The 57,671-nt window shown below is 40.7% G+C and carries 43 protein-coding genes (1 of these 43 only partly in view); 19 read left to right on the top strand and 24 right to left on the bottom strand.

Features of this window, described 5'->3' with window-relative positions; all coding sequences use genetic code 11:
• From KO525_RS00265 to speA, 8 genes are all read right to left on the bottom strand, one after another.
• On the bottom strand, nucleotides 1-125 hold the 5' portion of the coding sequence (locus tag KO525_RS00265; protein ID WP_215961789.1) for a hypothetical protein. It extends 238 nt beyond the left edge of the window; only the first 125 of its 363 coding nucleotides appear in the window; it begins with the start codon at nucleotides 123-125; its stop codon lies beyond the left edge, outside the window.
• A gap of 58 nt (nucleotides 126-183) precedes the next feature.
• The gene (locus KO525_RS00270) at nucleotides 184-561 is read right to left on the bottom strand and encodes a hypothetical protein (protein ID WP_215961790.1); all 378 of its coding nucleotides are present in this window, start codon (nucleotides 559-561) and stop codon (nucleotides 184-186) included.
• A 92-nt stretch (nucleotides 562-653) separates the two neighbouring features.
• The gene (dtd, locus tag KO525_RS00275; RefSeq protein WP_215961791.1) at nucleotides 654-1,091 is read right to left on the bottom strand and encodes a D-aminoacyl-tRNA deacylase; all 438 of its coding nucleotides are present in this window, start codon (nucleotides 1,089-1,091) and stop codon (nucleotides 654-656) included.
• On the bottom strand, nucleotides 1,088-2,062 hold the full coding sequence (gene pip / locus KO525_RS00280) for a prolyl aminopeptidase (protein WP_215961792.1): 975 nt from the start codon (nucleotides 2,060-2,062) through the stop codon (nucleotides 1,088-1,090). The genes dtd and pip overlap by 4 nt, the downstream gene beginning before the upstream one ends.
• A 127-nt stretch (nucleotides 2,063-2,189) precedes the next feature.
• Entirely contained in the window at nucleotides 2,190-3,149 is a 960-nt protein-coding gene (locus tag KO525_RS00285; RefSeq protein ID WP_215961793.1) for a M28 family peptidase, read from the bottom strand.
• A gap of 148 nt (nucleotides 3,150-3,297) precedes the next feature.
• Nucleotides 3,298-4,188 (bottom strand): acyltransferase, encoded by an 891-nt coding sequence (locus KO525_RS00290; RefSeq protein ID WP_215961794.1) that lies wholly within the window; start codon nucleotides 4,186-4,188, stop codon nucleotides 3,298-3,300.
• Between the two features lie 8 nt (nucleotides 4,189-4,196).
• A complete protein-coding gene (locus KO525_RS00295; RefSeq protein WP_215961795.1) occupies nucleotides 4,197-5,108 on the bottom strand; it encodes an acyltransferase in 912 nt (303 codons plus the stop codon).
• Between the two features lie 16 nt (nucleotides 5,109-5,124).
• Nucleotides 5,125-7,017: a biosynthetic arginine decarboxylase gene (gene speA / locus KO525_RS00300; protein WP_272180675.1), complete on the bottom strand. Its 1,893-nt coding sequence runs from the start codon at nucleotides 7,015-7,017 to the stop codon at nucleotides 5,125-5,127.
• A 186-nt stretch (nucleotides 7,018-7,203) separates the two neighbouring features.
• On the opposite strand from speA, the gene speE reads away from it, so the two are divergent.
• Nucleotides 7,204-8,085, top strand: a complete 882-nt coding sequence (gene speE, locus KO525_RS00305; protein WP_215961796.1) for a polyamine aminopropyltransferase — start codon at nucleotides 7,204-7,206, stop codon at nucleotides 8,083-8,085.
• A 70-nt stretch (nucleotides 8,086-8,155) separates the two neighbouring features.
• On the opposite strand, the gene KO525_RS00310 is transcribed toward speE, so the two are convergent.
• Together KO525_RS00310 and KO525_RS00315 are read right to left on the bottom strand one after the other, a co-directional pair.
• Complete coding sequence (locus KO525_RS00310) at nucleotides 8,156-8,401, bottom strand: DUF3630 family protein (RefSeq protein ID WP_215961797.1); 246 nt, start codon at nucleotides 8,399-8,401, stop codon at nucleotides 8,156-8,158.
• Nucleotides 8,402-8,403: 2 nt separating this feature from the next.
• The gene (locus tag KO525_RS00315; protein ID WP_215961798.1) at nucleotides 8,404-8,775 is read right to left on the bottom strand and encodes a YbaN family protein; all 372 of its coding nucleotides are present in this window, start codon (nucleotides 8,773-8,775) and stop codon (nucleotides 8,404-8,406) included.
• A 56-nt stretch (nucleotides 8,776-8,831) separates the two neighbouring features.
• Here KO525_RS00315 and KO525_RS00320 point away from each other — a divergent pair, with 56 nt between their 5' ends.
• The 6 genes from KO525_RS00320 (at nucleotide 8,832) to KO525_RS00345 (ending at nucleotide 15,940) form a co-directional block, all read left to right on the top strand.
• Complete coding sequence (locus tag KO525_RS00320) at nucleotides 8,832-9,374, top strand: DUF1285 domain-containing protein (protein WP_215961799.1); 543 nt, start codon at nucleotides 8,832-8,834, stop codon at nucleotides 9,372-9,374.
• Nucleotides 9,375-9,390: 16 nt separating this feature from the next.
• Nucleotides 9,391-10,677: an amidohydrolase family protein gene (locus KO525_RS00325; RefSeq protein WP_215961800.1), complete on the top strand. Its 1,287-nt coding sequence runs from the start codon at nucleotides 9,391-9,393 to the stop codon at nucleotides 10,675-10,677.
• 279 nt (nucleotides 10,678-10,956) lie between these two features.
• Complete coding sequence (locus KO525_RS00330; protein WP_215961801.1) at nucleotides 10,957-12,195, top strand: HlyD family secretion protein; 1,239 nt, start codon at nucleotides 10,957-10,959, stop codon at nucleotides 12,193-12,195.
• A 2-nt stretch (nucleotides 12,196-12,197) separates the two neighbouring features.
• Nucleotides 12,198-14,312: a peptidase domain-containing ABC transporter gene (locus tag KO525_RS00335; RefSeq protein WP_215961802.1), complete on the top strand. Its 2,115-nt coding sequence runs from the start codon at nucleotides 12,198-12,200 to the stop codon at nucleotides 14,310-14,312.
• A gap of 27 nt (nucleotides 14,313-14,339) precedes the next feature.
• Nucleotides 14,340-14,579: a helix-turn-helix transcriptional regulator gene (locus KO525_RS00340; protein WP_215961803.1), complete on the top strand. Its 240-nt coding sequence runs from the start codon at nucleotides 14,340-14,342 to the stop codon at nucleotides 14,577-14,579.
• 698 nt (nucleotides 14,580-15,277) lie between these two features.
• Nucleotides 15,278-15,940 (top strand): dienelactone hydrolase family protein, encoded by a 663-nt coding sequence (locus KO525_RS00345; protein WP_215961804.1) that lies wholly within the window; start codon nucleotides 15,278-15,280, stop codon nucleotides 15,938-15,940.
• 155 nt (nucleotides 15,941-16,095) lie between these two features.
• On the opposite strand, the gene accC is transcribed toward KO525_RS00345, so the two are convergent.
• The 6 genes from accC to cutA form a co-directional block, all read right to left on the bottom strand.
• Nucleotides 16,096-17,436 carry an acetyl-CoA carboxylase biotin carboxylase subunit gene (gene accC, locus KO525_RS00350; protein ID WP_215961805.1) on the bottom strand — a complete coding sequence of 447 codons (1,341 nt, stop codon included), beginning with the start codon at nucleotides 17,434-17,436 and terminating at the stop codon, nucleotides 16,096-16,098.
• A 12-nt stretch (nucleotides 17,437-17,448) separates the two neighbouring features.
• The gene (gene accB, locus KO525_RS00355; RefSeq protein WP_215961806.1) at nucleotides 17,449-17,904 is read right to left on the bottom strand and encodes an acetyl-CoA carboxylase biotin carboxyl carrier protein; all 456 of its coding nucleotides are present in this window, start codon (nucleotides 17,902-17,904) and stop codon (nucleotides 17,449-17,451) included.
• A 24-nt stretch (nucleotides 17,905-17,928) separates the two neighbouring features.
• Nucleotides 17,929-18,378, bottom strand: coding sequence for a type II 3-dehydroquinate dehydratase (gene aroQ / locus KO525_RS00360; protein ID WP_215961843.1), 450 nt, complete (start codon nucleotides 18,376-18,378; stop codon nucleotides 17,929-17,931).
• A gap of 215 nt (nucleotides 18,379-18,593) precedes the next feature.
• Complete coding sequence (locus tag KO525_RS19900) at nucleotides 18,594-19,571, bottom strand: GGDEF domain-containing protein (protein WP_215961807.1); 978 nt, start codon at nucleotides 19,569-19,571, stop codon at nucleotides 18,594-18,596.
• Nucleotides 19,571-21,421: a protein-disulfide reductase DsbD gene (locus tag KO525_RS00370; protein ID WP_252736510.1), complete on the bottom strand. Its 1,851-nt coding sequence runs from the start codon at nucleotides 21,419-21,421 to the stop codon at nucleotides 19,571-19,573. The genes KO525_RS19900 and KO525_RS00370 overlap by 1 nt, the downstream gene beginning before the upstream one ends.
• A 2-nt stretch (nucleotides 21,422-21,423) precedes the next feature.
• Nucleotides 21,424-21,741: a divalent-cation tolerance protein CutA gene (cutA, locus tag KO525_RS00375; protein WP_215961808.1), complete on the bottom strand. Its 318-nt coding sequence runs from the start codon at nucleotides 21,739-21,741 to the stop codon at nucleotides 21,424-21,426.
• A gap of 124 nt (nucleotides 21,742-21,865) precedes the next feature.
• Here cutA and KO525_RS00380 point away from each other — a divergent pair, with 124 nt between their 5' ends.
• The 6 genes from KO525_RS00380 to groL all read left to right on the top strand — a co-directional run bounded on the left by KO525_RS00380 (nucleotide 21,866) and on the right by groL (nucleotide 33,773).
• The gene (locus KO525_RS00380; RefSeq protein WP_215961809.1) at nucleotides 21,866-22,363 is read left to right on the top strand and encodes an FxsA family protein; all 498 of its coding nucleotides are present in this window, start codon (nucleotides 21,866-21,868) and stop codon (nucleotides 22,361-22,363) included.
• Between the two features lie 232 nt (nucleotides 22,364-22,595).
• Nucleotides 22,596-22,832 carry a helix-turn-helix domain-containing protein gene (locus KO525_RS00385; RefSeq protein WP_215961810.1) on the top strand — a complete coding sequence of 79 codons (237 nt, stop codon included), beginning with the start codon at nucleotides 22,596-22,598 and terminating at the stop codon, nucleotides 22,830-22,832.
• Nucleotides 22,833-23,626: 794 nt separating this feature from the next.
• On the top strand, nucleotides 23,627-24,652 hold the full coding sequence (locus tag KO525_RS00390; RefSeq protein ID WP_215961811.1) for a two-component system response regulator: 1,026 nt from the start codon (nucleotides 23,627-23,629) through the stop codon (nucleotides 24,650-24,652).
• Nucleotides 24,653-24,683: 31 nt separating this feature from the next.
• Nucleotides 24,684-31,481 carry a PAS domain S-box protein gene (locus KO525_RS00395; protein ID WP_215961812.1) on the top strand — a complete coding sequence of 2,266 codons (6,798 nt, stop codon included), beginning with the start codon at nucleotides 24,684-24,686 and terminating at the stop codon, nucleotides 31,479-31,481.
• A gap of 321 nt (nucleotides 31,482-31,802) precedes the next feature.
• On the top strand, nucleotides 31,803-32,093 hold the full coding sequence (locus KO525_RS00400) for a co-chaperone GroES (RefSeq protein WP_215961813.1): 291 nt from the start codon (nucleotides 31,803-31,805) through the stop codon (nucleotides 32,091-32,093).
• 30 nt (nucleotides 32,094-32,123) lie between these two features.
• The gene (gene groL, locus KO525_RS00405; protein ID WP_215961814.1) at nucleotides 32,124-33,773 is read left to right on the top strand and encodes a chaperonin GroEL; all 1,650 of its coding nucleotides are present in this window, start codon (nucleotides 32,124-32,126) and stop codon (nucleotides 33,771-33,773) included.
• A gap of 94 nt (nucleotides 33,774-33,867) precedes the next feature.
• Here groL and KO525_RS00410 read toward each other — a convergent pair whose 3' ends face one another.
• The 8 genes from KO525_RS00410 to KO525_RS00445 form a co-directional block, all read right to left on the bottom strand.
• The gene (locus KO525_RS00410) at nucleotides 33,868-35,079 is read right to left on the bottom strand and encodes an MFS transporter (RefSeq protein WP_215961815.1); all 1,212 of its coding nucleotides are present in this window, start codon (nucleotides 35,077-35,079) and stop codon (nucleotides 33,868-33,870) included.
• Nucleotides 35,072-36,895 (bottom strand): serine hydrolase domain-containing protein, encoded by a 1,824-nt coding sequence (locus KO525_RS19905; RefSeq protein WP_215961816.1) that lies wholly within the window; start codon nucleotides 36,893-36,895, stop codon nucleotides 35,072-35,074. Before KO525_RS19905 ends, KO525_RS00410 begins: the two co-directional genes overlap by 8 nt.
• Nucleotides 36,886-38,580 carry a tetratricopeptide repeat-containing sulfotransferase family protein gene (locus KO525_RS00420; protein ID WP_215961817.1) on the bottom strand — a complete coding sequence of 565 codons (1,695 nt, stop codon included), beginning with the start codon at nucleotides 38,578-38,580 and terminating at the stop codon, nucleotides 36,886-36,888. The genes KO525_RS19905 and KO525_RS00420 overlap by 10 nt, the downstream gene beginning before the upstream one ends.
• Nucleotides 38,581-38,685: 105 nt before the next feature.
• Complete coding sequence (locus KO525_RS00425) at nucleotides 38,686-41,154, bottom strand: TonB-dependent receptor (protein ID WP_215961818.1); 2,469 nt, start codon at nucleotides 41,152-41,154, stop codon at nucleotides 38,686-38,688.
• A gap of 115 nt (nucleotides 41,155-41,269) precedes the next feature.
• On the bottom strand, nucleotides 41,270-42,127 hold the full coding sequence (locus tag KO525_RS00430; RefSeq protein ID WP_215961819.1) for a carbon-nitrogen hydrolase family protein: 858 nt from the start codon (nucleotides 42,125-42,127) through the stop codon (nucleotides 41,270-41,272).
• A 147-nt stretch (nucleotides 42,128-42,274) separates the two neighbouring features.
• Nucleotides 42,275-44,086, bottom strand: coding sequence for a PLP-dependent aminotransferase family protein (locus KO525_RS00435; protein WP_215961820.1), 1,812 nt, complete (start codon nucleotides 44,084-44,086; stop codon nucleotides 42,275-42,277).
• A gap of 121 nt (nucleotides 44,087-44,207) precedes the next feature.
• Nucleotides 44,208-45,488, bottom strand: coding sequence for a 4-aminobutyrate--2-oxoglutarate transaminase (gene gabT, locus KO525_RS00440; RefSeq protein ID WP_215961821.1), 1,281 nt, complete (start codon nucleotides 45,486-45,488; stop codon nucleotides 44,208-44,210).
• Between the two features lie 39 nt (nucleotides 45,489-45,527).
• Complete coding sequence (locus KO525_RS00445) at nucleotides 45,528-46,982, bottom strand: NAD-dependent succinate-semialdehyde dehydrogenase (RefSeq protein ID WP_215961822.1); 1,455 nt, start codon at nucleotides 46,980-46,982, stop codon at nucleotides 45,528-45,530.
• A gap of 116 nt (nucleotides 46,983-47,098) precedes the next feature.
• Here KO525_RS00445 and KO525_RS00450 point away from each other — a divergent pair, with 116 nt between their 5' ends.
• The 6 genes from KO525_RS00450 to KO525_RS19910 all read left to right on the top strand — a co-directional run bounded on the left by KO525_RS00450 (nucleotide 47,099) and on the right by KO525_RS19910 (nucleotide 57,607).
• Nucleotides 47,099-48,022, top strand: coding sequence for a LysR family transcriptional regulator (locus KO525_RS00450; protein WP_215961823.1), 924 nt, complete (start codon nucleotides 47,099-47,101; stop codon nucleotides 48,020-48,022).
• 183 nt (nucleotides 48,023-48,205) lie between these two features.
• Nucleotides 48,206-48,709, top strand: a complete 504-nt coding sequence (locus KO525_RS00455) for a YgjP-like metallopeptidase domain-containing protein (protein ID WP_215961824.1) — start codon at nucleotides 48,206-48,208, stop codon at nucleotides 48,707-48,709.
• Nucleotides 48,709-49,392, top strand: coding sequence for a pseudouridine synthase (locus tag KO525_RS00460; RefSeq protein WP_215961825.1), 684 nt, complete (start codon nucleotides 48,709-48,711; stop codon nucleotides 49,390-49,392). The genes KO525_RS00455 and KO525_RS00460 overlap by 1 nt, the downstream gene beginning before the upstream one ends.
• 249 nt (nucleotides 49,393-49,641) lie before the next feature.
• The gene (locus KO525_RS00465; RefSeq protein WP_215961826.1) at nucleotides 49,642-50,382 is read left to right on the top strand and encodes a transporter substrate-binding domain-containing protein; all 741 of its coding nucleotides are present in this window, start codon (nucleotides 49,642-49,644) and stop codon (nucleotides 50,380-50,382) included.
• A 321-nt stretch (nucleotides 50,383-50,703) separates the two neighbouring features.
• The gene (locus KO525_RS00470) at nucleotides 50,704-55,086 is read left to right on the top strand and encodes an FG-GAP-like repeat-containing protein (protein ID WP_215961827.1); all 4,383 of its coding nucleotides are present in this window, start codon (nucleotides 50,704-50,706) and stop codon (nucleotides 55,084-55,086) included.
• Between the two features lie 382 nt (nucleotides 55,087-55,468).
• Nucleotides 55,469-57,607 carry a methyl-accepting chemotaxis protein gene (locus KO525_RS19910; RefSeq protein ID WP_215961828.1) on the top strand — a complete coding sequence of 713 codons (2,139 nt, stop codon included), beginning with the start codon at nucleotides 55,469-55,471 and terminating at the stop codon, nucleotides 57,605-57,607.
• The last annotated feature ends 64 nt before the right edge of the window (nucleotides 57,608-57,671 follow it).

Below are 57,671 nucleotides of genomic sequence, written 5' to 3' on the forward strand. Positions count from 1 at the left end.
TGACACTGCTTACTGCCATCGGCGATGTAAACATCACCACTTCTGCCTATCTTGTCACTCTTATTGCCGTTACTTTGACAGGCAACCAACAACAACCCTAAACCAACTAATGTGATTGATTTCACTTTTATTCCCTAACCTTATTGACTAAGACTATGCGTTTACCTAAAAGCGAGTCGGACGCTAATTGTCGATAATGTCTTTGGCTTTTTCTTCCATATCTTCAAGCATGTCCGTCGCTTTATCTTTGAATTCATTCAACATTTGGTTTTCTTCTATAATAGTGCCGTTGATATTGAGTCCAACAAAAATACCTTCTGCACCGACGGCAAATAACAACAATACAATAATTAAACCGCGCGCGACGACTTTCATTACCAAGCTAAATATTAACCAAGCAATCACTACACCCGCCACAATGTGATAAATCATTATGTCGTCTTTTGGCATAGCCATAACTTGTTCTAATTGGCCTGTTTCTTCCAAAACCGTGTACAAATAGCCAAATAACCCCACCGTGACTACACCGGCTAAATAGGTAAATATTTTTAAAATAAACATAGGTTTCCTTAATTATGTTTTAGACTTTTTTAGCGTTTTAACACCATTTATTATTTGATCGCACCTGTAGCATTGGGTCCAATATTTAAAAACTAGGTTTCCAACTGAAACGTTACGGGACCGTCGTTAACCAAGCTCACCTGCATGTCGGCACCAAAAATTCCAGTTTCAACATTCACATCGAGTTCTTTACATTGACGAACAAAATACTCATACATTGTATTGCCATGTTCTGGTGTTGCTCCCCGGGAAAATCCAGGTCGTGTGCCTTTTTTAGTATCCGCTACTAATGTAAATTGAGAGACAACTAGCAACTCGCCACTGACTTGTTTTAGGTTTAAATTCATCCGGCCATTGTCGTCAGAAAATATTCTATAAGTGGCGATCCGTTCTGCTAACCGCTTTGCTTTCGCTTCGGTGTCGTCTTTTTCGACACCGAGTAACACTAATAAGCCACCACCAATATTACCGACTGTTTGCCCGCCAACTTCAACTTTTGCCGACGATACACGTTGTATCAAACCAATCATTTTTTATTAATAAACTCCGCAATTTTAATACCTGCTCGCACTAGTCCGTCGGTAATACCGACTTCAAAACAACTGTGCCCTGCACATGGAACAATTTCTAAAACGCCACTGGACCAATATTGGTCTAACGTAAAGGCGTTTTCTGCTTTGCAAACGATATCGTATCTGCCGTGAATTATATACCCCGGGATCTGTTGTATTCGTTTGATCTCACTGATAATTTCAGATTCATACAAGAAACAGTCATTCAAAAAGTAATGACAATTTAACATTGCCATCGCGATAATGTCTTTATTGCTCATGTCTGAATTAGGATTACTTTGCGGGGTTTTGAGTTGCACAATATTACTTTCCCACTGCAAAAACTGTTTTGCCGCGGTTAATTGTTCTAAGTCATTTTCACCTGAGAGTTTTTGATAATAGCTTTCGAGTAATTCAATAGTAGAATCAAACTGGTGACCTTTAATAAACCGCTGATAGTACTCAGGAAAAATTTCACTGGCCCCACCTTTACCAAACAACCATTCAATGTCTTGTCGTCTTGCGAGAAAAACACCTCTGAGCAATAAGCCCAATACCATCTCTGGAAACTCAATTGCATAGTACAAGGCGACTGTTGTGCCCCACGAACCACCAGCCACAACCCAACGCTTGATGTTCAGTTCTTGCCTTATTATTTCCATATCATGGGCGAGATCTTTAGTGGTATTTTGCCAAATCGCATTTATGTCATTAGCGCAATGAGGTGTAGATTGCCCACAACCACGTTGGTCAAACAGGATAATTCGATACAATTGAGGATCATAAAATCGTCGGTGCGCTGCCGATGAGCCGCCGCCAGGACCTCCATGACAATAAACGACTGGGATCCCATCGGGGTTACCTGATTCTTCGACGTATAAAACATGCCCATCGTTTACGGCGATTTGCCACGTTTTATTTGCTTTAATTTCGGGAAATAACGAACGCATAATGTGCCAATACAAATAAGATTGATAACGTCATATTAGGCTTGTTAAGCATTTTAATAAAGCTTCTATAACAAATTTAAGCGTCAAGGAGCTGCTGCTAAGTAGTTGAATTTAGTGCCGTCTGACATTAATGAAATTCGTCAAGTTGGTCTAACATTTGGGTAATGATCATTATGGTGTAGGTTGCCTTTGATAAAAACTCGACATCGGCGTTTTCAAAGGTGTCACTGCTTTGATGGTAGTGTTTGTGGGTATCCACACCAAAATAGATATAAGGGATCTTACGTTTTACAAACGCATAATGATCACTGGCTTTGCGCCAATCGACGGCGTCATTGCTGCTACTTTTACTGCGAAATTTTTGCCTGCCATGCCCAAACTTGAGTCTAAAATTTTGAAGCGGTACGCGGGCTTTTGTCTGTTCTAAAATGGGCGCTAAATAATCCGATTTTTTAGCGCCACTGATATAAAGCGTATTTCGTCGGCCACCTTGACTCAACATGTCCAAGTTAATATTGAGCTTAATCTTTTCCAAAGCTACCGGTGGTGAATCAACAAATGCAAAAGCGCCATATAATCCACTTTCTTCCAAATCAGTTGCGACAAATATATATGAATAATGCAAATCAGTTTGAGCAAGGGCTGCGGCTAACGACAATAAAGCAGATACACCTGAGGCGTTGTCATCTGCGCCTAAGTGCATTTTACCGCGGCTCATACCTAAATGGTCGTAATGTGCGGTAACAACAATGTATTGGTCGGCATTTGAACCGCCCCGGAGCCAGCCTACGAGGTTATTGCCCGCCTTATCAGCTAACCACTGCTTCTTAATAAAAGGCTGCTCAAAGCTATCATTGAACGGCATTAATCCAATATCTTTGAATCGTTTTTGAATGTAACGTTGAGCTAGGGCATGACCTGTTGTACCCGGTTTTCGACCAGCCATCGAGGGGTGAGACAAACGTTTGAAGTCATTTAATAAAGCCGTTTTACTGGCTTGCGGCAAAAACGGAATTGGAGGCTCTGGTGAGACGTTTGAGGATGCTGAACTTTCTATGGCAATTACTGACGTGGCCCCTATAGACAAGAGCAATATGACGCCAATAAGATTTACAACATTAATAACCCATCTCCTAAGAAACAATGCGGGTAAATTAACCATAGTTTAGGAAGAATGGTTAAGCCAAATTAGCGACAATTAATTTGGCGTTCAGTCAGTAGGATCCAACTAGGTATTACCACTTGTTTAATCTGGCCAACACTTTGTCTTTTTCTAGCCATAAATCATTTAGCCAGGTCTGAAAACGGACTTTAAATGACTCGTCATTAAAGTAGTCACCAACAATATCGTCATTAACTTCCAATACTTCAACTCGGACTTGCACACGTTTCAACTTGCCAAATAAAATCGAGGTTGTGGCATTTTGGTTATCTGGATAATTTAACGTGACATTTAATACACCTGAGAACAAATGCCCCATGGCCGCCAGCGTAAATGCAATACCACCAGCACGCGGTGGCAACAAATACTTAAACGGGCTTTTTGTTTCCTTTTGTTTTTGCGGACTCACGCGAGTCCCTTCCACAAAGTTGATTATCGTCGTTGGAATATCTTTAAATTTTTCACACGACTTTTTTGTGCTTTCAATGTCTTGGCCTTTTTTCTCGGGATGCTTTTCTAAATAACTGCGGCTATAACGTTTCATAAACGGCATATCCATCGCCCACGCGGCCATGCCAATAAATGGTGTGCGTTTTAATTCGTTTTTTAAAAAAAATTTAGGAGAAGGCAACGTATTTAACGCTATTTGAGTTAAGACCATAATGTCGACCCAACTAACATGGTTGCATATCAACAAGTACCAACTTTTTTTGTCAAAGTCATCAAGGTCATCAATTTCCCAAACCACTGGATTTGTTAAATTAATAGCAAATAGGTTACCTATTGCCCAGCTTCTCCAAATCGCATTTATGAAAAAGTTGAGAATGGTTGCAACAATTTTAAATGGCAAAATAAGTTTAATAATACCTAAGATAAAAATTGATGTCGCGACAAGTGCAGTGATGCTAAAAAACAGCGGCAAAGTGATAAAAATAAGCAACCACGGCGGTAGAAATGACAACATAAATATTCCTAAGTTTGAGATTCAGATTGCAATTTTAACTGCAACAAGGTTTCCTGTTTTTGAGTCCAAATGCCGTTAATCCAGCTGTGAAGACGCTTTTTATATTCTTTGTCCGTACTGTAATCCCCAATGATGTCCTGGGTAATTTCGTGTACATCGATGTGCATTGAAACATTTCGAATTCGACCAGATAAAAAATGCCAAAACGTAGGAATTTGTTGCGGGTAATAAATGGTGACATCAATAACTTTATGCAATTGCTCGCCCATTACCGTAAAAACAAAACCGATCCCACCGGATTTTGGCTTTAATAACCCTGTATATTTACTATTTTGGTTTTCATGTTTTTTATCGGTATAACGCGTGCCTTCAATGAAATTCATGACGGATACAGGTTTGTATTTAAACTTTTCACAGGCTTCACGAGTGGTCGCTAAATCTTTGCCTTTCAAATGAGGGTTTTTGGCCAAAAAGCTTTTTGTGTATCGCTTCATAAAAGGGAAATCCAACGCCCACCACGTCAAACCTAATATCGGCACGTAACGCAATTGTTCCTTTAGGAAAAATTTTAAAAATGGGATCTTTCCGTTAAAAACTCTTTGTAATACAACAATATCAACCCACGACTGGTGATTAGATATAACCAAGTACCAATCTTTTTTCGATAAATTGAGATCACCCGTTACCGTGATTTTCATCGGGCTCAAAATCTTCTGGATGACCGTATTCACACTCACCCAACTGGCCGCACAAAAATCCAATAAAATTGTAATAAATTTACGCGAACTGGCGAACGGAATAAGCTTAAATACAGACAATGCAAAAATTGGTAACGACCAAAAAATCGTGTTTATGCAATACAAGCAAAACGACATTACCCCAACAATACTTCCCACTATGTTTTCGATCCAAATTCTCATTTAGTCTTATACTCTCTTAATCTTCAAAATAAGTGTAACCCGCTAACCCCGACTGCAACTCGTCAATAAACTGTGATTTTTGACTCGCCGACAACTCGGTTTTACGAATATTACGGCGGTAGTTTATCATTAACTTGTCAACATCAAACTGCACATGTTGCAAAACATCAGAAACACTTTCGCCTTTTAACGACTGAGTAAAGCGATACCCTCTAGGGTCTTCGTCAGACAATTCAACGTGCACTGAGTCTGTGTCACCAAACAAGTTATGTAAGTCGCCTAAAATTTCTTGGTATGCGCCAACCATAAACATGCCGATAAGGTAATCGTTATGTTCGGTATACGGCGGCAATGGCAGGCTCGATTCAATTCCTGCGCCGTCCGCATATTGCCTAATCTGTCCGTCTGAATCACAGGTAATATCCTGAATAATGGCGCGGTTTTCCAATGGCTTGTCTAAGTATTGGATTGGCATGACCGGAAACAATTGTTCTATTCCCCACACGTCAGGCATTGATTGAAATAATGAGAAATTAACGAACACTTTGTCAGCTAACTTTTCATTAATTTCGTCCAACACTTCTCTATGAGTACGTGCTCTTGGGTCCAATATTTTTTGAACCTGAGACAATATTTTAAAATACAGTTGCTCTATTACCGCCCAATCTTTTAACCCAATAAGGCCAACCACATATTGTTGGTGCGCGTCGGCAAAAAGCTGGATAGCGTCATGATACGACTCGATTGCATGTCGCGCATCAGTTAATTGATAGCTGCGCCACAACTCTAGCAAAATTGCTGGCGCATCGTCACTTGGTTGGGCAATCGACTCTGGAACCGGTGCTTTTTCAATATCGATAACATCCGTTATTAACACCGCATGATGTGCGGTCATTGCACGTCCTGATTCGGTAATAATATCAGGATGCGGTAAGTCAAATCGGTCACAAATTTCAGCAATTGGTGCAACAACGTTTTTTGCGTATTCATCGACGGTATAGTTCATTGAACAGGCACTTCTGGACCCCGAACCTTCATAGTCGACGCCAAGTCCGCCACCCACATCGATAATAGTAATAGGCGCATTTAACTTTCGTAATTCAGCATAATGACGGGCACATTCGGTAATCGCATTGTGGATATCGCGGATGTTAGCAATTTGCGATCCTATATGAAAATGCACAAGTTGCAGGCTAGCCAAGTACCCCGCCCCTTCTAATAAGTCGATGACTTGCAATACCTGATTGGCCGATAAACCAAATTTGCCTTTTTCACCGCCGGTATTTTGCCATTTCCCTTTGCCAATCGAATTTAGTCGAATTCGAACTCCGATGACTGGCATAACACCAATGTCTTGCGCTGCGGCAACAAGTGCTGCAACTTCAGATACTTTTTCAACAACAACATGAACCTTATGCCCCATCGACTGACCAATACAGGCCAAGCGCATAAACTCGCTGTCTTTATAGCCGTTACAAACAATTGTAATTGGATGTTCAGAAACACCCAAAATAGCCATCAACTCAGGTTTACTTCCGGCTTCTAGTCCCACTTTTTCTGATGGGTGGCTAATAATTTTCTCAACAACAGAAAACTGTTGATTCACTTTAATTGGATAAACCGCTGTATAGCGACCTTTATACTCACGCTCTTGTTTGGCTTTCTTAAACGCGTCAACAAGTCGTGTCACTCTATGGGACAATATATCAGTGAACCTAACTAATATTGGGTACGTTAATCCTTCGTCTTTTAACTCCTGACAAAGATGTGCAAAGTTAATTGGTGCTTGCCCAGTTACACTTGGATCAACACAAACTTCACCTTCCGGGTTTATCGAAAAGTAACCTTCGCTCCAACGTTCAATATTATAAACTTGTTGAGCATTTAACACTGCGGATGAATTAACCACAAATAAGACGCCATAAAATGAATTTAAGGCGGTATTTTAACTTAATTATCACCAGAAAGAGAACAATAAGAAAAAAGTTATCACTTCTTTGAGTGTAATTATTTGTTAAACATGAAAGGTAAAAATTGCAGTCGGGCTAATTATCAACGAAAATACGCTAAACCGATTATTTTTATGGAGATTGGCATGGCCAATACAACTGAGTCTTCTAACCCAAACTTGTCTAATGATGAGTGGTGCACTGAAATAAACAACGGCGCAGCATTTGGCCTTAAAATCAAAAAAAAGCTCGCGACAAAACAATCCGATTTCCAACTTGTCGAAATTTATGAAACCGAAGAGTTTGGCAATCTAATGATGTTAGATGGCTGCACTATGGTATCGACCCGTGAAAACTTTTTGTACCACGAGATGATGAGTCACCCGGCGCTTTTCACCCATAAAAATCCTAAAAACGTGGTCATCATTGGTGGCGGCGATTGCGGTACATTAAAGGAAGTATTACGTCACCCGAATGTTGAAACAGTTCATCAAATCGATATCGATAAAGTCGTGACCGAAATGTCCGAGCTTTATTTCCCAGAATTGTGCGAATCCAACGATGACCCTAGAGCCATTATCAAGTTTGACGACGGCATTAAGTTTATGGCCGAAGCTAAAGACAACTCTATTGATATTATCATCGTTGACTCAACAGACCCAGTTGGCCCAGGTGAAGGTTTGTTTAACCATGCATTTTATCGCAATTGTTTGCGAGCTTTGCGTAGTGATGGGATCTTTGTTCAACAAAGCGAATCGCCACTGTTGCATTTACCCCTGTTAAAAGAAATGCGTGACGCAATGTTGGATGTTGGTTTTAGTGATTTACAACACGTTAACTTCCCGCAAATGATTTATCCATCAGGTTGGTGGAGCAGTACTTTAGCTAAAAAATCTGGGGCTTTTGAAGAATTCAGAAAAGAAGATGCTGATAAAGCCGCTTTGCAATGGCAGTTAAATTACTATAATAGTGACATTCATGTTGGTGCGACGGCATTACCAAACTTTTTAAAACGTGCATTTGTATAATCAAATTCAAAGAGCCAACAACATGTTGGCTCTTTTTCTTATTAGGTCTGTCGCACACGTACAAATCTAACTAAAAATCCTGTTCAACCCAAATCGATTCAGTGTAATGTTCAAAGTGTAAAACGTATTGATGTTGACCTAAACGAAAGCGAATTTGGTGCAGGTCAAGGCCATAATTCTTTTCAATTAACTTGGCTTTTTCAACCGCTAAAAATTCAGCCGTAAACTCATCAAAGTCTTGCCAGTCAGGAAATGGAACAACTGATAGCTGCCAAACGTCACCTACTTTTTGTCTTGAATAACGATATTTTGTCATCTTTATTTCGGCTGCGAAGGCCGACTCCAAATAAACACTAAAACACAACCCACTGCCGCGCATATGCCAACAACGACGGATGTTGGTACGGGCATAAAATAGAAGCTCGTACTGAGCATCACGACAATACTAAAGGTGGCCAACCATTTTACACGTAATCGGATAACACCGTTTGTTTGCCAGTCTTGTATCAGTGGTCCAAAAACGTTGTGGTGCAACAACCACAAATGAAACCGTTCGGAACTTTTCGAGAATGCAAATGCAGCAACGAGAATAAACGGCGTTGTTGGTAACAATGGTAAAATAATACCAAGCGTTCCTAAAATAATACAAAGCCAGCCTAATGCAAAATAGGCCAATTTAGAGAGCGTCATGACTAAAGTGAATTCATCCTTTATGATTAGGTAAAACTTTATCATAGATTTTGAATATGGATCTGCAACAACTTACCCAACAGCTCGATAATTTGGATAAACAGCCACCATTTGACCAATGGCATCCAACCCATTGTGGCGAAATCGACATAGTTATTAAATCCGATGGCACTTGGTGGCATATGGGATCGCAGATTAAGCGAGAAAAGCTTGTTAAATTATTTGCCAATGTTCTTGTTGAAGAAAATGGTCAGCATTTTTTAAAGACGCCTGCTGAAAAGATGTTAATCACCGTTGAAGAAACTCCATTTGTGATCACGCAATGGCAACATATTAACTGTAAGCCAAATGAGGCCATTGAAGTTACGTCAAATCTTGGTCACAAAGTCATAATTAGCAATAAACACCCAATCTCTGTCGTAACGTCAAAAGGTGAGCAAAAAGTAGTTGTGACATTACACCGTCGCCTTAAAGCTGTCGTCCATCGAAATGTTTACTACCAATGGATTGAAATTGCTGCCGAAAAAGTGCTCAATGGAAAAAACCATCTAACCTTAACCAGTGGCGATTATGAATTTTCTATCGGACACTATGAATAACAACACAAGGTCAATTATGAAACTAACTCAACTCGGTCTAGCGTCGACATTTGTCGCAGGTCTTTTGTTGCCTCTTCAGGCTGCAACCTACATTCATGCTGGCAAACTCATCGACGGCAAGTCAGACAAAGTATCAAAAGAACAAACTATTGTTGTAGATGATAATAAAATTGTCAGTATCGACGATGGGTATTTAACTCCAGGTGTTGGTGACAAACTGATTGATGCCCGTGATAAAACGGTCATGCCGGGCTTGATGGATATGCACACTCACCTAAGTTTGGAATTTAACAAAACCTCCTATGCTGAGCGTTTTACCAAGAATGCCGCAGACTATGCTTACAAATCCGTTGGTTTTGCCAATACAACTTTAATGGCCGGCTTTACAACCGTTCGTGATTTAGGCGACAGTTACAACGTTACAGTCTCTTTAAAAAATGCGATTAACAGTGGGCTCATTGTTGGGCCAAGGATATACACGGCTGCAAAGTCTATTGCCACAACCGGCGGTCATGCTGACCCAACTAATGGCTTTAACGCAATTATCAAGGGCGATCCAGGGCCAAAAGAAGGTGTCATTAATGGGCCTGAAGATGCCTATAAAGCCGTTCGTCAACGTTATAAAGATGGTGCTGATCTAATCAAGATCACCGCTACAGGCGGTGTTTTAAGTGTCGCTAAAAGTGGACAAAACCCACAATTTACGCAAGCAGAAGCCGATGCCATTGTTAAAGCAGCAAAAGACTATGATATGACAGTTGCTGTTCATGCCCATGGTGCAGAAGGTATGGAACGCGCTATTGAAGCGGGTGTTGACTCAATCGAACACGGCACTTACATGAGCAAAAAAATCATGAAGCTGATGAAGAAAAAAGGCACTTACTACGTTCCTACCATTACAGCAGGTAAATATGTAGCAGAAAAAGCCGCAATACCCGGTTTTTATCCCGCTGTAGTACAACCAAAAGCCGCTGCAATTGGTCCAAAGATCCAAGCGACGTTTAAACGTGCCTATGATTACGGAGTCAAAATCGCATTTGGAACCGACTCTGGCGTTTTCCCGCACGGTGAAAACTGGAAAGAATTCATTTATATGACCGAAATGGGTATGCCTGCTATGGAAGCAATTCAATCAGCCACAATGGAAGCAGCCAAGTTACTAAAGATTGATAACGAACTCGGTTCATTAGAAAAAGGGAAAATTGCCGATATTATCGCCGTTGATGGCGACCCAATAAACGACATTAGCGTGATGGAAAAAGTTACTTTTGTCATGAAAGCAGGACAAATATTTAAACAATAACCTGTACAATTGGGCCACAATCTTTGTGGCCCATTATTGCAAATTTCAAACATGACACTTCATTTTCACTTTTTATGTATCGCTGTAACCCACGTTTCATATGGCATATAACCATAAGCACCAAAGTGTACAGGTTTTGAACGATTTATTTTATAAATAAATGTTTGAAAAAACCTCACCAATATCCCACCCTTGTTGCGGGACTTAAAACAATCAAATTGACACGCAACCTTCTTTAATGGAATGGTTTTTTTGTCTAAATTTTCTAAGGAATAGAAAATGGGATTGTTTCGGAAACAAGTCTTAAACCAACACAGTCAGGAGCAATTTGGAGAAATTGTCCTTGCACAACCAGTAGCTTTTTCTTCACTATTTATCCTTTTTGTTTGTCTGTTTATCACCTCCATCGCATTTATCACCAATGCGTCGTATACCCAAACTCAAACCGTCGTTGGTCAATTAACAACGACCGAAGGTGACATTACCTTTACCGCACCACAAAATATGGTGGTGGATACGTTATTTGTTAAACCAGGTTTGGTTGTTGAGAAAGGCACGCCGCTTGTTAAATTAACATCACAAGCAACGACGGTAGATGGCAGTGATTTAATTGAGTTTAATATCAGCCAACTGCAAACTCAAATCCATCAATATCATGTTCAAAAACAGCAACTTGATAAAACGCTTGAAACGCAAATAGAGGCTCTAAAGTTAGATCAAACGTCGTTAAACCAACAACAAGCTTCGCTGCAATCTCAACTTACGTTTTTAAGTCAGCGAACAGCCATCGCCCAGCAACAATTTCTAAAGTTTACCGAACTTGCCCAACAAGGCTTAGTGAGTGAATTGCAGGCAAGCCAATATCGAGTCAGCCTGCTTGAACTTAAACAACAGTCGGATAACTTTACCCAGCAAATCAAAACACTCACGTTTGAACTGGACAAGATCAGATTCAAATTAGAAACGATAAAAACCCAACAACAAAGTGAACATGCTCAGTTTGATCAGCTTATCAGCGACAAAAAGATCCAGATTGCACAGATGAGAAACGCAACAGAAAAACTATTTGTAGCGCAAAAGGACGGTATCGTCTCCACTATAAATATTAAACAAGGTCAGCGCGTATCCTCTGGGCAGTTCATGTTTACCATTGCCCCGCTCGAACCTAAGTTATACGCAGAGTTATTAATCCCCTCGCGTTCGATTGGCTTTATTCAACAAGGCACACCGGCAAATTTGAAGCTTCAGGCTTATCCTTTTGAAAAATTTGGCGCATTACATGCCACGCTGAGTAGCATTCCAACTTCAATAATTTCGTCGTCAGAAGTAAATTGGCAAAGTCAAAATCAAGGGCCTATTTATCAAGTTAATGCCGAACTGTCGCGGCAAACCATAGATGCCTATGGACAAGAGCGCCCGCTGCAAAATGGCATGTTGTTAACCGCTGAATTACAAGTTGAGTCAAGAAGCTTAGCTGAATGGTTATTCGAACCTATTATCGCAGCATTAGGAGAATAGTCATGAACGTCATTTTACAATCAGAAGCTTCTGAATGTGGGCTATCTTCTATCGCGATGATAGCCAACCACTTTGGCTACAAGACAGACATGAACCACATGCGCCAAAAATTTCCGCAAACACTTAAGGGCACAACTTTAAAACAACTAATCGACATAGCCGCTGCGATAAACCTGTCGGCCAGAGCCTTAAAACTGGAAGTTTCAGACTTAACAAAACTGTCTTTGCCCTGCGTTATTCATTGGGACATGAATCATTTTGTGGTCCTCAAACAAGTAAATGCAAAGACCATAAAAATAATTGACCCAGCGCGTGGCGAAGTGAGTTTGAGCCTTGAAGAATTTAACAAACACTTTACTGGCATTGCTCTGGAGCTCTCGCCTAACAAACAATTTAATAAACAAGATCAACGTGGTCCTCGATTAACCTTAGGGGAAATTATCGCCGCATGCCATGGGCTCAAATCCCCTTTAAGTCAGTTGCTCATATTGTCTGTTATGCTGCAATTTATTACGTTGGCGTTTCCTTATTACCTGCAACTGGTGGTCGATCAGGTATTGCCCAGTTTTGATGGTCAATTTCTTGTGGTTCTCGCATTAGGATTTGGCGGATTAACCCTATTTAATTCTGCTGTGGCCTCACTGCGCGGCGCTACGGTGATCTATTTAAATAATTCGATGAGTAAGCAGCTGGCATTTGGCTTGTTTAATCGAGTTATTAATCTGCCTCTTGGTTTCTTTGAGAAACGATTTATTGGAGATTTGGTTTCTCGTTTTTCATCATTGCATAATGTCCGGCAGATAATTACAAATCATCTAGTTGAAGGTGTAGTCGACGGTCTTATGGCCATTGGCACCTTGATCATGATCTATTTGTACAATACAACGCTAGCAACCATCGTTGTTGCAACTATGCTGGTGTATTTGATCCTGCGGTTGTGTTCTTTTTCATCTCTTAAAAAATCCTTAGAACAAAATATCCACGACCGAGCAGTTGAGTCGTCGAGCTTTATGGAAAATATGCGGGCGATTCAGACTATCAAATTATTTGGTTTGGAATCACAGCGTCAATCCATCTGGCAGAACTTATATATCAGTTCGTTGAACAGCGAAATTCGGGTATCCAAATTACAGCTATTTTATCAAATTATTAATGGACTGCTGTTTGGTATTGAAAATGTCATTGTCATCTTTATCGGTGCTCAACTCGTTATCAACAGTGACGCTAACACCACCTTTAGCCTAGGCATGTTAACTGCTTTTATTGCCTACAAATCTCAGCTAACACAACGGTTTGCAGCGCTCGTTGACAAATTTATAGAATTTAAAACGTTATCAATTCATTTAAACCGTTTATCCGACTTTGTTTCAGAGCCCACGGAGTCAACAGCACACCAACGACAGTTACCCGCCTTAAGTGGTGAATTACAAATACGGAATCTAAATTACCGATATTCACCAACGGAAAAATGGCTATTTTCCAATCTCAACCTTAGCGTTAAGCCAGGTGAATCAGTGGCGATTATTGGCGCGTCTGGCTGCGGAAAAACCACATTATTAAAAGTTATTTTGGGATTATTACCGCCAGATTCTGGAGAGATCCTATGGGACGGCATTAACCAACAAAACTGTAATCCACATTCACTCCGCTGTCAGGTCGGCAGTGTGATGCAAAACGATCAATTATTATCGGGCTCGATAGCCGCAAATATTTCACAATTTTCTGAACGATACGATATCGAGCATGTCATGTATTGCGCCAAAATTGCTGCAATTCATGACGAAATTATAGAGATGCCGATGGGATATCACTCTCTTATTGGTGAAATGGGTGTTGCCCTTTCTGGCGGTCAGGTACAACGCATTATATTAGCCAGAGCCTTGTTTCAGTCGCCTCAAATTTTGCTATTAGATGAAGCATCGGCCCATTTAGACATTCATTCAGAATGCCAGATTAATCTGAGTTTAAATGATTTAAAGGTTACCAAAATTGTCGTTGCGCATAGGCCAGAAACCATCGCCCATTGCGACCGCGTATTAGAACTTTCGGGCGGTCGTTTAACCGACGTTACCTCGAACTTTTTAAACTTAAAAAAACAACTGGTCAAAATTGACTAACCACTTCCATACTAAAAGGAGAACAATATGGAAACTTTCACAATAACAGCGTTATCAAAACGCGAAGCACAAGTCTTTCAACAACTACTTACAGGTAAAAGCCAGCAAGATATTGCAGACGCATTATATATCTGTGTTCGAACCGTTAAATTTCATTGTGGCAACATCTACGAAAAACTGGCCGTTAAGAACAAATCTGAATTAGTGAAAATATTCAAACCCAACAAGGTGAATACTGCACTTAAAACTATACCTTGGTCCAGATGATCTTCACTGAAGATACGACTAACATTTAATGGAAATACTGAATAAGGAACACACAATTCAGTTAGTTCACTTGGCCAAGGATGGCCTCCATTAACTTTATAAGGAAAATACAATGCAGGCACTTAAAACAGCTCAATTCACGTTGGCTTTCGGTGGCGGCAAATTTAAATAAGGAGATTTTATGGGACTTTTAAATAAGCTGATAGACCTTCAATTAGGGTCGGTTAAACGCATTAAATTGGAGCTACTAATTCATAGTATTGTTGCAATAATGTATTTTTGTATCTGTTTTTATTCGCCGCCAATAGTCGCAGGGATAGTTGGGTGTACTCTTTATGTCTGGCAACGAATTTTGACCTACCACCTAAAACAACGGATTAGTTAATTATAAGGTTTCAAAATGGATTTTGAACATGAGTTAAACCAAAGTGTTAAACGCCGAGCCATCTCACAGTTGGCAGGGGAATCGGTCTCATTCCACCATTGGTATAGAAACAAACCTCAGCCCAATAAAGTCTCTTTATTTATTGGGGTATGTATAGGCTTTTGCATCGGCTTAATATTAAGTATTTCCGTTCAATAACCGACAACGTTTGGACTACACAATGCCGTTCCCTCTGTTAGTTTAAGCTAGGGGAAAGGGGGAATTTACGATACGATTAAATCAATAAATGGTAAGTCATAAAAGGTCGCCTTTGGTGAAAATAATATTAGTTTCAGACATATTTGGTCGTACCCCCGCGGTAGAAAGCCTAGTAGCTGATCTCCTTGATACTTTAGATCATGCAGAAGACATCGATATTGTCGACCCTTACCAAGGCCAATTCGTACCGTTTGAAAACGAACTTTCCGCTTACCGTTATTTCACTGACAATGTCGGCCTTGTAACTTACTCAAACCTCCTAGAAACCCGATTAGCAGCTCAAATGCCAGTAAGTCACGCAATAGGAGAATTCAGTTCTAACGCTCTATTGCAACAGCCACCAGAGCAAAAAAAACCATTAATCTTATTGATAGGTTTTAGTGTTGGGGCTTCCGCTATTTGGAATATCGCTGACCGCTTTATCGATGCTCAAAACCAAATTACCGCCATCGGATATTACGGTTCCCAGATAAGAAACAATCTTAATGTAGCCCCTATATTTCCAATTCAGTTGATATTCCCACAGCAAGAGCAGCACTTCTCTATGGCGGAGCTAACCGAAAAGCTTTCAGGTAAAATGAATATCGATGTATCTAAAGTGCCTTATGCTCATGGGTTTATGAATAAACTCTCAGACAATTATGATAAGGCGGGTTACCTTGAACAGGTAAATAAAATAAGGCATCAAATTTCAACTCGCGAAATAAACATTTATTAGTCTTTAATAAAAGGGATTTGTCACTTTACCCATTTCTCGCGAAGACTAAACATTATTTCTCACAAAGCTAAACATTGTTTAAGCACAAAATAAAAAACCGCGAATTGAATTAACAATGCGCGGTTTTTTGACAAAAGCAAAGCTCTAAAGGGACATTACAATCCGAGTTTCTTTTCAAGATAATGGATGTTTGTTCCACCATTTTGGAAATGTTCGTCTGCCATAATTTCTTTCTGTAAAGGAACGTTTGTTTTAATTCCTTCAACTAACAACTCGTTTAATGCATGTTGCATACGCTTGATAGCGATACCACGGTTTTCACCGTAAGTGATCAGTTTACCAATCATAGAGTCATAGTTTGGCGGCACTTTATAATTTGTATAAATGTGCGAATCCCAACGAACCCCTAAACCACCAGGAGAATGGAAACGTTTGATTTCACCGGCACATGGAATAAATGTAACTGGATCTTCAGCGTTAATTCGACATTCGATAGCATGGCCACGAATTTGAATATCGTCTTGTGTAATTGATAAAGGCTGACCAGCAGCTACGCGCAATTGCTCTTTAATCAAATCAACACCAGTGACCATCTCAGTAACAGGATGTTCAACTTGGATACGGGTATTCATTTCGATGAAATAGAACTCGCCATTTTCATACAAAAATTCAAATGTACCTGCACCGCGGTAACCAATTTCAACACAGGCACGAACACAACGGTCGCCAATGTATTTACGCAAGTCAGGTGTAATACCTGGTGCTGGTGCCTCTTCTACTACTTTTTGGTGGCGACGTTGCATCGAACAATCACGCTCACCCAAATGTACTGCATTGCCTTGGCCGTCAGCTAATACTTGCACTTCAATGTGACGAGGGTTTTCAAGGAATTTTTCCATGTAAACGACGTCATTATTAAAGGCTGCACCCGCTTCGGCTTTAGTCATGGCAATTGAGTCAATCAATTCAGCTTCACTACGTACCACACGCATACCACGACCACCGCCGCCGCCTGCTGCTTTAACAATTAACGGGTAACCAATACGTCGCGCAATGGCTTTGTTGGTGTCCGCATCAGGGCCTAACTCGCCGTCTGAGCCTGGTACACAAGGTACGCCTGCTTTTTTCATAGCTTCAATTGCAGATACTTTGTCACCCATTAGGCGGATAGTATCTCCAGTTGGACCAATGAAAATCAAACCACTTTGCTCAACTTGGTCAGCAAAATCAGCATTTTCTGCTAAAAATCCATAACCTGGGTGAATAGCTACAGCGTCAGTAACTTCTGCAGCCGCAATAATTCTAGGAATGTTAAGGTAACTTTCTTGCGCTGACGCTTTACCAATACAAATGGTTTCATCTGCTAACAAGACATGTTTTAGGGTTCTATCAGCGGTTGAATGCACAGCAACTGTTTTGATACCCAACTCTTTACAAGCTCGCAAAATACGCAGGGCAATTTCGCCACGGTTTGCGATAACTACTTTATCTATCATAAGTGACCCCTATTATTCGATGATGAATAATGGTTGATCAAATTCAACTGGATCTTCATTTTCAACAAGAATGGCTTTAACTACACCAGCTTTGTCAGATTCAATTTGGTTCATCATTTTCATTGCTTCGATGATACATAAAACGTCACCAACGTTAACCGTCTGGCCAACTTCAACAAAAGCAGGTGTAGCTGGTGAAGATGCACGATAAAAAGTACCAACCATTGGCGACTGAACTTGATGACCACTAGGAGCAGAAGCTTCAGGTGCTGCGGCTACTGGTGCTGCTGCAGGAGCGGCAGGAGCGGCTGGTGCCATTTGTTGCATTTGCTGCATTGGTGCCGCTTGCATAACTTGAATTGGCGTTCCAGAAATACGGATTGATTCATCACCCTGAGTGATTTCAATTTCACCAACACCAGATTCTTTAACCATGTCGATGAGTGTTCTAATTTTACGAATATCCATTTTAATACCTATATTTAATTCTTATTAATTTTTCAAAATAGTATGTAGAGCTTTGTCGATGGCATAACGATAACCATCAACACCCAAACCACAAATCACACCGACCGCAACATCCGACAGGTAAGATTTATGACGAAATTCTTCTCTGGCGTGAACATTTGAAATATGCACCTCTATAAAAGGTATGTTCACACCTAACAACGCATCACGTATTGCAACACTTGTATGGGTAAAAGCAGCAGGATTTATCACAATAAAATCAACTTCCCCCATCGCGCTATGAATAGCGGCAATAAGCTCAGCTTCACTGTTCGATTGCACGTGTTGTAACTCAACATTGCGTGATTGCGCTTGTTCAGCTAAAGTTTCAACAATTTGGGCCAACGTATTGGCGCCATAAATTTCTGGCTCACGCTTACCCAACAAATTAAGATTTGGGCCATTCAACAGTAAAATACGATTATTTGTAGACATCATGTCGCCTTCTTCACCTAAAATACATTCAAAATCTAACATTCACTTATAATTAGTAATTTAACTAAAAAAACACCAGATTTGAATAGGCAGAGCGCCATTATAGTGATTTCAATACAATTAGCAGTAAAATACTGGTCTAATGACCGAAGTTGAATTAATTGGTGGTGCAGATTTGCACCAATACTCAATATTTAAGCGCCGAGTACGCTACTTTATTCTATATCTTCAAAATGAGTAACGCGATTACGGCCATTTTCTTTCGAGTAATATAATGCTTTATCTGCGTATTCGACCAAGTGTAACAAGTTTAGTTCATTATTTATTCCACAACATCCAATGCTAATGGTTAAACTATCGACAGATTTAAATTGGTGGTTTTCAATCATATTACAAAAACGATTTAGAATGCGTTTAGTTTGTTGCCTCGACACATCACGCAAAATAACGGCAAACTCTTCACCACCGTATCGAAACAAACCATCGCGGGAGCGAAAACTCAACCGCATCAATTCAGCTAACTCAACCAATACTTCATCACCAACAACATGCCCATATTCATCATTGATTGCTTTGAAAAAGTCGATATCTATGATTGCCAAGTGCGACTCAAGTACTTCAACAACACCGTCTGAGCTGCGTCGTTTTTCCATATCAGGACGTTGTAATTCAAGTGCCAAATCAATATCAAAACTCTTGCGATTAAGTAATTGGGTTAACCCATCAACTTTAGAGTCAGTGATCAAAATCAGTACATTACAATAGATAGCCATAATACAAATGATCTGTTCATCGACTTCTTCAGACACGTCAATACCGGTAACAATGCAGGCATAAAAGCGGTGATTTAATATCGCAGGGTAGAATATTTTGTTCTCATCAATTAAGGCAAGTTCGTCGACGCGTTCAAGTTCGTCTAAATCAAATTGTCTAATCTGATCAATTTCTTGTGGGTTTTCTAGCGCGCCCGACGAGCTGGAAAACAAGTAAAAGCGATCTCGCTCCGTACCGTCTGAACTCAAATATACCTTATATTCATAAGGTGCCACCACCTCTTCGAGTATGTGCACTAAGGTTTTATTTAGTGCAACCACCGAGCGCTGACACGACATCAACAAAGTATAATCAAACTTTAATGACTCCGCGTCTCTATCTTTATTTCTTTTATTTGTACTTCTAATTTCTTCAGTCACTAGTTAAACGTCGCCCTTAAATGTGCGTTAAATTGTTCAGCATTCATAAACCCAGTTACCCGTCGCCTTTCTAGCTCGTTCCCTGCATTATCAAAGAATAGTATGGTTGGTAATCCTAAAATTTGAAACTTTTCCATAATCTCAATATCAAGTTCGCTGTTTTCAGTCATATCAACCTGCAACATCCGTAATTTTTTCATTTCGTTTTGAACTTGTTTATCACTAAAGGTAAAGGCTTCAAATTCCTTGCAAGCTGCGCACCAATCAGCATATAAATCCAACATAACCCCTTGACCGTTAGACTTTGCGATTAAAATTTCTTTTTCAATGTCGGCAATGGACACGACTTTGACAAAAGTGACCTCTGAATGCTCAGCTATCGCACCACCATTATTAGGGAGTAACTTTAAATGAGGCCAGGCCACAAGCGCCAATCCAAAGAATAGGAAGACATAAGACACCAACCAAAAAACACTTTTAACCGAGGCTTTAACACTGTTAAGGTATTCGTGATGAAAATAAGCGGCCATCGCCAACACCCAAACACCGGCTGTTATCAGTACCCAATGAAACTCAACAAAGCGATCTAATAGGATAACGGGGATCGCTAACAATATAAAACCAAATAAATTTTTAACAAAATTCATCCAGTTGCCGGCTTTTGGCAATAACTTCCCACCAGACAAACCAATGACCAGTAGCGGCAGCCCCATTCCCAAACTTAACACGTATAGTGTCACAAAGCCGATCACCAGATCGCCAGTTTGTGCAACATACAATAATGCGCCAGTTAAAGGCGCTGTGGTGCATGGTGAGGCAATAAGACCACTCAATAACCCCATCATAAATACGCCAACGACATTCCCCGACTTTTGATTGTTGCTCACTTGCGTAAGCTTACTGGTCCAAGAGCTCGGCAATTGTAGGTTATACCAACCAAACATTGCCCCTGCTAAACCGATAAAAATAAGACTGACCGAAATTAAAATAGCGGGGTGTTGCAGCGCAGCCTGAAATTGAGCACCAGCACTTGCCACAATGAGACCCAATAATGAATACGTTAAAGCCATACCTTGTACGTAGATAAAAGCGAGGTATAGCCCTTTTCTCGCTGTTAAGTTTTCCTGACCAGCGATTATGCCTGACAAAATGGGGAACATTGGGAATACGCAGGGAGTAAACGCTAAACCGACACCTAGTCCAAAAAAGATCAGCAGTACCCATGCAAAATTTTCAGAATTCAATCTATCGGCCAATATATTCTGAGTTGAATCCCCTGAAGTGTCATTGTTCAAATACGTCGTTTTGTTTTGCTCAGTCAAAGCAGAAAACGTGGCTGCGGTTGAAGATCCATCAGATGTTGAAGTTGCGGAAGAAAATTTATCGACGGGGACGGTTTTGGAGATTGGCTGGTAACACAGACCTGCTTTTGCACAGCCTTGATAACGAACTTTTAATTCCGCATTTTCACTTACATTGGCAACTGTAACTTTAATTTCCGATTCAAAAAAATATACATCAACTACCCCAAAAAACTCGTCTTCAATTTGGGTCGCGTCAGGCTTTTCGGTTGCTTCAATTGTCAAATTGTCGGCAGCAAACTGAAACTTGTCAGCATATAAATAATAACCATCTGCGATTTCCCAACTTAATGTCACCTCATCGTCGTTTTGGGAAAAGTTAAAAACAAATGCTTCTTCTACCGGCAAAAATTGTGTCTGTTGACCAAACAGAGCTGAGAATGGATCGCTCTTATCTTCGGCATTCACACTTAATGTTGTGCTGATAAGTATTAAACTCAGCACCAAAAAAGAACGTACAACTCCACTCAAACTATTGATAATATTCAACTTTACATCTCACTTGTATTTTGTTCTAACCACTCTAGGTAGGACTTACTGCCCGTATCGAAGTTCAAAACGATATATTCGGGCACATCATAGGGATGATGCTCTACCAATATAGACTCGATTTTTGCAACATTTCTTTCAACTGTCTTAATAATTAATTGAGTTTCTTGTGATTGTTCCATTTTGCCTTGCCATTTATAAATGGACACAATTGATGGAATTATATTAACGCACGCGGCTAAATTAGATTCGACAAGTATCTCAGCAAGTTGATGAGCTGTCGGAAGATCTGGGCAGGTAGTTAAGGCAAGTTTAAACATGCAAGGATCCTAAAAACACATTCAGTTACACACAACTGCGTTACAATACTTGATATAACAGGTAATGTCCCATATTAACGTAATACTATTCGGTAAAATTGGTCATAAAACTTTAGGACGCGTAATGCCTTTATTTGTTATTTTTATTGTAATTCCACTCATTGAACTAATGTTATTGCTCGAAGTTGGATCGATGATAGGCAGCGGATGGACTTTTTTCATCATAATTTTGACTGCAATTATCGGAACCCGATTGGTTAAGCAGCAGGGTTTATCTACGTGGCAGAATATCCAGCAACAATTAGCCCAAGGTCAACTTCCTGCCAAAGCCATATTTGATGGCGTATGTATTCTTGTTTCTGGTGTATTACTAATCACCCCAGGCTTTATGACGGATATATTTGGACTATTATTGCTAACCCCATTATTTCGTACTTTAGTTTATTTAAAGGTTGGTTCTCGCGTTCAAGTCGTGGGTGGCGCAACCGGCGGTCAGCCATTCGGGCCGTCGTTTGGGCAAACGCCAGACTTTGCACAAAACGACAATAACAAAACTGTAGATGATGAAAACAGCTCTAAGCGCCCTACAACAATTGACGGTGAATACATTAGAAAAGATTAATTTAAGTATTCAACTATTTGAATTTCAAAAGCTATTAAACGAGCTTGTTTAATGGCTTTTATTACGGTTTCCACCAATTTAATAAACCGAATTACTTTATACTATTATCTGAAAGCTTAGTTTGCCCATTCTTCAAGTTTCTTCGTTTTAAACGCCACTTTTTTGGAATCGATAGATAAAATCAAATTTATCCTAAAATGGGATATACACTTTGCTCTTTTACATTTAGCGGATGAGCAAAATATGGGATCCTAAACGTCAGCAATTGAGACAATATTTAAAGCAACTCAGAGATGAGTCTGGTTTAACTCAAGCAAAATTGGCGGAAAAACTAAACAAACCACAAAGCTACGTTTCTAAATATGAAAGTGGCGAGCGCAACCTCGACTTTGTCGAGACCATAGAAATTTGTGAAGCGTGTGGTGCCTATAACATAGAAACTTTAGTCAATATCGTATCTGACAAGTGATACTCGTTATGCTAACTCGCTACTAATTAGAAGAAACACCTCCGGATAAAACTTACCAAATTGCATACAAAGTTAATTACGCCCATTCAAGTCACAATAATACTCAACAGCTTCATCCTTGTTTATGGTGTTTTCAACACAAAAACAGGCCATTATTTAAACCCTGTTTATTTAAAGTAAAATTAAATTCACCTATAAATATTACAACTTAGCTAAACCTATTACTGAGTAAGTATTTTTTATGTTATTGGTTGATTTATCGCAATTTTGTTCTAATTTTAATTGTAATGTTGGGGTAATTTGCAAAGGCTGTAAATTTAACATGAGATTGTATGCAATCTGCAAAATAGAGGCTGATTCTAACTCCGGAATAATAATTTATATTTGTCAGGTACTTGCAATCTAATATTCCCAAAACGGTAACATAACTTACACATTAGATAATATTAATTGGTACGCAAAGCACCGATTATGGATGCTAAATTGGCAGGCGCATATCCATTCTGTGCCGAAATAAATCTTTAGTGCTGTTGTGTTGAAGTGCTGTTGTGTTGAAGTGTTGAATGACACTATTAAATGACACTATGGTTAAGCATTGATAAACCTGCCGACTTTATTTTTGAATGAATACAGCCAGACAAATATATTTTTAACGCCGTGGCGCGAACCAGGTTGTGGTTTTAAAAGAAGGTATAAGCAAAAAGTTAGAGTTTGGCGCTGCGCGCATTTACAAAAAACAAATTAATGTTGTACGACAATGTTAACTGGTCGATATTTATTTTAAAGGAAGAAAAATGAGTGACGAAGCCAAAGCAACAATTTTAATTGTTGATGACACCCCTGAAAATATTGATGTTTTGTCTGGCATATTAAAGCAAGACTATAAAATTAAGGCGGCACTAAATGGCTACCTGGCGCTAAAAATTGCATTTTCTGAGCATAAACCAGACTTAATTCTATTGGACATTATGATGCCTGAAATGGATGGCTATGATGTGTGTCGTCAATTGAAGAGCCATCCCGAAACTTCACAAATTCCAATTATTTTTGTTTCCGCTAAATCCGATGTACATGATGAACAAATGGGGTTTGAATTAGGTGCGGTAGATTACTTATCTAAGCCCGTTAGTCCGCCCATTGTGATTGCTCGAATAAAAACACACCTTTCACTCTACGACCAATCACGATTACTTGAAAAGCTCGTTCAAGACAGAACCAAAGAATTGAATGATACAAGAGTCGAAATTATCAGAAGACTAGGCCGGGCGGCTGAGTTTAAAGATAATGAAACAGGCATGCATGTAATTCGCATGAGTTTATTTACAAAAATTCTAGCAAAAAAACTTGGTAAACCTGATGATTGGTGTGAACTCATTTATAACGCCGCACCGATGCATGACATCGGAAAAATAGGGATCCCGGACCGCGTTTTACTCAAACCTGGTAGGTTAAATCCAGAAGAATGGGAAATAATGAAAAAACATTCCGAATATGGGGCCGATATTATTGGCGAGCACCCATCTCCTTTACTGCAACTCGCTAAAGAAATTGCGATGTCACATCATGAAAAGTGGGATGGCACCGGCTACCCAAAAGGGTTAAGTAAAGAAGAAATTCCACTCGCGTCGCGCATAATTGCGGTGGCAGATGTATTTGATGCGTTAACAAGTGTTAGGCCCTATAAAGAGGCATGGTCTGAACAAAGGGCCATTGACTTTATGACTAAAGAGTCAGGTCGTCATTTTGATCCTAATTTAATGGCGCTATTTATAGAATGTTTGCCACAAATAAGAGATATTCAACGTCACTATACGGACTAGATAATTAGCTAAATTCAAAAAGGAATTTTTTATGCATACAGACAACAAGCAATTACTCAAATTGCTGAGATATGTTTGTATAAGTAGCGCATATGTACTGCTTGTTATCGGGCTTATTGTGATTTACGGGTGGCACTCTCAGAATGCAATATTAGTGCAAATCCCCCCTTTTTTTACTGCAATGCAATATGACACTGCCTTTGGTTTTCTATTAGCAGGCACCGGACTCTTCAGCGTTGTGTTACAAAAACAAATGCTCGGCCGAATAGCGGGTACCATACTTGTAATTTTAGGCACTACTGTTTTATCCCAATACTTTTTTGAGTTTCAGTTCAAAATCGACCACTTGTTTGTAAATTATCCCCCCGGAAAAGATACGTTTCAGAACATGTCAATGTCAGTGAATACAGCGATTTGTTTTACTTTAGCAGGCGTTGCCATTTTATGTCTTTCTACCCGTAAATTTGAAAACCTAGTACTTGCAATTACCCCAATGATAATGGCTGTAGCCCTTTTGTCGTTAATCGGGTATGTATTTGATATCGACTCAAGTCTGGTTTTTGGAAACTACGCTACCATGGCGATTCATACATCTCTCGGTATGGCTGTCCTTGCTATCGGTTTATATTCCAAAGCCATTATTAATGTAACTAAGACAAATACACTTCCCATCCGATGGTTAGTCCTACCAGTGGCTATCATAGGCTTCACTGTGACTCTGGGGTTGAGTTTTGCCATGCACGTTACTGCAGGTGTCTCAATTGCGGACGGCAAATTGCTCTCTGCAACCTACGCCACTGAAGCAACTCTGGTTTTTGGGGTCAGTTTAACGAGTATGCTTATTTACGTCCTTTATTCAAAAGTTCGATTACAAACATCCCGAGCGAGCCGAATTACAATATATGCCACACTTTATTTGGGCTCTCTATTGGCATTTTCAATTTTCCAGTACTCAAGTCAAATGCAACAAAAGGACATTGTAAAAGATTTTAATGCAAGATCAGAAAAGCTCATTCGAACATTAGAACTATCCATGTTTCCATATGTGGAGACCTTGTATAATATCCAAACCGGCTTTCATGCCTCTGAACAAATAACTCGGGGGCAATTCAAACAAATCGTTCAACGTTCAATTGATAAATACCCCGGCATTGCTGGCTTAGAATGGTTGCCTAAGATCACAAAAGAAAACCGTCAAATGAGTCAATCAAAAGCGCTTGCTGACGGCCTAGAAGCGTTTACGATTTTTTCTATGGACGGCGATAAAAAATTGCCAGTTGTAGGTCATGGTCCATTTTTCCCTGTTTATTATGCAGAACCATTTACCCAAAACTTACCAGCGATTGGCTTTGACGCAACATCAATCCCCCATGTAAAAGATGCATTTGAGAAAGCACTCATTACCGATTCAGTTACCATGTCTAATCGTATTTCGTTAATAAAAACAAATGCTAGTGGTCTGTTACTCGCCCTACCTGTTTACGCAAATGAGTTACCTCGTATCACACCAGAACAACGTAAAGCCGCATTGAAAGGTTATGCGTTAGCCGCAATCGACGTAAAAGTTATGATTGAGTCCACATTAGAAAAGTACTCTGAGTCAGGCGATAGCCATATAATCTTTGGAGATGCAGACAACCATAACGAGATTCTTTATACCCATCAATCACATTCACCAAATGCCATTAAACTAGAAGAATTAGACGTTCAAAAAGGCCTCAACTATACCGCGACACCAGTGATTGCTGGAAAAAACTGGAAAATTGATATCATAGCCGCAGACCAAAATAGATACTCAGTTAGAACCACAGAAATTTTGGCCTTACCGGTTTCTATCGGCATATTAACTTTGTTATTTACCTTTGTTTTAGCAAACTCACAGCGAAAATTTGCAGAAAGTGAACGACTATTTAAATACCAAACCGCGCTGTTAGACGCCATTCCAAACCCAGTAGTTGTTAAAGACAAAAAATTGAATATTAAAGCGGTAAACAGCGCCTTTACTCAATATTTTGGATTAACCACTTCAGATATTGTTGGCAAAAATTTATATGACACAAATTTTTTACCTAAAGAAATAAAGAAAACCTTTTTTGAGGAAGACAGTCAGCTAATTAAAACCGGGGGCTCAAGCAACAGTGAGATCCAGATTGAATTGCCAAATGGCAAAGTAAGCGACATCTTTTATCAAAGGACGACGTACGTAATTGATGGTCAAATTGACGGTATAATTAGTGTCGCGGTTGACGTTACCGAACAAGCTAATCACCGCCGACAAACTGAAGCAATTTTAGACGCTATCCCTAACCCTATTGTTGTTAAAGACAAAGACCTAAATATACGCCTGACCAACAAAGCATTTGAGAAAGCGTTTGGTCTAAATATGGACGAAGACGACTTAGTTAAGGCAGAAATTACTTCTTTAAGAAACGAACTTAGTCAGCGATTTTTAGAAGAAGACAAATTTATTATTAAAAATGGTGGTTCGAGTAAAAATGAGCTAAACATTAAATTGGCCGATGGACGCTACCATGACTTGTTGTACCAACGCACATCATTTAACTTAAACAACAACGACACTGGGATAATTGGCGTCGTTATCGACATGACTGAATTATCAAGGGAAAAACGACAAACAGATTCAATATTTAGCAATCTAACCGACGGTGTTGGCTTATTAAATCGAAGTGGATTTGTTAAAACCAATCCGGCCTTATTAAATTTGTTTGGTTTTGAAGATGAATATGACCTCATTGGCTTGACGGCTACGTCACCCGAACTGTCACCTGAATTTCAATTAGACGGCACTCCCTCTGCCGATTTGGCGGCGAAGAAAATTGAACGTGTTTTCGCAACGCAAACTCAGCAAACGTTTGAATGGTTACACGCGAAAAATGCCCGTGTACCACATAATTGGACTTCAGAAACAACGTTAATTCCAGTTGAACATGACGGCTTACCTGCCATTATTTGTATTGTAAGAGATATAGAGCAACAAAAAAGAGCACAACTCGAACTGCAGAAAAGTCAAAACGTATTAAATCGCAGTCAGAGCTTAGCTAAAATTGGTGGCTGGGAATTCTCGAAACTGACAAATTCATTTTTTTGGTCTGACGAAGTTTATAAAATCCACGAAGTTGAACCTGGAAACGAAGAAACCTGGATCTCCGATAGTACAGACTGCTATATGGAAAACCGAGAATTATTACTCAACTCTTTTTATGCCTGTCTTGAATCTGGAACGCCCTACGACATTACAAGTAAATTTAAAACATTCAAAGGCAATATTATTTGGATCCGAACCACTGGCGAACCTGTCTTAGAAGGTGAAAACATTATTGGTGTTGCCGGTAACTTTGCAGATATTACCGCAGCAAAAATGGCTGAAATTGAGTTGGAAAACAGTCAACATTTGATAAAAGAGTTTTTGGACAACTTACCTGCGGTTGCCTATTTCAAAGATATTGATGGTAATTATCAACTTGTTAATAAAAGATGGTCCCTCTTAGTAGGTGTTTCTCAAGAGTCCGCGATTGGCAATAATGACCAATCTATTTGGCCCAACAAAGTTATTGCCAAAGACGTAATGGACAATGATCAAGACGTGCTGTCAAAAGGTCACTCTATTGCCTTTGAAGAATCGGTTGAACAACCTGACGGACAATTCAATCGTTATATGAGTTACAAGTTTCCCCTCAAAGACGCAACTGGCAATGTCATCGGATTAGGTGGTGTATCAGTCGATATCACCACACTTAAAAACGCTCAAAAAGCCCTCAACAGTAGTGAGGTTCAACTGCAACTTGCGCTTGAAGGTGCCAATGCGGGTTTGTGGGATTGGGACGCTAGCAACGAAACCTTTTTTACCAGCGATATTTGGTCTGAAATGCTGGGCTACAAAAAACAAGACTTAGTCAAACTTTACAGCGACCAGTATGAGCGCTGGGCAGAACTCATTCACCCTGAGGACATTGAAGAAACGTTCAGTCAGCTGAAAAGCCACATTGCAGGTCGCACAGATAAATTTGAGTCTGAGTATAGAATAAAAACAAAATCAGGCGAATGGAAATGGATGTTGGCCATAGGTAAGGCTTTTGAACGCAACGAAAAAGGCATCGCCACTCGTGTATTGGGGATACAACTAGATATTAATACAAGTAAATCATTACAGTACGAATTAACAAAACAACAGGAACAGCTCAAAGCATTATTTACTGCGCTTCCTGTCGGTGTCGTCATGATTTCGCCATCTGGCGAAATAGTTGAAGCGAATGCGATCTCCGAAGATATTTTAGGGATTACTGCTGACGAAAATAAAGCAACTGAGTTGGCTTCAAAATCATGGAAGATCGTCGATTCAAACAACCAAATAATGCATGTTGAAGATTATCCAGCATCAAAAGCACTAGCAACAGGCAAAATTGTAAAAAATGTTGAGATGGGAGTGCATCGCCCGCAGGGGGATCTGGTATGGATAAGTACAAGCGCTGCGCCACTTGGCAACAATGCTTGTGATGGAGTAGCGGTTGCTTTCGAAGATATTACCTCGAGTAAATCAGCGCAACATGACATTATTCGAGCCAAAGAAATTGCTGAAGAAGCAACACAGGCCAAATCTAATTTCTTAGCAAATATGTCCCACGAAATTAGAACTCCAATGAATGCCATTATTGGGATGAGTCATTTAGCATTGCAAACCGACTTAACCAGAAAACAACGCAACTATATTGCTAAAGCTCACCGAAGCGCCGAGTCACTGCTTGGAATAATAAACGACATTTTAGATTTTTCTAAAATTGAAGCACACAAACTTGATATTGAATGGATTGAATTCAGACTCGAAGACGTAATGGAAAACCTCGCCAATTTAGTTGGACTGAAAGCGGAAGAAAAATCCCTTGAATTCCATTTTGATGTTGAACCTGCAGTACCCAATGCGCTTATAGGAGACCCACTTCGTTTATGCCAAATTTTAGTTAACCTCGGTAATAATGCCGTAAAATTTACTCCTGAAGGCGGTGAAATTGTCATCCGTATTAATGTGGATGCTGTTACCGAACGTGAAGTTAAGCTGCATTTTTGCGTAGAAGATTCTGGAATTGGCATGAGTTTAGAACAGCAAGCAAATCTGTTTAAATCATTTAATCAGGCTGATAGCTCTACAACGCGACAATATGGCGGTTCAGGCCTTGGATTAACTATTTCTAAAAAGCTCACAGAAATGATGGATGGTGAAATTTGGGCTGTTAGTGAAATTGAAAAAGGCAGCATGTTCCATTTTACAGCCGTTTTGGGCGTACAAATGAATGCCAAGGAAAACGGTAAATTAAGCGAAGCTCAGCTCGGTCCACTTAAGATACTCGTCGTAGATGACAACCGCACATCGCAGGAAGTCTTCAAAAAAATGCTTGGTAACTTAGGCTTTAGAGTCAATATTGCCAATAGCGGCCCAGAGGCAATTGAACATTTAATAAAGACAGACTCTACCGACCCCTATGAACTGGTTATTATGGACTGGAAAATGCCAGATATGGACGGTTTCGAGACCATTGATATCATCCAAAACTCAGGAAAAATAAAGTACTCACCAACATTTATTATGGTTACCGCACATGGTATTGATGAAGCGACTTATACAGGAAGAAAACTCGATATAAGCGCTTATCTAACAAAACCGGTCACAGCCTCTAGCATGTTAGATTCCATCTTTGTCGCAATGGGCAAAAAAGTCATGTCTGACCGACAATCACAAATCGGCAAGTTAAATGCTCACAGTGCAATCACAAAATTAAAAGGCGCTAATATACTAGTTGTTGAAGATAACGAAATAAATCAAGAACTTGCTAAAGAGTTATTAAAAACCAATGGGATTAACGTGGTATTAGCAGAAAATGGTCAAGTGGCGTTGGATAAACTCGACAGTATTCCGTTTGACGGCATTCTGATGGACTGTCAAATGCCCGTGATGGACGGTTATACCGCGACCCAAAAAATAAGAAAAATTGAAAAGTATCGAAACATTCCTATTATCGCGATGACAGCAGATACCATGGCTGGCGATCGCGATAAAGTGATCAATATTGGAATGAATGACTATCTTGCTAAACCAATCGATGTCGACAACATGTTTAGCACAATGGCTAAATGGATAACGCCCGCGGTTAATCAAACAGCAAAGCAATTGTTCAAAACTCCAACATCTGTTTTTGAAATACCAAAGATGGCAAATTTAAATACGCAAAAAGGATTAGCCATTACGCAAAATAATCCACAGTTATACGTAAAACTATTAACTCGCTTTGTGAATTCATATGAGCCATTTGCAACGAACCTGCAGGAAAGTGTTACTAATCATCCAAATGGCATTCCGATGTGGGCTCATACCCTAAAAGGATCAGCGAGTAATATTGGCGCTACCACTTTGCAAAATTCGGCGGCCCGATTAGAGACCGAAAGTTTAGATAATGCCCCTATCGAAAAATTAAGCGACGCGTTTCAACAAGTCGACCATGACTTAGGAATGCTTTTAGAAGAGTTAAAACAATTTTTAATCGAAAAATTAGAATTACAACATGAGCTTGCGTCGCCAAAAACTGAACAACCCATCGATGTTAACTGGATTACTGAACAACTTGACCGTTTACTGGAATTCATAGATGACTATGACACCGACGCGTCTAAGGTAATAGATAAGCTCGATCCTGTGCTAACAGGTAGCCTATACCATTGGCAACAACAACGTATTGCTGAAGCGATTAACATTTACGACTTTGATGCTGCAAAAGAAATCGCGCTAGCATTTAAATCAGAATTAAACGCTAACGATTAATTTGTAAAACCGAATAATGCTTAGGTTATTCGGAGTTATTTCAAAAACACAGGCCATTGCATGTCAGCTATATTACTGACAACTCTGAAACAAGAAATAAAAGTTCTGCCTACATATTTAAAGAAAACTTAAACCACATTCTATAAATCGATAATTAAATAGAATAAAAAGTGCGACTATCATTCCGAATTATTTCTATTTTTTTCGCTTCTAGCCCTTGGGTTCTGAGATAACACCCTTATATATTTTGCCAACTCAAAGTCTTAAAATTTTTGTCGACATCAGTCGGCCTAATACAACAAATGTTTGGAGAAAAAACCAATGAGCATTCGTCCTTTACATGACCGTTTAATCGTTAAACGTGATGAACAAGAAACTAAGTCAGCTGGCGGTATCGTTTTGACTGGTTCTGCTGCGGAAAAATCAACTCGCGGTAAAGTCATTGCAGTTGGCAATGGTCGCATTTTGGAAAATGGTGATGTTCGCGCTTTAGACGTTAAAGTTGGCGACACTGTTATCTTCAATGATGGCTACGGCATCAAAACTGAAAAGTTAGACGGTGAAGAAATTTTGATTATGTCTGAATCAGACATCTTGGCAATTGTAGAATAATCTTAGAACAAATTTAGTAGGTAATTAGACATGGCAGCAAAAGACGTAAAATTCGGAAATAGCGCACGTACAAAAATGTTAGCGGGCGTAAACGTTCTTGCAGACGCAGTAAAAGTAACTTTAGGTCCTAAAGGCCGTAACGTTGTTTTAGACAAAGCATTTGGTGGCCCAGCGATCACTAAAGATGGTGTTTCTGTTGCAAAAGAAATCGAACTTGAAGACAAGTTTGAAAACATGGGCGCACAGATGGTTAAAGAAGTTGCTTCTAAAGCCAATGATGAAGCCGGTGACGGAACAACTACAGCAACGGTTCTTGCGCAAGCAATTATCACTGAAGGCATTAAAGCTGTTGCAGCCGATATGAACCCTATGGATGTTAAGCGCGGTATCGACAAAGCGGTTAAAGCGGCAATCGAAGAACTTAAAGCATTATCGGTTCCATGTGCAGATAGCAAAGCAATTGCACAAGTAGGCACTATCTCTGCAAACTCAGATGCTGAAATTGGTAACATCATCGCTGACGCAATGGAAAAAGTGGGTAAAGAAGGCGTAATCACTGTTGAAGAAGGTCAATCATTAGAAACTGAACTTGACGTTGTTGAAGGTATGCAGTTTGACCGCGGTTACTTATCTCCTTACTTCATGACAAACCAAGAAAGTGGCACGGTAGAATTAGAATCTCCGTTCATTTTGTTAGTTGATAAAAAGATCTCAAACATCCGTGAATTACTTCCAACGTTAGAAGCAGTAGCAAAAGGTGGCAAGCCACTACTTATTATTGCTGAAGACGTTGAAGGCGAAGCATTAGCAACACTTGTTGTTAACAACATGCGCGGAATTGTTAAAGTTGCAGCGGTTAAGGCTCCTGGCTTTGGTGACCGTCGCAAAGCGATGTTACAAGACATTGCAATCTTAACTGGCGGTACTGTTATCTCTGAAGAAATCGGTATGGATCTTGAAAAAGTTCAACTTGAAGATTTAGGTACAGCAAAACGTGTTGTTATCACTAAAGATGACACAACGGTAATCGACGGTGCTGGCGAGCAAGCTAATATCGACGGTCGTGTTGCTCAAATCAAAGCTCAAGTTGAAGAATCAACTTCTGACTACGATAAAGAAAAACTTCAAGAACGTTTAGCTAAACTTTCTGGTGGTGTTGCGGTAATTAAAGTTGGCGCAGCAACTGAAGTAGAAATGAAAGAGAAAAAAGACCGTGTTGACGACGCATTACACGCGACTCGCGCTGCGGTTCAAGAAGGTATTGTTGCCGGTGGTGGTACTGCATTAGTTCGTGTAGCGGCTAAACTTGTTGACCTAGTAGGCGACAACGAAGACCAAACTCACGGTATCAAGATTGCCCTTCGTGCGATGGAAGCACCGCTTCGTCAAATCGCGTACAACTCAGGTGACGAAGCCTCTGTTGTTGTTAACAAGGTTAAAGAAGGCGAAGGAAACTTCGGTTACAATGCGGCTAACAGCACATACAGTGACCTAGTTGCAGAAGGTATCCTTGACCCAACTAAAGTAACACGTCTTGCGCTACAGTTTGCTGCATCAGTTGCGGGTCTTATGATCACAACAGAAGCTATGGTAACTGACGCACCTCAAGACTCATCTGCACCTGCAATGCCTGATATGGGCGGCATGGGCGGTATGGGTGGAATGGGCGGAATGATGTAAGTCTGTCGGGCCTTTTGCTCTAACAAAAAACCGCTAGCCTTGGCTTAGCGGTTTTTTTTGTCTATGTCATTAGATAATTCATTTACGGCAAGGATTATGTTTTTTTATCTAACAATCTTGCTGGTTTAAACACAACGATAGCACAGGCTATAAGGCCAACGGCTGCTAGATTTATGACTCCGGCATAATTCTCATCAACAATCACTAACGCCACCACCATTGGGCCACTAGCTAGCCCCATTTTTGACGCAAATCCGCCCATCGCAGCATACTGCCCCGCTTTATCAAATTCGGCACACATACCAAATAAGTAAGGTAAAACAAATGCCCAGGTGATCCCTATGATGAAATTCATCACAGAATACATCTGTGGAATTTCGCTGTAATGCAACATCCAGCTGCACACGGCGGTGATAATAATGCCAAATAACAGTGGGTATGCTCGGCCCAATTTAGTGCCAATTACCATCACAGCTAATGCACCAACAAGCGCAATCCAGCTAGCCATACCAAGGGCTGGGCTCATGAAATCGAGCGTTAAGCCTTCAACTTTACCAATTCCGATCATATATGCAAACAACCCCATATTTGCACCTTGAAAGAGGAAAATACCAAAAAGCGTTAAAAACAATGGGACTCGTTTGATGACCTGCTCTGCTTGTCGTTTCTTATCTTCATTTGTCACCGGATAATCGGTTAAAAATGGCAACATACAAAGCGAGACAAATGTAAACGCTACCAACGAATAAAACAGTGCGCCAACCCCAAATAGTGGTACTAAATTTGGAATAAACATTAAACCTAATCCGCCGAGCCCCCATTGAATAAACAGCAAATAACCAAAGGTTTTGTCCGGTTCGGTTGTTCTTGAAATAATGCCAAAACCAATACCAACCAATAATCCGCCAGTGAGCCCATGGAGTGCACGGATAAGTACCATTATTGTAGGGTCAGCAATATGTACGCTAATTAAATCGATAACTAATATTGCCGCTAATAAAATATAAGCCCACGTTCTCCAGTTAATTTTTTTAATGATGAATACCGCGGCTAACGCACCTAAAGACGCCCCGTACAAATTGGCAGAACTAACAAAACCAGCTTGTTGTGTGGTAAATCCTAACCCTTCTTTTAAGCCAGAAACAACAGCTGGCATGATATTGATATAAAAAATACCGGCGGTTGTTAAAAACGCTAAAAACACTCTGGCCCAAATTCCATTAGGCTCGACTTTAAATGTTCGAAGGCTCGTTTGTAGCTCAGGATCTTGCTTGCCGGTTTCGACGGCTTGAGTTTGATCAATCATGTTTTGTCCTTTTAGAGCAAATTGCTTGGCGAGTGTGTAACTCAGTAATAGCGAGACTCCAGTCGTAAATACCACTGTCGCTAAAATAAAAATATTGGATCGTGGGACTGACTAAAACAACGGAAATACCGCCATATCCAGACAAGTAAGGTAACCAATGTGGTTCTGCACAATCAGTATGAGTTGCTATGTTTTGCTTCCAAAAGCTCTGGTCATAACGGGTACTAGCAAAATTGGTTAAACTCCCCTGGTCAGTTGATGCTGGATTAAATAATTCTGCAGCAACATTAGCCAAATATCGAGTTACTTTAAATACGTCATCGCGGGTAAAAAACAACCCGAAACCGACAAAAGGTTGCTGTTCTTTGTCACTTGTCCGCCGTGTTTCATAGGCAACAGGGCTTAATCTTAGTTTGGGCCACAGATCATGACCAAATACGTATTTAAACAGGTCCGTTTGAGGCCCCTTCATTCCCCTAACAAATTGATTTAAGGCCGTCCCCAACAAATAAGTATCTGAGGTGTGGTAAACAAATTTAGTACCGGGTTGAGACTTGCGTGTAAACTGCTGACAAGCGTATTTTATTTTTGAATCATGGCTGCTTGCCGCGAAAAACTGCTGGCTATGATCTGCCGCCTCATCTGCCGTTGGGTAACCGGAGTCGTAATTACCAGTCGTCATATTGAGTAAATCTAAAAATGTGACATCTTGCCATTGAGGTAAATCACATTGCGGCACCCATTCGCTGACTTTTTGATGATAAAGCTGCGGGTATTCTCGCTGCAACAAATACATACTTAGACCACCAAAAATGGTTTTGGCGGTCGAATAAGATGGCATAACGAGCTCTTCACAAAATGGATATGGCCCGGCTCGGGTTTGGCACTGCGAAACATAATATTGGCCATTAAATGCCAAGCCGTACATCGTCATGTCAGTGGGTTTGATCAATTTTGTTAAGCTCAGTTTTGCCATATCTAACTGCGACAAGTTTTTTTCAGCAATCGGTAATTGGCTTATTGCCTCAATTGGCAATTTATTTTGTTGTTGATTAACGTATCGAACGACTGCTTTTTGCTGGACGCTTGTGAGCACTGTAGTCAACTGACTTTCCACTAATTCCTGCTGTTTATTTTGTGTAACAGCTTGTTTAGCTTTTTGTTTAATCTTTTGATTAATCTTTTGTTTAACTGCACCAACACCCCACATATCGACTTTATAATACAGGCAAGTCTCACTGCTAATTTGATAATAAAACTGCGAGGCGGTAGTGCCCGATTGCTTCGGGTTTATAACAAAAGTTAATATCCCGTTGTGAACACAATTTTGATTCTTCTCTACCAAATTAAATGGCATAACCACTTGGAATAGATTGCCTTGATCATCTGTTCGCCAAACATCACCAACGCCTAAAATATAATCCCAATGAGGATGAGTGGTGAATTGCAACGATTGTGCAATTGGGATGATTTTGTGGTTTAAGGTAACAAAATCAAACTCGATTTCAGGCAACAAAACACGCTGGTTTGTAAAGTCATTGGCGCGGGTTTTAAGTTCAAATTCGTAGCTGTCGCTTTGTTCGGTCAATACAAGATGACTTCGATTTTTGTCACTGGCTAATTTAACTTGGCCCGTTAGTGTAGGGTTAAAACTTTGCTTGATGGCCTTAGGCCAAAGGTCAAAATTAATAGGTTTGTGTATGTCCAAATCGCTGGTGCGAATTAACTGCTCAGGGGTAGGTACAGAGCTCATTGCCGATAACGTCACCGACACTAGGGTTAGCAGAAATAGCGTAAACCATTTAACTAATCGCACGTGATACCTGCACTAATCAACCTTGCCTTTAACGCGGCTAATTCAGTTTCATAATGACGCCATTTGGCAACTGAGCTTTTGTGGATAGCCTGACGTACCTGACTCGAACTTGCAGTATTAACCGCAGAATGATTATTTTGCACTTCTATATATTGGGCTTGCCAGTCGATTTGGCAGAAATCAAACACGGCTTTCCCTATTGATTGGGGTGTTTGCACCAAATCTTCATAGGCAATATTCAGCATCGATAATCCAGGCAATGTTTGCCAATGAGCCATGAGGTCTTGATAGGCGACAAAGTAGTCGGCGAGTTCTTGTTGGTCGTAGGAAAACGGATACGCTTGCTGGAATAGCGTTTTATAAACTGCATAACAGGTGTCCATTGGATCACGAATCATATGAATGATTCTGGCATTCGGAAGTGCTTTTTTAATTAAACCAACATAAAGAAAATTAAATGGCAACTTGTCGATTACATACTCTACTATTGGCGTGTTTTTGTCATCGGGAATATGCTGTTTTAGTGCGTCGAGATAACGACTGCCTAAAACTTCAAAATCAATTTTACTACTGCAGCGAATAAAGTCCCGTTTTGACTTTATATCACCAGCAAACTGTTTTGTTGTTTGCTCGGTTAAGAGTCTCGTAAAGTCACTCAATTCTCCGGCGGCGTACACATTTGGCGCGGCAGATAGAACTCGTTCCAGTAAAGTTGACCCTGTTCTGGGCATGCCCAAAATAAAAATAGGGATGATCTGCTTTTCCCCAACCGTTGAAGCGTTTTGTTTAAACTCTCTGTGCGGTTCTGACCGCAAGTCTTTATCTTTAATTTGTCCGGCCAACCACCACGGGGTGTTAAATGTTGTTTTTATATGAGTGATGACATCGAGGTCTTGCTGAACATGGTATTCAAGATGTTGACGTCTAATCTTTGCGCCTTTTGCTAAATGTTTAAAAGCGGTTGAGTATTGCGCTAAGTCTTCATAGCTTTTGGCCAATGCAAAATTAACCTGAACTTCATGTCTCGGCGACAAACTCGTAGTTAATAACAACTGCAAAGCCGATATATGATTCATCTCGTTTGTTTGTTTAGCTAAATCGACAAGTAAACAATGGGCATCAATGTCATTACCGTTAAGTTGTATCGCCGTTAGCAGTGAAGCTTGCGCCTGAATAAGCTCACCACAATGACGTAAAACGGTCGCCAAGCTATAATGATGTTCGTTATTTGACGGGTCTAATTGAATCGCTCGCTTATATTGAGCCACCGCCAATTCAGGTTTATTCAATTGCGAATAAAATAAGCCGAGTTGATTACACTCTTTCGCAGACAAATTTGAGTTACCGGATAGCGTGTCTAAAACCGTTAATGCCCGATTTTTTTGCGATGTCATTAATAACAGATTTAATACAGAAAATTGCCATTGATGTATGTGTGGGGCTAATTCACAAGCGTTGACTAAACACGCGATTGCTGCTGAAAATTGCTTTTGCTGCGCTAAGACCTGGCCATTAAAAAAACACGCTTCGGCATGATCGGGGAATTGTTGTGACAACATTTTTGCAATTTGAGTTGCCTCTAACGGTTTTTGCTTTCGCAAATATTGCCAACCTAAATCAAGTAAGCTGTCGACGGAATTTCCCGCCAAACCTTCAAGCTCGTTATGTGTGTTTTGTTCAACCATAATTTCCAATCAAGCTAAATGTAACCATTTTATTCGTATTATTTTATTTGGTTTTATTAAAGCATAAAGCCATACCTATGTATGGCTCTATGTTTAATCAGACGATTAGAACTGATAAGAAACTGACGCTCCAATCGTTTGCGGGCGAGCGATAAAATCCTTTTGGTTATTACCGTAGAAGTTTTCAAAAACTCCTGTATCGGTACTTAAATAACTGTCTGGGTAACTGCCCGTTACGCCTTCTTCATTACCAAGGTTTTTGATGTAAAACGAGAGCCCCCAGTCGTCTTTGATAAAGTTAACCGAAGCGTTCCAAATTGAAAACCCGTCAAACTCAGCATAAATCGCACTGGTTGGAACGACGGAGTTTGTCGACTCTGACTGGTAATAGCCCGACAAGCGACTCGTCATTTCAATGTCATTGGTAATCTCGGTGGTATGACTAATATTGAACGACAACACATGTTCGGCTACGCCAGGCAGCTGCTGGCCGGCTTCTGCGGTAACCGACAGACTCTGTGGTTGGATCAAATCATCAGTTAATTCAGCCTTGGTAAAAGCATAACCCACGCGCATGGTAATATCGTCTGTAAGTGCCACACTTGACTCAAGTTCCAGACCCGATGTCTCCGCCGCAATACCATTTTGAGCCATGAAAAATGCCCACCATGCGGTGCCAGTATTCAGTTGTGGATCATCCCATTTAACCATATAAACGTCGGCTGAATAGGTGAACCCGCGGGCAAAACCTTTAACGCCCAGTTCATAGTTTTTCACTGTATCTTTACCATAGGTTTCGACCGACTCTGGATTGAGTTCAGCAAAAGGTCCATCAGTTGGTATTGCGTTCGACCCACCGCGACGGAACCCTTCAGAATAAGTGGCGTAGACCATATTATTATCATTAATGTCATACGATAAATTGAGTTTAACTAATACATCACTTTCTTCCTGTGTCGGGAATGGCACAGATTCAATTTCTCGCGCTTGACCATAATAGGCGTCAATTGCGGTGTTGTTTTTCAGTGTATTATCAAACCAACGTGCCCCTACCGTAGCCCTAAAGTCATCACTAAATTTGTAGGTCAGTTCGCCATAAATCGCTAGATCTTCAAATGTTTCGTGGCGAATATACGTTAAATCTTTATCCGTTGGCGCACCTACCCACCAGCGCGGAGCGCCACTGGCATTCACATCCGCAGCGCCATAATATTCGATACCCCGTAAATGACTTAAGTTTGTGGTAACACGCTCTTGGTCCATGTAATACACACCGGCTATCCAGTCTATTTTACTGTTTGGATCTTCATTGGATACCAATCGAAATTCTTGTACTAATGCTTTATCTTCAAATCCTGCTTCAACATGAGATGCCGGTCTAGGATTGCCGGTATACCACGCATTGTACCAATCTCGTCCGCCAGAAACCCATAAACTGGTATTGTCGCGCCAGCCTGAACCTTGATGATCATATGAGGATGTATTAGACGTTAATGTGGCAAAACCAAAGTCTGCTTCAATTTCCATACTTGTTAGATTTACATCTCGTTCAGACGGTTCTAATAATGTCGCCCCGTGTTCGTAATCATCATAAACATTGCCGTTATAGTCGGCACCGCGTGTAACAGCTCGGCGACCACCAACTTCATCAGTTTGAAAATGGTGAGTTAATGTCAGTTGCACATCATCCGTAATCGCAATTCCGTAAGCGGCTTTAAAGTAAGTAATATCGACACTGTCTACGTCTTTTTGGCTGTGGTAACACGAGCCATTATTAACAAGTTCACTAGTAGTTAAAGCGCTACTGCTCGCTGAAACACAAGAACCATTATCTGCTTTAACTAACGGTACGCCTTCGTCATCGAGTTGATAAAGGTTTGGCATGTCGATAATGCCGTCGTTATTTAACTTTCCAACCACAAATCGTACAGCGGACTTGTCATTGATAGGCATATTAAACATGGCATCCAAGGTCATGTTATTACCGTCAGAGCCGTCTGTTTTGCTTAAGTCGAGTTTTAAGCTGCCTTCTGTTATTTCAGGATCTGGCTTATTCATAACATAACGTACCGTGCCACCTAAAGCGCCTGAGCCGTAAAGTGTCCCCTGCGGCCCGCGAAGTACTTCAACACGTTCAATATCTTTTAATAAAAAATTGGCAAATATTGGTGTCGCATCAACATAACTTGAAACGGTAGGCACCGTCGATTGACCCACATCGGCCCCTGAAATACCACTTTCGACATTAATACCACGAATAATCATGCTGTTTGTTGTACCACCATTTCGGTGACCTTTATCAACAATCGTTATGCCCGCAACGTTTCTCAGCAATTCTGCGCTATCTGATATGTTCTGGTCTTCAATATCGCTGCCTAATACCGACGAGATATTAAAAGGCAATTCTTCTTGGGACACTTTACGATGGGTTGCCGTCACTTTGATGCGTTCGATATCGCCTTTTTCGACTTGAGTGTCTGCTTGTTGCTCTGCAGCCAAAGACGAAAACGACATTACTAAAGCTGCGCTAACGGCGCTGGTTATAACAGACTTTTTAAACGTTGCATTTTTCATGTTATGGTTCCAAATTTGTTGTTGTTTTATTTTTAACCTGCATTCGAGATTAGACTAGCAAGCGTTGCTAACGGTAGTACCAGTTTTCGCTCATCTATAAGTCCAGTTGTCAAAATCACGAATTATCTGCGTTGTCTTGCAATGGCACAGTCAATGGCCCAAGTGAATCTAGGTAATCTGTATCTTTTTTTGTTAATTTACTGAAATTTATAGGGTTATCCCGTAAGCTTTTGAGTGGTTGGCCTAACCCTAACCCGCCCCGAGTTCGAACCCGTTTGACTCGCTCAAAATCAATTTCAATTGGAATAATTTCTTCGCCGATATTGGCTTGATAGATAACATTGCCATCTGGCTCTACGACGATGGACTGCCCTGTGCCGTAGGGTTCCGACGCATTAATACCAAACACATAACATTGGTTCATCACTGCGGTTGACTGCGACATGATTAATTCTAATGGTCTATCAATAGTGCCGGTTAGAGTTGGAAAAATAAGTACGTCTGCACCGTCACAAACCATAGCTCTAGCCACTTCTGGAAACCAAAGATCGTAACAAATTGCAATGCCGATACGCCCCCCTGGCACGTCAAAAGTCACTATGTCTGACCCTTCCTTTACACCTGATTCATAAGGTAAAAATGGAAATATCTTACGATAACGTGTGACTATTTCACCGAGGTTATTGATCACCGTTGAGGTATTGTAAATGTCATCACCGTCCTGCTCATACTGAGAACCTGTGATTAACCATACGTTATTGTCTATGCACAATTTTTGATAATGATGTTCGGCCTGACTGGGGAAACTCGATGCGTATTTTTTTTCTGGCCCGTAGGTACAAAGCTCAGTTAAAACAATCATGTCAACCCAGGGAAACCGCTTTTTGGTTTTGACTATGTGTTTTGAAATAACATCTAAATTGTCGCCGCTTTCTAATTTTAATTGCAGTCCTGCAATTGAAAAATGACTCATAAATACACTCACGGTTAAATTGACGTAATAACGTAGTTGTTTGTGTATTTAATGTACGTGCTGAATTGCAAGATAGGTTAGTACCAGTTTGAAGTTAGTTATAGGGCCAGTTTAACCAAACTGATAATTGAAGGACAACTGCAACAACTAGGTGATCTCTCCTATAATGTCGAGCTCTCGAACAAAACAATAATTTTGATCAAACCATTTCATCTGTTCTCCGTCTTGAACTACATAAAAACATTTCTCTTCACCGTAACCCCATAAGTCCCATTTACGATAGTATTTACCGCCTTCAATCCACCAGTGACCGCTATCATATTCATCATCTTTGCCGCCGGTATGGCCCAGCATCGTGCCGTCGGCCAACAAATCTATGGTGCAAGGCACACCGTAAACCATCTGACATTCGAGTCGAACATTGGTTAAGGCTTGTTTGAGTTTTTCGCCGGTTAACAGTCGACCTTTAGCGTTAGTTAACTTCTCTTCGAATTCTTCGGTTAGTTGGTGAATTAAATCAGCGAGTTTTTTAACCCCTATTTGAATTCGCTCGTTTGGAATGCTGGTTATGCCCATTCTAAAACAATTTTCAGGGTAATCTGATTTGGCAAAATAACGTTTAACTGGTTCTATTAAAATGCCTTTAGCCGCTGCTTGCTCACGCAAATGTTCGCCGTCTAACTCTTTTGGTCCGGTGATCCAATACGCTGTCCCACCTTGAATGGGTCCAGTATCAACGCAATTAGGTAAATAGATGTTAAGTGCTTCACGCAGGCTTAACCAGCGTTCAAAAAATAACTTGTGGAGTTGCATCATGTACGCATCGTAATAACCTAAAGACAAGAAGTACGCCACAGCACGCTGATTATTTAAAGGGGGATTGCGTAACATTAGTTTACGGAGCTTTTTGAGTTCCAATATTACTGACGCCTCTGCGACTACAAACCCCATTTGTATGCCAGAAGCCAAAACTTTGGATAAACAAGAAATATACACCACTCGATTTTCAGTATCTAAACTTCGTAATGCTGGGTGGGGTTGGCCTAAAAAGTTACTTTCAAATTCAAAGTCGTCTTCGATAATGATTAGGTCTTGTTCCTGCGCTTTTTTAAGCAGCTGATCACGCCGTTCCATCGACATAGTGACACTTGTTGGCGTCTGATGACTTGGCGTGACATAAACCGCATTACACTCATTAAGCGTGTCGTTTACCACCATGCCGTTGTTATCAACGTCTTGGTATCTAAGTGACGCACCGCGTTGCAGCAACAATTCACGCATTTCAGGATAACCCGGTTCTTCAACCGCAACAGTCACTGACTTATCAACAAACAACTCGGCCACTAAGTATAAAGCTTGTTGGGAGCCTACTGTAATTAGAATTTCATCTTTAGACGCTTGAATACCCCGCCGAGGAAGGATTTTGGTTCTGATCTCATCGAGTAACATAGGATCGTCTTCCCCCTGCAATTCAGACCATTGAAAGATCTCTTTGGTGGCATTTGCTTTGTTAGTTGCTTCGCGCCATTCACGAACCGGATATAATGACGAGTCAAATTTTCCGTCAATAAATGGGTAGATATAACTGCGCCAATTAGCAGGGCTAGATGTGGCATTTGTTGTCGCGACCGCCCCTTTGAACTTATGACTATAATTACTTGGGGCAAGTTTGTTATTCGTCGCCAGGGATTTTCCCACACGACCTTGTTGCAACGCTTCACTAACGTAAATACCACTGCGCTCGCGGCTGACAATATATCCTTCATCAAGTAAGGTTTGATATACCAAAACAACGGTATTACGTGAGACTTCTAACTGCTTTGCTAATACACGAGTCGACGGGAGTTTGCTGCCCGCTGAAAACGCACCAATAAGAATGCCTTCCACTAATTTGCGGCGGATCTGACTTTGCAGGCTTTCTTCACTGTCGTGTTCGATGTGTATTAGTCGGCTCAACATGGTCTTTGATCTTCTCCCCGATAAACGGACACGTTAATAAAGTTTGTTATAACTGATTGTCAGTTATAACAAACTTTGTCTAAAACACACAAACATCTCACACATACCTAAACGTTAACTCTTACGATGCCAACTTAGTAAAAAGCTGCTCAAATTTGCTTAAGCCTTCTTCTAGGGTGTTATCGTCTATGGTCAATGCAGGCAAAAATCGGATCACATTGCCGTAAAAACCACAGGCCAATAGTATGAGTCCGGCATCTGCGGCACCGGCGATTATCGCCTGAGTGAGCGCTGTGTTAGGTTGCTCTGCATCGCCGTTAGCAACAAGCTCTATTGCAATCATGGCACCTTGATTTCGCACTTCTAAAATCAACTTTGGATGCGCTTGTTGTAATGCTGTTAGCCTTTGGTTAAATACCTCGCCAATTTTATTAGCGCGTTCAACTAGGTTCTCTTTGGCAATGATGTCTAATACCGCCAACGCCGCAGCACATGCCACCGGTGAACCACCATATGTACCACCTAAACCACCTGGCAATGGCGCATCCATCACGTCGCTTTTGCCAACCACAGCCGCGATTGGAAAACCACCTGCAATACCCTTTGCCATTGTCATTAAGTCGGCTTCAACCCCTGCATGTTCAAAGCTGAACATCTTGCCGGTACGGCCAAAACCGGTTTGAATTTCATCGGCAATTAACATGATCCCATGGTCGTCGCATAACTTTCTAAGGGCCTGTAAAAACTCGGCTGGAGCCGCATAAAAACCACCTTCTCCCTGCACTGGTTCAACAATAATGGCTGCTACATCAGTCGGTGCAATGTCCACCTTAAACAGGTTTTCAATGGCTTTGAGAGACTGTTGAACTGTTACGCCATGCGCCTCCATCGGATAAGGTGCATGGAAAATATCACCGGGAAATGGCCCAAATAGGTTTTTGTAGGGCGTGATTTTACCAGTCAGTGCCATGGTCATATTCGTACGCCCATGGAACCCACCATTAAACGCAATTACACCGCGGCGTTTAGTTTGTGCTCTTGCTATTTTGATGCAATTTTCAACAGCTTCTGCGCCAGTAGAAACAAATATCGCCTTTTTGTCACTGTTACCGGGCGCTAGACTTGTTAATTTTTCGGCTAGCTCAACAGCCACTTCATAAGGATTAACCATGACGCAGGTATGACTAAATTTGTCGACCTGCGCTTTTACCGCGTTAATCACTTTTGGATGACTATGGCCGGTATTACATACCGCAATACCTGTTCCAAAGTCGATGTAACGTTTGCCTTCAACATCCCATACTTCGGAGTTAAGCGCTCGCTCAACGTAAACCGGATATACATTGCCTTGACCGCGGGCGATGACCTTGCTCTTTCTATTTTGTAATTGTTGATTGTTCATTTTATTTACTCTAATTCGTATTGATTAATGACAGGTCTATTAACTCAGGCCACCCATGCACAGGTATTTAATTTCTAGATAATCATCTAGCCCATACTTTGAACCTTCACGGCCACTCCCCGATTGTTTTACGCCACCAAAAGGTGCTGCTGCGTTAGAAATAAGACCTTCGTTTATACCGACCATGCCGTATTCAAGACCTTCTGCCACCCGCCAAATTCTACCGATATCTCTGGCATAAAAATAAGAAGCAAGACCGTATTCGGTAGCGTTGGCCATATCGATGACCTCTTGTTCTGTCTCAAAAGTAATAATGGGGGTTATCGGGCCAAATATTTCATTGGCGGCCACGGGCATGTCATTGGTGACCTGAGTCAACACGGTCGGTTGATAGAAATTGTCGCCGGCGGGTGAGCGCACGCCGCCCAATAAGACTTTTGCACCTGCCTTAACTGAATCAAGCACTAACTTGTCGACATCATCTACTGCGTTTTTAGCGATCATAGGGCCAATTACAACCCCCTCTTCTACGCCATTGCCAATTTTGAATTGCGCGACAGCTGCGACAAATTTGTCGGTAAATACCTTCGCAATGTCTTTTTGAACAAAGATACGATTAGTACACACACATGTTTGACCAGCGTTGCGGTATTTTGAAACCAAAGCCCCTTGCACCGCCGCGTCGATATCGGCATCGTCAAATACAATAAATGGTGCGTTACCACCGAGTTCCATCGATACTTTTTTAACGCTCGTGGCACATTGCGCGATGAGTTGTTTGCCAACACCGGTAGACCCTGTAAACGTGAACTTAGCGACATCTGGATGTTCAGTGAGCACTTTCCCCATGCCTTTGGCATCTTCGCCGACAACAATATTAAACACTCCACCTGGGATACCGGCACGTTCTGCAAGTTCGGCCATTGCTAACGCCGATAATGGCGTTTGAGTTGCAGGACGCCCAACAAAAGTGCATCCCGCTGCAAGTGCAGCGGCGGCTTTTCTGGCAATCATCGCATTAGGGAAATTCCAAGGAGTTATAGAGGCCACAACACCAACGGGTTGCTTGATAATAACGATTCGTTTGTCACCCGACGGCGCAGGAATGGTATCGCCATAAACACGCTTGCCTTCTTCTGCGAACCATTCGATAAAAGAGGCGCCGTAGGCAATTTCGCCTTTCGCTTCGGCCAAAGGTTTGCCCTGTTCTAACGTTAAAATTCGAGCCAAATCGTCTTGATGTTCCATCATCAGGTTAAACCAATTTCTTAATAATACGGCTCGTTCTGCCGCCGACTTACTCGACCACGCTTTAAGTGCTGATTTGGCAGACTTAACCGCTAGCTCAGTTTCTATAACCCCCGCATTTGAGACGTTAATGAGCAACTCACCGGTGGCAGGGTTAACAACAGCAAACTCAGTTTCACTGCTGTGCCAGCTGCCATTAATATAAGAATACTGCTTGAGCAGTTGGTTATCGTTTAACTTATTCATTGGTCACTCCGGGTTCGATTATTTGAATCGCTTATCTAATGTTAGCTATTGAATATTATTTTTGACTCAGGTTAAATACAAAACATTAAACCTTTAGTTTGATGTTGGTAAAACTAATGCAAAATAGATCTATCCTCCCAAAACCACTTTCAGAATATGATTTGCGGCTATTGAGAATTTTTGTCGCTGTGGTTGAACACAATGGGTTTGCCGCGGCGGCAAACACCTTGGGCATCACGCGTTCGACAATAAGCATTCATATGTCTAACTTAGAAACTCGAATGAAACTAACCCTTTGTTTACGTGGCCGAGGTGGGTTTTCGTTAACAGAAGATGGCCAAGTTATATACCGAGCCGTTATGGATTTGTTTGAATCTTTTGACGGTTTTTCACTGTTAGTTAATTCGTTAAGCCAAGAGCTTAGTGGCGAACTTGTGATCTTATGTGCAGATCAGTTAGATAATGCCAAGCAAACCAAACTCGCTGAGGTTATTCAAAAAGTCCATGAGCTGTCACCCAACCTTAATCTTGTTTTAGATGGCGATTCAATATCAGACGTAGAACGTGCATTACTCAAAGACAAAGCTCACATCGGTCTTATGCCGCGTTATCAACAAATTGAAGGATTAAATTACAAAGAAGTGTTTAGCGAAAAAATCTACTTATGTTGCAGCCATCAACATCCATTTTTTAATAAAACTGACAACGAAATTACCGAACAAGACTTAGCCAGCGCAGATGCGGTTCATCCTGGCATTGATATAGACCTTGAAGGTCGTACGCAACTTAAAAAGCTAAACTTGTCAGCTAAGGCATATCAATTTGATACGCGCAAGGCGATGATCATGTCCGGTTGTTATATCGGTTATTTGCCTCAAAGTTTTATCCAACACGACCTTAACTTAGGGTTAATGCGGATAATTAAACCAAGTCAGTGCTTTTACCCTTTTAGCCTATTTATGGTCTCCAAGAAGAATCCAAGAGATAACCGTAAAGTGGAACTAATCACCAACATATTTAATCAAGTGTTTGATCCCTAATGGGTCCTCCTACCGCATATTAGAATGCCTATATTCATTACGGTTAAAAGGCGTCATCGCAAGTAGTTATTGTGCATTACGAGAAACTAAAATCTGAGCTTCTAAGCTTTCATTTTTAATTAGCAGTAAGTCTCAGAACACGGTACGATCGGGTTTTCTGTTGTTATTAGTAATCAAAACATTATGTCATCACTTCCCTATTTAAATGGTTATTCGCCAAACTTGATTGATCAGATCGAGCGGCTAATTGATAACAACAAACTTGCGCAATATTTGTTTTCTCGTTACCCACAAAATCATGAGTTTAAAAACGATAAACAACTACGTGACTATGTCATGGCGATTAAGAATCAATTTCTCAAAAAATCGGCTCCCATTAATAAAATTCAATACGACAACAAATTACACGTGGTAAAAAATGCACTTGGCACCCACACTTACGTGTCTCGGATCCATGGCAGTAAATTAAAAAGTAAAAACGAAATTAGGATCAGCTCCATATTTAAACTGGCCCCAGAGCCCTTTTTAAATATGATCACGGTACATGAATTAGCCCACGTAAAAGAGCTTGAACACAACAAAGCTTTTTATAAACTTTGCACCCATATGCTACCCAATTACCACCAACTAGAGTTTGATACGCGGGTTTATCTTACCTACCTTGAAACACAAAAAGGCGAAAATTAATGCAACCCCAAGCCGACCCGTTTATTGTTCCTAAGTGCCTAGAAGAGATTGCTGTGGTGTTTGAAGATGAACACTTAATCGTGATAAACAAACCCACAAAGCTACTGAGCTTGTCGGGAAAACACCCTTTGAACATAGACTCAGTTCACCATCGGATTTGTAAAGATTTCCCAACCGCGACACTTATTCACCGACTCGACTTTGGTACATCAGGTTTGATGTTGTTGGCCTTAAATAAAGACATCAACAAATTGTTATGTAAGCAATTTAGTGAACGTACTGTGATTAAACACTATGAAGCCGTGCTCGATGGCCAGGTAAGTCAACTCGAAGGGGAAATTGCTATTCCAATCACAAAAGACGTCGAAGGTTTTCCGTTACAAAAAGTATGTTATGACACCGGAAAAATAGCTAAAAGCCAATTTGAAGTGATTACTTTTAATGCCGCAAATAATACCACTACAGTTCGATTCAAACCGAGTACAGGTCGCACTCACCAACTTCGATTGCACGCCCTTAGTTTTGGTCATCCTATTATCGGTTGTGACTTATATGATAAAGAACAGTCCTTTTTTAAAGCCGACCGACTCATGTTGCATGCAAGTTTTTTGCAATTTTTGCACCCAAAAAGCGGTGACCCAATGACGTTTGAGTCTGACAGTGGTTTTGTATTTAATGATTAAAAAGTGTTTCCACAACGACACCTTCCCCTCACAAACTCGGCGTTGAAACATTCTGGTGCATAACTACTTTCCATAATTCATTTTAAGGAAAACCAATTGAATTTGTCATCCCCCCCCTTAGTTTGTTAATGTCAAAATATGTCGTTGAAAGGACGTAGGTACCAAAGTGGAGTTCAAATATTTTTTCTTATGTTCTTCGAACTACGTGACTGAACTTAATCGCAAAACTAAAAAAAGGAAAGTCGCTTAGTGTTACGTCTACTATCCTCATGCCTACTACTAATATTATGCTTTGACGCCGCGGCAAAACTACAAAAATACAACTCACTATACACCTACTACTCTAAGCCCCCTTTTATTGTCGATGTTCAAAAAAAAGCGGGATTGTTTTACGATTTTGCTCGGTATTTATCGGAGAAAAATCCAGGTGCTATATTTAATGTTATTTACATACCGCGAAAAAGACTTGAACAGCAATTAAAAAATGGACAACTCGATGGGCCAATACTTGGTGTTAACCCGCTTTGGTTTAATGACAAGCATGAAACCAAATACCTTTGGACTGCGCCTATTTATAACGATATTGACGACTTTGTTTCATTAAAAACATCGCCATTTGAGTTTAAGGATATAACTTCGCTGTACAAAAAAAGCTTCGCCGGCGTGTCGGGCCTTTATTATGTTGATTTAAATGAATTAGTTGCACGTGATAAATTGGACCGAGTAGACACTATTGGTGATCAACAAGTATTAACAATTGTCGAAAAAGGTTGGGTAGATTTAGGTGTGATTAGTCGTTCAACATACAACTATTTACTTAAACACAAAAAAATTGATAACAATTTTCACCTATCTACCATTCCCCATGAAAGCTTTGAACGTAGGGTACTCATCCCTCAAGATCAAAAAGTATGGCATGAGTTTTTGCAACCAATTCTACTGCGCTTACCCCACGATCCAAAATGGCAAAAAATACTAAGCCAATACTAAATACAGAATTTCAATTTGAACATGGACGTAAACCTGTTTGTAATCCATTTCCTATAAAAAAACAACGACAATTTACATCCAACGAAAAACGTTTTAACGAAAATCAAACCAATTATTTTATGCGGCTATTAACCATATAAAAACGATTTCGTTGACTCAAATCCAATAAATCCCAAGCAGTTATTACCACTCTAAACCGCATTCTATTTTATGGCTTATTTCTACTGACTATTATTTGACTTGCCATTGTTAACAATTTACAGTTCACAAAACAAACAATAAATCAGTTACGTAAATAATTGAAACAATAAGCAGGTAAATATGAAAACATTAATGGGGCAACAGCCTTTTAATAAATATTTGTGGCGAATACTAATTCTCACGGTAGCCGCAAATATCGCGGCGTGTTCAGCTAAAGATGACGATGACGTTAAAACTGAGCAACCCATTAAGTACGAAACTGGCGTTTTCATCGACTCACCCGTCGCCAACATTGATTATCAAACAGAAAATACCAACGGAAAAACAAACTCCTCTGGTGAGTTTCAATACCTGCCTGGAGATAAAATTACATTTTATATTGATAATATCTCGCTTCCACAAGTGCCCGCTTCTAGCGTAATTACCCCAGTAGATATTGCTAGAGCCGCGAGCGATGACCTAGATACGCAATCCAGCATCGCGGTCAATATTGCGCGCTTATTGCAAACTTTAGATAACGATGGCAATCCTGACAACGGTATTGAAATCGAGCAAGACCTAGTCGCAGACTCTGCAATTGATTTTTCACTACAACAAGTGGCATTTGAAACTGCGTTTATTTCTGTGCTACCTGAAAAAAACCTCGTCTCGGCAGAGACCGCAATTACTCATATAGAGAAAGTACTTACAGATAGCGGCATGGATACTTCGGTTATCACAAATTTTTCACTAATTGATAATAATGGTGAAACTGGCGGTGGTGAAACTGGCGGCGGCGAAACTGGCGGTGGCGAAACTGGCGGTGGTGAAACTGGCGGCGGTGAATCTGGCGGCGGTGAAACTGGCGGAGATGTAAGTTTAACTTCTCTGCCTAAAGTTATTACGAATACAAACGGCTTCTCACAGCAAGTTGAGCTTAATGGATCGCTGCAAAAGCTGGTCACTTTAGAGCTGGATATTGCTCAAAACTATGCAAGCTTAAGCTTATTTTCGGACGACTCATTACTGATAGACAACATCGACATCCCGGCAGCAGGTTCACATACCTTGCAAGTTCTTGTCGAGCTTTCAAAAACGGGTCCACAAGAATTTAAATTTGTTGGCCGAACTTCAGACATCACCATTAATGCAGTGACAGTCACTGACATTTCACAACAAATGGCGAGCTTCACAGATATCTCTGAACAGATTGGTTTACAGACCGAAGATACATTTAAATATGGCGGACCTTCCGTAGGTGATGTAAATAATGACGGGCATTATGACTTTGTAACCGCCAATCACAATTACATCCCCCCACAACTCGTCACTAATAATGGTGATAATACGGTTACGATAAAACGCCTATTTCCAGGAGCTCAAGATTTTCATGGTAACGCATTGGGTGATTATGATAACGATGGTGATCTGGACATAATGGTCGCGTTAGGTGGGGCAAATGGCACAAGCCCAACGTCATATGCTTTGTTGCAAAACAACAATGGTGTATTTGAAAACGTTGCAGTAGAAGTTGGCATCAATACGCCAGCACGCGGACGAGCGCCTCGATGGGTCGATTTTGACTTAGACGGTGATCTTGACGTGATGCTTGCTAATGCAAAAACACCAAACAACGACGGTCCAATCCAGCTATTTTACCGCAACATGGGTGATGGTACGTTTACCCAAGCACGGGTACCTGGTGTTGAAAGTCAAAATTCTGAACGTGTGTTGATCACAGATGTAAATGGTGACCAAATAGATGACCTAGTGATGTATTCGCCATTATCTATTTGGCAAGGCAACGGTAATTTCACGTTTACCAATGTGACCAATACAATTCTACCGGAGGAACTTCGCAATGTTTGGGGCATTAATGCAATAACCGATGTTGATGTGGATAACGATGGAAACTTAGATCTTTATTTAGCCTTTGGTAAAACACATTATCAGTTATCCAGAAAGTCTATCGACTTCAACCCAACCAACGGCGAGCTGAATATTCATGATGATGGTGAAAAAGGCACAACGTTAATCGACTTTACCGCACAAGGTGCGGTCACACTTTCCGATCTTGGTTTAACCTACCGTCAATGGAATGGTGATTATCCGATCTTTTTAGGCCAAGATAAAACACGTCATGTTGTCAAAGCTGAAGGCTTCCAACCTAATCAGCTGCCCGCCGAAATGCTAAATGCCGACGAAACGCTAACAATTAACCAAGACGACGCGACTGGTTGGGCCGAAGAGCGATCAGTAAATGGTCTTTATATTGGTCATACAGGGGACGGCAACTGGAAAGCAGAATGGGTACGTGATCAAGATATTTATTGGAATGTATCATTCACCCTAACCAATTTAAGTGACGTCAGCTATGACTGGACACCAAACAATCGTAACGGCCAAGACTACTTACTGCTAAATCAAGGCGGCAAGTTTGTCGATGCTAGCGCAGATTGGAATATACCAAAAGGTGGTGATCACTGGGGCGTTACGCACGGTGATTTCAACAATGATGGTTGGAATGACCTATTTGTTTACCGCTATGGATTTTTGCAGGAACGTATTTCAGATCTCCTGCTATTGAACACAGGTGACAATAGTTTTGTCACGACCCATATGCACGGTGCGTTTGATATTACCGACAATGGACATGGCGACATGGGTCAAGCATTTGACTTCGATAAAGATGGTTCTGTCGATATGTTAAGTGGTAGCGAAGAAGGTGGTCATTGGTATTTGTGGCAAAACAAATCAATTAACGACAATAACTATTTACTTGTTGATGTCGGTTACAGTCCACTAAAAAATGTCGATTCTATGTCTGCGGAAATTATTGTGACTTTGGATTCAGATATTACCTATAAAAAACGTGTTGGATCAGCTGGCGAAGTATTTTCAGCGGGTGTTATTGATACCGTGCATTTTGGTCTAGGTAAAGCTTCTAACGTCAGTTCAGTCCAGGTGAAATGGCGTAATGGCGAAACCGTATTCATAAACAATGTGACGGCAAATTCAATCATCTCGACTGACGATGCTGCAAATCCAATCCCAGTGGCGATAAACTTAGGCAGTACTGAAATTAAGTTACGTCAGGGTACAGATATTTCTCTGGAGCCGGTTTTCACGCCATTAAATGCTAAGCCAGATTTAGTTTGGTCGTCTAGCGATGCCGCAATAGCAACCGTCGATGCGCAGGGCATTGTAAGCGGGCTTACAGTTGGTGATGTAACCATTACAGCAACATCGAACCTAGACACTACGGTTTTTGCTGCAGTAACGGTAAAAGTCGGTGAGTTTGAGGTTATTAAAGTTTCAGACGTCAAAATTTCGGGTGATGAACAAGCATTTTATGTTGCTCAACAAACCCAGTTAACTGTCGCCACTGCGCCTAGCGACGCGGATAACTCAGCTGTCACATGGAGCAGCAGTAATGAAACCGTAGCGACTATCGATGCAGCTGGCCTTGTTTCAAACCTTTCTGTTGGCAGCACTAAAATCACAGCGACAGCAGATGACAGTAAAGATGCCACTTTAGTTTCTGATTCTGTGGATATAACCATTGAAACGTTTTTAGCGCAATCCATCGAATTTGACGATGACAGCAAATACACCACAGAACTTCCTGTAGATATTCTCTTAGATGTTACGGTAAATTATCACGCTGGGTCAGGACAAACCGTTAGTGACGCCGGTATAACATTTTACGTAAGAGAGCTTAATTCAGCTTGGGTTCCTGTTAATGACCTCATACTGACTGATCTAACCTCTGTAGGAACGGAGTCGGGAACAGCCACCAACTCGTTTGATTTGATTGACCTTAAGATCACCTCTGAACTAGACGCTGGAAACTTCTATTTCCTGTTCGTTAAATTTTCTAACGACAAAGGCGAAAGTGTAAACAAGGGAATATCACCGTTAAACATTGTTGCCGCTAGTGGCACAAACACTGGTGGCAGTGGTGGCAGTAGCAGCAGTGGTAACGGTAATAGCAGCACTGCAGGCGATGTTTGCACCGACTCTGATAACCTATTGAGTTGCGGTAATTTTAATGGTGAAGAAGCCGATACAAGTGAATGGTATAGCTATGCTAGGGATAACTACACTACTGACCTTTCTAATGAAATTTCAGTTAGCACCGAACAAGCAAATGGGGGCAACAGTAGCATCAAATTTGCATTTAATGACGCAGGTACAGAGCAACATATCATTTTAAAAGGCGTGAAATTTGAGGTACCTAGCGCTGGAGAGTATCAATTTAGTGCCGACGTTTTAGGGACTAACTTATCAACCGGAAGTGACTACATTATTGAAATTTCAATTCGACTTGAAAGCACACCAGAAGCAGCTGAGACATACAAACTCTGGCATAAAAAGTCAGCTGATGTTTGGCATACGTTATCTACAACACAAACATTACCAGTAGGCGAATATATTGTTGGATTCAAAGTATTCAGCCCGGGATTTGCAAATACATTAACGCTTGATTACTACTTTGATAATTTAACGATTAAAAAGTTATAGCAATAATTTACCCCATATAAGTCAGATTTTGCGCCGTGGATTTACCTAAAAATAGAGCCTTGTCACTGAATCTGACTTTTACATTTTAAATATAATCAAACTCCACTTTTGTCGTTATTTAACTTCACTTTTCATGTAGACCACTCTACAAATTCCATACAAACATAGCACCAACAAAGTGCAAAAGCCCCACAAGAGGGCAATTGCGTTTGAAATAATTAATTACAAAAACGCATAAGAGGGGGTTAATCTTACATTTCACCTACAATCTTAATAAAATATTCTAATTTCCCCTTAAAACAAACAAAATCCATTAACCTGCAACTGTGGTTAACATCTTGCTTTGTCTTACTCACAAAATATATTACAGCGGAGTAATAGTGTGCGTAGCTCTTCAATGGCCTTGAGCCCTTCTGAACAATCTTGGCTCCCATGGTTTGGTGAAAATGGCAAACTTTCACTTGGGTTGTCTTGTTATCTAAATAATCAGCATTATGGATTTATTGAAAAAACTTTCGAAGGAATAGCAACAACACGTCTAGAATTACTGCGCGATTGGACTGAAAACCAATGGCATAGCCTACAAAACATTGCTGATGAAATTCGTAACTTAACCACTAAAGAGGTATCTGACGCATTAAATGCAAAATTAAAACAATCCTCTGACATGTCAGAATTGTTTGTCATAGACCAACAAGGTACGGTACTTTCATCCTCTTATACTAACCAAATAGGGGTAAGAGTCGCAGAGGGAAGAGTACTCAAAGAAGCTTTTTCTGAACCTTTTCTGCATGGGCCATACGTTGACCAAACAACCTTGAAACTAGGAAACACATCATCTAAGTTCCATGATGCCGTTACTTTAATGTTTTACCTGCCTTTAACCTTAAATAACAACCAAAAAATATGCCTTTGCGGCCGTGTCCCAAACGATGTTCTAGGTGATTTAATTCAGCGTGAAGCTGGGCACATTTATCAAGATTCCGGCGATAACTACTTGTTTATGGTGAACTCTAAGTTCGATTCATCGATAAAAACAGGGACCGCATTGTCTCGTTCTCGCTTTGAAGATCGCACCTTCTCGCTTGGTGACAACCTAAAAGATGGCGTTAAAACAGAATGGGGCGTTGTAAGAGTTCAACACCATACTGAGCTCGAGTTGAGGTTTACCGACCCAGCTACTGGTCAACTTCATCCGGGTGTTAGGGAGACCATTAAAAATGGTCAAAACTTATTTGTCACTTATCCTGGATATTCTGACTACCGCCATATCCCCGTTATTGGTAAAGGACTCACCTTCTCGTTACCCGGTTCAAGAGATACATGGGGCATGATGTGTGAAGGTGATTTGGAAGAGGTTTATCGCCGCCGATCACTAAGCCTAAATCTATTAAAGCTACAGGTTAGTTCTAATATAGTGGTCGCGGCATCTGCACCTATTTGCCACGAACTACTGGGGATGAGTTGGCTAATGTCGGGACTGGCAACACTAGGATTGATTGTTATCAGTGGCAAAATATTTAGTAATTTAGGGACCTCAAAAGTCGCTAAACGACTGCAAAAAATGACCGACGTAATAAGAGGGATCGCGGAAGGCGGCGGTAACTTAAAGCAACGTTTGAAAGTTTCAGTATTACCTAATGATGAAACCGGCCAACTTGGCCGTTGGGTAAATAGTTTTATCGACAGCTTAGACAGCACGGTAGGTAAGGTTATCCAAGTCTCAGATGAAGTTAAAGAAGCCAAAACAGTATTAATACAAAAACAAGATGAATTTAGCCTTAATGCCAATCAAGTGTTGCAAGAGATGCAACAACTCTTAGATCAACTTGAAATGCAATTGGGCAATATTCAAAATGCCACACAGGAAGTAGTGCAAATTCGCTCAGGACTTGAGTCTGCGGCGGAGCAAAGTGTAAATCAATTTAAAACAGTGCAGACCCAAACTGATGAAATAAGAGGGTCTATAGAGCAATCTACGTCTACAATTCAGGATTTAAACAACCATGCAAATAATGTTGGGTCCGTTGTTGGCATGATCAGCCAAGTCGCCGATCAAACAAACTTACTGGCATTAAATGCGGCTATAGAGGCTGCCCGAGCTGGCGAACAGGGCCGTGGTTTTGCGGTTGTTGCAGATGAAGTTAGAAACTTAGCCAGAAGAACCGGCGAAGCGACTGCTGAAATAAGTATATTGGTAACCAACATTCAGGAAAATGCCAAACACGCCGTTACGGTAATGGAAGATGGTGTCGCTGGTATTGAGCAAGGGCTGTTGTCAACTGAAGAAACACTAACCGATGACCAAGGGTTAGGCAGCACAGTGGCTCACATGTTATCGACATTATCTGACATAAACCAAAAAGGCACCGAACAGCTTGAAAGTGCAAAACAGGTGGCCGATATTACATCGTCTTTGCAAGCTTCATTGTCGGAAGTAAAAGTGAGTACAAGCTCAGTTGACGTCAGTGCTGTACGACTTGAACGTCTGATGTCACGATTCCAAGTGTCAGAAAACTAACCACAAAGCATGTTAACAACTTAAAAGAAAAAGCTTAGTAAGCAGCAGTAATTGATCTACTTTA

Source organism: Psychrosphaera sp. B3R10 (genome assembly GCF_018861025.1).
Lineage (GTDB): Bacteria > Pseudomonadota > Gammaproteobacteria > Enterobacterales > Alteromonadaceae > Psychrosphaera > Psychrosphaera algicola.

Excerpts from the sequence above, each read along its gene's own strand:
- aroQ (WP_215961843.1), bottom strand. The coding sequence starts at position 18,378 with ATGTCTACAAATAATCGTATTTTACTGTTGAATGGCCCAAATCTTAAT.
- KO525_RS00310 (WP_215961797.1), bottom strand. The coding sequence starts at position 8,401 with ATGACAAAATATCGTTATTCAAGACAAAAAGTAGGTGACGTTTGGCAG.
- cutA (WP_215961808.1), bottom strand. The coding sequence starts at position 21,741 with ATGTTTAAACTTGCCTTAACTACCTGCCCAGATCTTCCGACAGCTCAT.
- KO525_RS00395 (WP_215961812.1), top strand. The coding sequence starts at position 24,684 with ATGCATACAGACAACAAGCAATTACTCAAATTGCTGAGATATGTTTGT.
- KO525_RS00325 (WP_215961800.1), top strand. The coding sequence starts at position 9,391 with ATGAAACTAACTCAACTCGGTCTAGCGTCGACATTTGTCGCAGGTCTT.
- KO525_RS00445 (WP_215961822.1), bottom strand. The coding sequence starts at position 46,982 with ATGAATAAGTTAAACGATAACCAACTGCTCAAGCAGTATTCTTATATT.
- gabT (WP_215961821.1), bottom strand. The coding sequence starts at position 45,488 with ATGAACAATCAACAATTACAAAATAGAAAGAGCAAGGTCATCGCCCGC.
- KO525_RS00315 (WP_215961798.1), bottom strand. The coding sequence starts at position 8,775 with ATGACGCTCTCTAAATTGGCCTATTTTGCATTAGGCTGGCTTTGTATT.
- KO525_RS00380 (WP_215961809.1), top strand. The coding sequence starts at position 21,866 with ATGCCTTTATTTGTTATTTTTATTGTAATTCCACTCATTGAACTAATG.
- KO525_RS00425 (WP_215961818.1), bottom strand. The coding sequence starts at position 41,154 with ATGAAAAATGCAACGTTTAAAAAGTCTGTTATAACCAGCGCCGTTAGC.
- KO525_RS00295 (WP_215961795.1), bottom strand. The coding sequence starts at position 5,108 with ATGAGAATTTGGATCGAAAACATAGTGGGAAGTATTGTTGGGGTAATG.
- KO525_RS00470 (WP_215961827.1), top strand. The coding sequence starts at position 50,704 with ATGAAAACATTAATGGGGCAACAGCCTTTTAATAAATATTTGTGGCGA.
- accC (WP_215961805.1), bottom strand. The coding sequence starts at position 17,436 with ATGATAGATAAAGTAGTTATCGCAAACCGTGGCGAAATTGCCCTGCGT.
- KO525_RS00410 (WP_215961815.1), bottom strand. The coding sequence starts at position 35,079 with ATGATTGATCAAACTCAAGCCGTCGAAACCGGCAAGCAAGATCCTGAG.
- KO525_RS00420 (WP_215961817.1), bottom strand. The coding sequence starts at position 38,580 with ATGGTTGAACAAAACACACATAACGAGCTTGAAGGTTTGGCGGGAAAT.
- KO525_RS00400 (WP_215961813.1), top strand. The coding sequence starts at position 31,803 with ATGAGCATTCGTCCTTTACATGACCGTTTAATCGTTAAACGTGATGAA.
- dtd (WP_215961791.1), bottom strand. The coding sequence starts at position 1,091 with ATGATTGGTTTGATACAACGTGTATCGTCGGCAAAAGTTGAAGTTGGC.
- KO525_RS00270 (WP_215961790.1), bottom strand. The coding sequence starts at position 561 with ATGTTTATTTTAAAAATATTTACCTATTTAGCCGGTGTAGTCACGGTG.
- KO525_RS00335 (WP_215961802.1), top strand. The coding sequence starts at position 12,198 with ATGAACGTCATTTTACAATCAGAAGCTTCTGAATGTGGGCTATCTTCT.
- KO525_RS00450 (WP_215961823.1), top strand. The coding sequence starts at position 47,099 with ATGCAAAATAGATCTATCCTCCCAAAACCACTTTCAGAATATGATTTG.
- speE (WP_215961796.1), top strand. The coding sequence starts at position 7,204 with ATGGCCAATACAACTGAGTCTTCTAACCCAAACTTGTCTAATGATGAG.
- KO525_RS00320 (WP_215961799.1), top strand. The coding sequence starts at position 8,832 with ATGGATCTGCAACAACTTACCCAACAGCTCGATAATTTGGATAAACAG.
- KO525_RS00330 (WP_215961801.1), top strand. The coding sequence starts at position 10,957 with ATGGGATTGTTTCGGAAACAAGTCTTAAACCAACACAGTCAGGAGCAA.
- KO525_RS00435 (WP_215961820.1), bottom strand. The coding sequence starts at position 44,086 with ATGTTGAGCCGACTAATACACATCGAACACGACAGTGAAGAAAGCCTG.
- accB (WP_215961806.1), bottom strand. The coding sequence starts at position 17,904 with ATGGATATTCGTAAAATTAGAACACTCATCGACATGGTTAAAGAATCT.
- groL (WP_215961814.1), top strand. The coding sequence starts at position 32,124 with ATGGCAGCAAAAGACGTAAAATTCGGAAATAGCGCACGTACAAAAATG.
- KO525_RS00390 (WP_215961811.1), top strand. The coding sequence starts at position 23,627 with ATGAGTGACGAAGCCAAAGCAACAATTTTAATTGTTGATGACACCCCT.
- KO525_RS00340 (WP_215961803.1), top strand. The coding sequence starts at position 14,340 with ATGGAAACTTTCACAATAACAGCGTTATCAAAACGCGAAGCACAAGTC.
- pip (WP_215961792.1), bottom strand. The coding sequence starts at position 2,062 with ATGCGTTCGTTATTTCCCGAAATTAAAGCAAATAAAACGTGGCAAATC.
- KO525_RS00430 (WP_215961819.1), bottom strand. The coding sequence starts at position 42,127 with ATGAGTCATTTTTCAATTGCAGGACTGCAATTAAAATTAGAAAGCGGC.
- KO525_RS00460 (WP_215961825.1), top strand. The coding sequence starts at position 48,709 with ATGCAACCCCAAGCCGACCCGTTTATTGTTCCTAAGTGCCTAGAAGAG.
- KO525_RS00455 (WP_215961824.1), top strand. The coding sequence starts at position 48,206 with ATGTCATCACTTCCCTATTTAAATGGTTATTCGCCAAACTTGATTGAT.
- KO525_RS00385 (WP_215961810.1), top strand. The coding sequence starts at position 22,596 with ATGAGCAAAATATGGGATCCTAAACGTCAGCAATTGAGACAATATTTA.
- KO525_RS00290 (WP_215961794.1), bottom strand. The coding sequence starts at position 4,188 with ATGTTGTCATTTCTACCGCCGTGGTTGCTTATTTTTATCACTTTGCCG.